This window comes from Streptomyces sp. NPDC031445 (genome assembly GCF_055581365.1).
On record NZ_JBVIJO010000005.1, the window covers coordinates 56,028 to 113,698 of the forward strand.

Here is a 57,671-nt window from a genome sequence, read left to right on the forward strand (position 1 = left end):
ATGGAGCTGTCGAAGATCTACGGGCAGGGTGAGACCCGGGTGGTCGCCCTGGACCGGGTCTCCGTCGACTTCCGGGCCGCCGAGTTCACCGCGATCATGGGGCCGTCGGGCTCCGGCAAGTCCACGCTGATGCACTGCGTGGCCGGGCTGGACACCTTCTCCTCCGGGTCGGTCCGGATCGGGGACACCGAGCTGGGGTCCCTGAAGGACAAGCAGCTCACCAGGTTGCGCCGGGACAAGATCGGCTTCATCTTCCAGGCGTTCAACCTGCTGCCGACGCTGACCGCCCTGGAGAACATCACCCTCCCGATGGACATCGCCGGGCGGAAGCCGGACAAGGCGTGGCTGGACCGGGTCATCGAGATGGTCGGGCTGTCCGGCCGGCTCGGCCACCGGCCCTCCCAGCTGTCCGGCGGTCAGCAGCAGCGGGTCGCCGTCGCCCGTGCCCTCGCCTCCCGGCCCGAGATCATCTTCGGTGACGAGCCGACCGGGAACCTGGACTCGCGTTCCGGCGCCGAGGTCCTCGGCTTCCTGCGCAACTCCGTGCGCGAACTGGGCCAGACCGTCGTCATGGTCACCCACGACCCGGTGGCCGCCGCCTACGCGGACCGCGTGATCTTCCTGGCCGACGGCCGGATCGTCGACGAGATCCACGGCCCCACGGCCGACTCCGTCCTCGACCTGATGAAGCAGTTCGACGCGAAGGGCCGTACCAGCTGATGTTCCGCACCGCCCTGCGCAACGTCTTCGCGCACAAGGCCCGGCTCCTGATGACCGTGCTCGCCGTCATGCTCGGCGTGGCGTTCGTCTCCGGGACGCTGGTCTTCACCAACACCATCTCCGACGCCTACCAGAAGAGCTCCGCCAAGGGCTTCGACCAGGTCGACGTCGCCGTACGGCCCGAGTACCAGGACTCCGAGGGCAACCAGGTCGGCAGGACGCCCGAGCTGACCCGGGCCCTGCTCGACAAGGCCGCCGCGGTCCCGGGGGCCGCCTCCGCCACCGGTGTCGTCACCGGCTTCACCGCTGTCGCCGACAAGCACGGCAAGCTCGTCGGCGGCGACTGGCAGTCCGCCGGCGGCAACTACTGGGGCGCCGAGGACCCCCGTTATCCGCTGGTCAGCGGCCATGCCCCGCGCGGCAAGGACGAGGTGCTGATCGACTCGGCGACCGCGAAGCGGGCCGGCTACCGGGTCGGCGACACCGTGCGGCTCTCCGTGGACGGCCCGGTGCTCACGCCCACCGTCAGCGGCATCTTCACCACCGACGACGGCAACGTCGCCGCGGGCGGCAGCCTCACCCTGTTCGACACGGCGACCGCACAGGCGCTGTTCGGCAAGAAGGGCACGTACGACGAGATCGACGTGCGGGCCGCGGCCGGCACCAGCCAGACGGAGCTCAAGGCCCGGCTCGACAGGGCCCTGCCCGCGAAGCTGGTCAAGACCACCACCGGCAGGCAGCTCGCCGACGACCAGGCGAAGGCCATCTCCGCCTCCATGAGCAGCCTGAAGCAGGGCCTGCTGGTGTTCGCCGGCATCGCGCTGTTCGTCGGCACCTTCATCATCGCCAACACCTTCACCATGCTGGTCGCCCAGCGCACCCGGGAGCTCGCCCTGCTGCGGGCGGTCGGCGCCTCCCGCCGCCAGGTCACCCGCTCGGTGCTCATCGAGGCGTTCGCCGTCGGCGCGGTCGCCGGTGTGACCGGTCTGGCCGCCGGTGTCGGCATCGGCGCGGGCCTGCGCTCCCTGCTCGGCTCGTTCGGCGCGAGCATGCCCGACGGCCCGCTGGTGATCAGCCCCGGCACGGTGGTCACCGCCCTCGCCGTCGGCGTCCTCATCACCATGCTGGCCGCGTGGCTGCCCGGCCGCCGGGCCGCGAAGATCCCGCCGGTGGCGGCGATGAGCAGCGTGCACGCCAAGGCCACCGCCAAGTCGCTGGTGCTGCGCAACACGCTGGGTTCGCTGTTCGCGGCGGCCGGCGTCGCGGTGGTCCTCGCCGGGACGAGGATGGACGCCGACACCGGCCAGGGCGCGATGGGCATCGGCGCGGTCCTGCTCGTCATCGGCGTGTTCATCCTGACCCCGCTGCTGTCCCGCCCGCTGATCGCGGCCGCCGCGCCGGTGCTGCGCGCCTTCGGGGTGTCGGGCAAGCTGGCCCGGCAGAACTCGGTGCGCAACCCGCGCCGTACCGCGGCCACCGCCTCCGCGCTGATGATCGGCCTGACGCTGATCACCGGCATGACGGTGATGGCGGGCAGCCTCCAGACGTCCATCGACAAGATGGCCTCCTCCGCGATCCGCGCCGACTACGTCGTCTCGATGGCCAACCGCGGTCCGCTCTCCCCCGGCGTGGAGAAGAAGCTCGCCTCCGCCGACGGGGTCACCGAGAGCAGCCCGCTGCGCAACGGCGAGTCCCGCATCGACGGCGAGACCGAGTTCCTGACCGGCGTCAACGGCGCGGCGATCGGCAAGCTGACGGACCTGAAGGTGACCGACGGCTCGTTCGCCGTGGGCGGCACGCGGGTCGTCGTGGACGAGGACCGTGCCAGGCACTTCGGCTGGAAGGCCGGTTCCCGCTTCACCGCGCACTTCGAGGACGGCAAGGCCCGGCGGCTGACGGTCGCGGGGGTCTACGAGGGCAACGACATGCTCAACGGGATCATGCTCGACAACAAGGTCCTCACCCCTCACCTGTCCGACCCGGCCGACATGCAGGTCATGGTGAAGACGGCGGACGGGGCGTCCGACGCGGCCAAGGACGGGCTGGAGAAGGCCCTCGGCTCCAACCCGGCGATCAAGGTCCAGGACAAGCAGGACATCTCCCGGGAGATCGCGCAGATGTTCACGCTGATGCTGAACCTGGTCTACGGCCTGCTCGGCATGGCGGTGATCGTCGCGGTGCTCGGGGTCGTCAACACGCTGGCCATGTCCGTCTTCGAGCGGGCCCAGGAGATCGGGATGCTCCGCGCGATCGGCCTGGACCGCAGGGCGGTCAAGCGGATGGTCCGCCTGGAGTCCCTGGTGATCTCGCTGTTCGGCGGGGTGCTGGGCATCGGCCTGGGCGTGTTCTTCGGCTGGGCGGCGGGCGAGCTGCTGGGCACGAAGATGCCGACGTACGAACTGGTGCTGCCCTGGGGCCGGATCGCGGTGTTCCTGCTGCTGGCGGGCCTGGTCGGCGTCCTGGCCGCGCTGTGGCCGGCCCGGCGCGCGGCCCGGCTGGACATGCTGACCGCCATCAAGGCCGAGTAGGCGGTCCCGCGACGGCACGAGGGGGCCCCGCGGGACGGGGCCCCCTTGTGCCGTACCGCGGCCGGGGGTGTTGCCGTACCCCTGTCAGCCGTGCCAGGTGCGGGCCCGCAGGGGCAGTCCGGAGGCGCCGGACTCGGGGGTGCGGATGGCGAGGACCTGGTTGACGCCGATGCGGTTGCGTTCGAATGCGAGCGCGGAGGCTGCCATGTACAGCTGCCAGACGCGGGCGCGGCCGGGGCTGGTGAGGCGGACGGCCCGGTCCCAGTCGGCCTCCAGGTTGGCGACCCACCGGCGCAGGGTGCGGGCGTAGTGCTCGCGGATGGACTCCACGTCCCGGACCTCGAACCCGGCCCGCTCCAGCTGGGTCACGGTGGTGCCGACGGGGGCGAGTTCGCCGTCGGGGAAGACGTAGGCGTCGATGAACTCGTCCACCTCGTACGCCGACTCGTCCCGCTGCGGGCGGCGGGCGATCTGGTGGTTGAGCAGCCGGCCGCCGGGCTTGAGCAGGGCGTAGAGCTGGCGGGCGTACTCCAGGTACTTCTCGGCGCCGACGTGCTCGGCCATGCCGATGGAGGAGATGGCGTCGAAGGGGCCGTCCACGATGTCCCGGTAGTCCTGGACCCTGATCTCCACCCGGTCGGTCAGCCCCTCGTCGGCGACGCGCTTGCGGGCGTACGCCGCCTGCTCCTGGGAGAGCGTGACGCCGACGACGCTCACGCCGTGCTCGCGGGCCGCGTGGATGGCCATGGAACCCCAGCCGCAGCCGACGTCCAGCAGCCGCTGACCTTCCTTCAGACCGAGCTTCCGGCAGACCAGTTCGAGCTTGTCGCGCTGGGCGGACTCCAGGGTTCCGGCATCTTCCCAGTAGGCGCAGGAGTACACCATGGAGGGGCCGAGGACGATCTCGTAGAAGTCGTTGCCGACGTCGTAGTGGTGGCTGATGGCCCGCTTGTCGGTGCGGCGGGTGTGCAGGTTCCGGCGGGGCCGGCGGACCTCCTCGCGCGGCGGGGCGGGCGGGATCGGCGGGCCGGCCAGTTTCAGCAGCTCGCGGGCGGCGGCCCGGACGTCGGGGTCGCGCAGGGCCTGGACGAGGCCGCGGGCGTCCTCCCCGCGCTCCCAGACGAGGCCCGCCACGGCGTCGAGCGCGGTGTACAGGTCGCCCTCGATCCCCAGGTCGCCGGAGACCCAGGCGCGGGCGAGGCCCAGCTCTCCCGGTTTGAACAGCATGCGGCGCAGGGCGCGGCGGTTGCGCACGACGAGTGCCGGCGCGTCCGGCGGACCCGCCTGCGACCCGTCCCAGGCCTTCAGGCGTACCGGTAGCGGGGCTCCCAGCATCTGCTCGGCAAGACTTCTCAGCCGCGACGCGGCGTCGGCCATGGCGCACACCTCCAAGACGACGATCCCGGATGCCGGATACCACGTAAACACCGCGAGGTCCTCGGCGCAGTCCCGCAAAGGAGTTACGACTGGGCAAAACGGTTGTAGAAACCATGCAGACGGGTGCCCGGGAACGCCGGAAGACCTCCCGCACCACGGATGGCGGGAGGTCTTCCGGGTCGGTCACCGACAGGAGGACCTGTCGGTGACCGGACTGTCTTTCGGTGACCCGAGGTCTGTCGTCGACCGGAGGGTCTGTCTGTGACCGGAGGTCAGGAGGCCTTGGCCTTCTCCTCGGTCTTGCTCGCGGCGGCGACCGGCGCCGGCTTGGCGGCCTCGTAGAACTCCTCGCGCGGGTTCTCCATGGCGCCGAGGGAGACGACCTCGCGCTTGAGGAACATGCCGAGCGTCCAGTCGGCGAAGACGCGGATCTTGCGGTTCCAGGTCGGCATCGCCAGACCGTGGTAGCCACGGTGCATGTACCAGGCGAGGCGGCCCTTGACCTTGATCTTCATCTTGCCCATGACGATCATGGCCACGCCCTTGTGCAGGCCGAGACCGGCGACCGCGCCCTTGTTGGCGTGCTCGTACTCCTTCTGCGGGAAGCCCCGCATGCCGGAGACCACGTTGTCGCCGAGGACCTTGGCCTGGCGCAGCGCGTGCTGGGCGTTCGGCGGGCACCAGGCGTTCTCCACGCCGGCCTTGCGGGCGGCCATGTCCGGCACCTGGGCGTTGTCGCCGGCGGCCCAGATGTAGTCCGTGCCCTTGACCTGGAGCGTGGGCTCGCAGTCGACGTGACCGCGCGGGCCGAGCGGCAGACCGAAGCGGGACAGGGCCGGGTTGGGCTTGACGCCGGCCGTCCACACGATGGTGTTGGAGTCGACCTCCAGGCCGTTCTTCAGCACCACGTGGCCGTCGACGCAGGAGTCCATGGAGGTGGAGAGGTAGATCTCCACGCCCCGGCTTTCCAGGTGCTCCTTGCCGTACTGGCCGAGCTTGGGGCCGACCTCGGGAAGGATCTTGTCGGCGGCGTCGACGAGGATGAAGCGCATGTCCTCGCGGGACACGTTCTTGTAGTACTTGGCCGCGTCCCGGGCCATGTCCTCGACCTCGCCGATGGTCTCCGCGCCCGCGAAGCCGCCGCCGATGAAGACGAAGGTGAGCGCCCTGCGGCGGATCTCCTCGTCGGTCGTGGAGTCGGCCTTGTCCAGCTGCTCCAGGACGTGGTTGCGCAGGCCGATGGACTCCTCGATGCCCTTCATGCCGATGCCCTGCTCGGCGAGGCCGGGGATCGGGAAGGTGCGGGAGACCGCGCCCATGGCGATGACCAGGTAGTCGAAGGGCAGCTCGTACGCCTCGCCCACCAGCGGGGCGATCGTGGCGACCTTGCGGTCCTGGTCGATGGTGGTGACCCGACCGGTGAGAACCTCCGCCTTCGGCAGCACGCGTCGCAGCGGGACGACGACGTGCCGAGGGGAGATGCTGCCGGCGGCGGCTTCGGGGAGGAAGGGCTGGTAGGTCATGTACGACCGGGGGTCGACGACCGTGACGGTCGCCTCGCCGTAGCGCATCTTCTTGAGGATGCGCCGAGCTGCGTACAGGCCTACGTACCCACCGCCTACTACGAGGATCCTGGGACGCTCCGTGGTGCTCATGGCATCGAGTATCCACCCGCCCCAGGGGGGTCGCTCGTGCGCCCCTTCACAAGGTCTGACGGGGCCTGTGTTAAACTCCGCGGCTCGCATGACGCGCACCACGGGGACACGAGGGAACCGAGGGGCGCTTCGCCCCGTTGTCAAGGCCGCGTGAGCTGCCTCTCCGGCTCCGCGAGGTGGCCGTGAGGGCACCGTGACACCCTTGGAACACCCCCCTTCGGGCCCCTCCCGCGCCCTTCGTCTGAACATGTTCAAACAGCCCCGGGACCCCCGAAAGGGCCAATGGGCCCCCTTCCGGGGGCCGGCCGGAGGGAATTCCTTGTGAAGAACTTCACGAAGGTTTCCGCCGGGGTATGACCAGGGGCCCCTCCAGGGGGCCCCGGGCACCGCTCAAACGTTATCCAACCTGCTCAGCAGGTGGCTACTGCTCGGTAACAAAAGAGAGCCACGCCACGCGTCACGCCACGGACCAGGCGATGCCGTCGAGGATGTCGTGCTCGCTCACCACGACCTCCTCGGCGCCGGTCCGCTCCATCAGCGCGAGCAGGACGAGGGCGCCCGCGCCGATGACGTCGACCCGGCCCGGGTGCAGGGACGGGATCGCGGCGCGCTCGGCGTGCGTGGAGCGCAGCAGCCGTTCGGTGATCTCGCGCACCCGGTCCCGGGAGACCCGGGAGTGGTGGATGCGCGTGGAGTCGTACGCGGGCAGCTCCTGGGCGATGGCGGACACCGTGGTGACGGACCCGGCCAGGCCCACCAGGGTGTGCGCCTCGCGCAGCGGGACCGACTGCTCGGCGAGGTCCAGGGCGGCCTCGATGTCGGCCCGCATGGCGGCGATCTCGTCCTCGGTGGGCGGGTCGCTCACCTCGCCGCCGTGCACCAGGTGCCGCTCGGTCATCCGCACGCAGCCGACGTCCACCGACCGGGCGGCGCGCACGTGGTCGTCGCCGACGACGAACTCGGTGGAGCCGCCGCCGATGTCCACGACCAGGTAGGGCCGGGCGAGGTCGGCACGGCCGGTGAGCTCCTTCGTGGCGCCCGTGAAGGAGAACTCGGCCTCCTGGTCACCGGTGATGACCTCCGGCTCGACCCCGAGGATGTCCAGCACCCCGCGCACGAAATCCTCGCGGTTCTCGGCGTCGCGGGAGGCGGAGGTCGCGACGAAGCGCAGGCGCTCGGCGCCGTGCTCCTTGATGACCTCCGCGTACTCACGGCAGGCGGCGAAGGTGCGCTCCAGCGCCTCGGGCGCGAGCCGTCCGGTGCGGTCGACGCCCTGGCCGAGCCGCACGATCGTCATCCGGCGGTCCAGGTCGGTCAGTTCGCCCGTCGCCGGGTCGGCGTCCGCGACCAGCAGACGGATGGAGTTGGTACCGCAGTCGATGGCGGCGACACGGGTCACTGGCCGTCCTCCTCGATGGGCCGGACGGCGAAGTACCCCGAGCCGTCCTCCGTGTTCTCGGTCTGCCAGCCCTCGCCGGCCGGCACGCCGGGCAGCGTCACGCAGGCCCCCTTGCGCCACCACTCCGGCAGCATCGCCAGGGCCTCGTCGCCGAGCGGGTTCACGCCCGGGCCGGCGGCCAGCGAGTGGGCGACGAGCACGTGCAGGCACTTCACCCGGTCCGGCATGCCGCCCGCGCTCGGGAAGCCCTGGAGGACCTCGATCTCGTCCCGGCGGCGGATGTAGTCCTCGTGCGCGGCGCGGTACGCGGCGGCCAGCTCGGGGTCGCGGCCCAGCCGCTCGGTCATCTCCTTCATCACGCCGTTCGCCTCCAGCGTGCCGATGGCGGAGGACGCCTTCGGGCACGTCAGGTAGTACAGCGTCGGGAAGGGCGTGCCGTCGGGCAGGCGCGGCGCCGTCTCCACGACGTCCGGCTGACCGCACGGGCAGCGGTGCGCGATGGCCCTGAGGCCGCGCGGCGGACGGCCCAGCTGCTGCTTGAAGGCCTCTACGTCCGCGTCGGTGGGCTCGGTGCGCGGAGTGGGCGGCGGAGGGGTTTCCATGACTGCTTTCAGGGTGGGTTGGTGTCGGTTGCCGGACCGGACGGACCGGTCACTGGTCGGAGGCGTCGGCCTTGTCGACGCCTTCCCAGACGTTCGTGTACCAGGGCCGGCGGGCGGCCCCGAGGTCCGCACGGGACTGCCGGGCCGCGCCCGGGTCGACCACCACGTACCCGGTCTCGCCGGGCATCACGTAGTGCAGCCGGCGGCGGATCTGCTGCTCGGCGTAGGCGTCGTCCTGCCAGCGCGCCTTCAGGTCTCGCAGCTGCTCGACGCGTTCACGGGCCTGCTGCCGCTGCCGCTCCAGGTCGGCGATCTGCTCGCGCTGGGAGACGTACTGCCGCATCGGGTAGGCGAGGGCGACGATCATCGTGCACAGCACGAGCGCGAGCAGGGCCGCGCGGCCGGTGAGCCGAGAGCGGCGGGCCTGCCGCTTGGTCTGGGAACGGTAGACCCGGGCCGCGGTCTGCTCGCCGAGCAGCCGCAGCCTGGTCGCGGTGGAGAAACGGTCCCGGTCCCTCACGGCCATCTGGCTCTCCGCCTCCCCTTTCACACGCGCGTACGTCCCCGGACACGGTACGGGACCGAGCACGGGGACGTACGTACGACTGGCTGAGCCCTACGCCAGGATGGGTCAGCCCTTGGAGATCCCGCCGCGGAAACGCGGGAACGCGCTGCGGCCCGCGTACACCGCCGCGTCGTCGAGGATCTCCTCGATGCGCAGCAGCTGGTTGTACTTGGCGACGCGCTCGGAGCGGGCCGGGGCACCGGTCTTGATCTGGCCGCAGTTGGTGGCGACGGCCAGGTCGGCGATGGTGACGTCCTCGGTCTCGCCGGAGCGGTGCGACATCATGCACTTGAAGCCGTTGCGCTGGGCCAGCTCGACGGCGTCCAGGGTCTCGGTCAGCGAGCCGATCTGGTTGACCTTGACCAGCAGGGCGTTGGCGGCGCCCTCCTCGATGCCGCGGGCGAGGCGCTCGGGGTTGGTGACGAACAGGTCGTCGCCGACCAGCTGGACCTTGTCGCCGAGCTTGTCGGTGATGACCTTCCAGCCGGCCCAGTCGTCCTCGAACAGCGGGTCCTCGATGGAGACGAGCGGGTAGGCCGCCACGAGCTCCTCGTAGTACTCCGTCATCTCGGCGGCGGAGCGCTCCTTGCCCTCGAAGAGGTACTTGCCGTCCTTGTAGAACTCGGAGGCGGCCACGTCGAGCGCGAGGGCGATCTGCTGGCCGGCGATGTAGCCGGCCTCCTTGATGGCCTCCAGGATGAGGTCGAGGGCCTCACGGTTGGAGCCGAGGTTCGGGGCGAAGCCGCCCTCGTCGCCGAGGCCGGTGGACAGGCCCTTGCTCTTCAGGACCTTCTTCAGGGTGTGGTAGACCTCGGTGCCCCAGCGCAGGGCCTCGGAGAAGGACTCCGCGCCGATCGGAGCGATCATGAACTCCTGGATGTCCACGTTGGAGTCGGCGTGCGAGCCGCCGTTCAGGATGTTCATCATCGGCACCGGCAGCAGGTGCGCGTTCGGGCCGCCCAGGTAGCGGAAGAGGGGGAGGTCGCTGGCCTCGGAGGCGGCGTGCGCGACGGCGAGCGAGACGCCGAGGATGGCGTTGGCGCCGAGGGAGCCCTTGTTGTCGGTGGCGTCCAGGTCGAACATGGCCTGGTCGATCAGGCGCTGCTCGGTGGCGTCGTAGCCGACCAGCTCGGGACCGATCTGCTCGATCACGGCGAGGACGGCCTTCTCGACGCCCTTGCCCTGGTAGCGGTTCGGGTCGCCGTCGCGGAGCTCGATGGCCTCGAAGGCGCCGGTCGAGGCGCCGGACGGGACGGCGGCACGACCCGTGCTGCCGTCGTCGAGGCCGACCTCGACCTCGACCGTGGGGTTGCCTCGGGAGTCCAGGATTTCCCGGGCTACGACGACGTCGATGGACGGCACGAGCATCTCCTTCTTGGATGTGACGCTGGAAGTGCGGGGCGGTGTGCCTTACGGCTGTGCCTTGCGACTAGAGCCTAACCGTCCCGGGGGCGTCGGCCACCGACCGACCGTCCCGTGGACACGCCGACGGTACCTTTTGTTTCTCGCCGAAACAAAGGGTTCCGGGCCGGTGGACGCAAAAAGCCCCGCCCTGGTGCGTACGGGGGAACACGCACCAGGGCGGGGAGCCCGTGGGGACGGGGGTACGGCCCGCTGGGGGCCTTCGGCGGGCCCGCGCGCGGGCGCGGGCCGCCGGGCGGGTCTTACTTCAGGTGCAGCTGCTGACCGGGGTAGATCAGGTTGGCGTCCTCGACGATGTCCTTGTTCAGCTCGAACAGCTTCTGCCAGCCGCCCTGCACGTGGTGCTCGCCGGCGATGGAGCTGAGGGTGTCACCGGTGACGACCTTGTACTCGCCGTCGCCCTTCTTGACCTTCTTGCCGGTCGGGGTGGTGACGGTCTTGCCCTGGCCCTTGCTCGCGCTCGCGGCCGGACGCTCGGCGGAGCGGGAGGCGGCCTGCTCACCGGTGGAGCGGGTGGCGGTGGAGCCGCCCGAGCCGTTGGAGGTGCTGGAGCCGTTGGAGGTGCTCGGGGTGGAGGTGCTCGGCGCGGAGCCGTTGTACGGGGTGCCGGACAGGCCCGTGCCGCAGACCGGCCAGGCGCCCTTGCCCTGAGCGGCGAGGACCTTCTCGGCGACGGAGATCTGCTGCGCCTTGCTCGCCTTGTCGGCGGTGCCGGCGTACTGCGTGCCGCCGTACGCGGCCCAGGTGGAGGCGGAGAACTGCAGACCGCCGTAGTAGCCGTTGCCGGTGTTGATGGACCAGTTGCCACCGGACTCGCACTGCGCGACCGTGTCCCACTGGGAGGCGGTGGCGGCGGAGGCGTTGCCGGCCGCCATCAACGGAGCGGCGACGGCGGCACCGGTGACACCGGCGAGCGCGACGGCGCGGACGGCCTTGGACGGACGACGGTGCTTGCCCTTGCTGGAAAACAGCATGGATCGATCCCCTCACCGACGCCTGCGAGGTGAGCTGTCGGGTTCGGGCCGGTTGAGTTGCCCGGCCGCACTCCGCTCACGCGGGTGCGGCTTCACCCCGAGCCGGTTCCGGCATCAACTGCCGGGCCCGGCACCTACCTTGGGTCCCCCGCTCCTGCCTACGGCGCTTGACGCGACGACTGTTCCCGGGCAACCGCTGGCAGGATTCGGCGTTGCGGCTGCCGGGGCTCGTGGTGACGAGCGATCACGACCGTAGACACGCGATCCGCGGAATTTCAAAGACGATCAGGGCTTCTGAGACTCATCCCACACTTTCACCAAACCGGACATTAGGGCGCTAAGCGGGACGCCAACTCCCCCTACTTCGCGCCCGTTTCGCCCCCGACTTCCAGGGTCTGACCGGCACTGATGTGATTCGGGTCGGTCCCGATGGCCTTCTTGTTGCCGGCGTACAGCGCGCGCCATCCGCCGTCGACGTCAAGGGAGTCGGCGATGGAGGCCAGCGTGTCGCCCTGACGGACCGTATACGTGTCCGTGTCATGGGAGGCGTGCCGGCCGGAAGACGCGGCGTTCTGACCGTTTGTCACGCTTTCGTCCCCGCTGCTCTCGTCCGCGCTCGCGCCCCGGTGGCGTCCGCCGCCGAGGGACCCGGTGTCGACCAGGCTCCAGGAACCGGCGGCCTGCTGCGGGTCGTTCCCGACCCCGGTGTCCGGGGTGGCGGTGGGCGCGCTGCCGGTTCCCTGCGGGCTTCCGGCGTCCGCAGTGGTGGACTTGTCGGACTTGGGGGTGTCGGTCCTCGCCGAACCGGTGGCCGTACCGGCGTCCTTGTCCGGCTTGGCGCTCGGAGTGGTGGTGGCCTCGCCCGAGGAGGAACCGGCCCCGGAGCCGGAGTCGGCGCCGGAGTCCGCGTCCGCGGAGGGCGACGAATCCGGCAGACCGGACGAGTCGGAGCTGCCGGAGGAACCGGACGTACCGGAGTTGCCCCCCGATCCGGACGTCTTACCCGAACCGTGCGCACTGCCCGAACCGCCTGAACCGCCCGAACCGCCGACGCCCGTGTCGACGTGCGTCGAACCCGAGCCCTCGGTGAGACCGGACAGCAGGGCGCAGGTGGCCCAGGGCGTGGTGCCCTTGTCGGCGAGGATCTTCTCGGCGACGGCGATCTGCTGGTTGCGGCTCGCCTGGTCGGGGCTGGCCGCGTACTGGCCGCCGCCGTAGGCGTTCCAGTCCTCCTGCGAGATCTGCAGGCCGCCGTAGTACCCGTTGCCGGTGTCCGCGCTCCACGAGCCGCCGCTCTCGCACTCGGCCACCTTGTCCCACGTGGTGCCGTCGGCCGCGTTGGCGCTCGCCGCGCCGAGCAGCGGGATGGCGATGGCGGAGCCGGTCACTCCGGCCGCGACGAGGAGAGCCGGGGCCTGGCGGGGGCGACGGTGTCGGCCGTTCCCGGAGAGCATGCAGAAGCCTTTCGAGCGACAGCAGGACCGGCGCGGCGGACGGAGCCGGTCGCCGCGCTGATGGGTGAACGTATCGGCAGACGATCACTTGTCACAAGTTCATGCCGCACAGATCACGTGAAGATCACAGAGTTGAACGTCTGTCATGTTCTCTTGCAGAAACCGTGCGGGGTCCTGCCGTACCAGGTCGGACGGTGTGTCCGGCAGGCGCGCGCTGTTCAGGCGCCGGGTGTGAACTCCACCGGCAGGGTGCGCAGGCCGCGCATGATGAGTCCGCCGCGCCAGCGCAGTTCGGCCGGGTCCGCGGCCAGCCGCAGGTCGGGCAGCCGGGTGAGCAGGGTGGCGAGCGCGGTCTGACCCTCCAGGCGGGCGAGCGGCGCGCCGAGGCAGTAGTGGATGCCGTGGCCGTAGCCGAGGTGCTGGTTGTCGCGGCGGGCGAGGTCCAGCACGTCCGGGTCGCCGAACCGCTCCGGGTCCCGGTCGGCGGCGGCGAGGACCACGAGCACCGGGTCGCCCGGCGCGATCCGCTGTCCGCCGATGGTGAGCGGCTCGGTGGCGAACCGCCAGGTGGCCAGCTCCACCGGGCCGTCGTAGCGCAGCAGTTCCTCCACGCCGGTCGCCAGCAGGTCCGTCTCCCGGCGCGCCAGGGACTCCTCCAGTCTCCGGCGCTGCCCGGGGTGTGTGAGCAGGGCGTAGGTGCCGTTGCCGATGAGGTTGACGGTGGTCTCGAAGCCGGCGAACAGGAGGATGAAGGCCATGGCGGCGGCCTCGTTCTCGGTGAGGTGCTCGCCGTGGTCGGAGGCGCGGATGAGGCCCGAGATCAGGTCCTCGCCGGGCGCGGGCTCGGCGGGCAGTGCCTCGCGCTTCTTGTGGATGAGCTCGGCGAGGTAGCCGCGCATCTTCTTCACCGACCGGGCGACGCCTCCCCGGGGGCCTCCGCCGTGCCGGATCATCATGCCCGCCCAGTCCCGGAAGTCGTCCTGGTCCTCGCGCGGGACGCCGAGCAGGTCGCAGATGGCGTAGATGGGCAGCGGGAAGGCGAACTCGTGGATGAGGTCGGCGGAGCCACGCCGGGCGAACTGGTCGATGAGGTGGTCGGTCAGCTCCTGCACCCGGGGCGCGAACTCGGCGACCCGGCGGGGCGTGAAGGCCTTGCTGACCAGCCGACGCAGCCGGGTGTGGTCCGGCGGGTCGATGTTCAGCAGATGCGTCATCAGCTCGGCCTTGCGCTCGCCGGGGATACCGGTCTTGCCCTTGGCGTGCGCGGGCTCGTCGTGATGCGCCGGGTTCTTGCTGAGCCGCTGGTCGGCCAGGGCCTGCCGGGCATCGGCGTACCGGGTGACCAGCCATGCCTCGACCCCGCTCGGCAACCGCGTCCGGTGCACGGGGGCGTGCTCGCGCAGCCAGGCGTAGGCGGGATAGGGGTCGGTGGCGAACTCCCAGGTGAAGAGGGCGGGGGCCGGCTCGCCCGGGTGGGAGGACGGCTGGGCGGGGTGGGAGGACGGCTCGGCGGGGCAGGGCTGGTCGGTCACACCTCGACCGTATCCGGCCCGCCGGGGGCGTCGGACGAGGCGGGGTGGGGTGGGGACGGGGTGGGGTGACAGCGGGGTGGGGACGGCGTCCGCCGCGGGGGGCCGGCAGTAGCGCCGGGCGGGCCCCCCCCCCCGCGGCGGACGGCCGCCGGCACTAGGCCGGCAGGCCCTCGGCGGCTCGTATCGCGTCCCGGTAGGCGCGGGCCGCCGCGCGCAGGGCCGCCTCCGGGTCGGTGCCCGCCGCCTCGGCGCGGGCCGCCAGCGCCAGCAGCTCGTAGCCGATGCCGTCCCCCTGCGGCAGCGGGACGTCGAGGCCGGCCGTGCGGGTGCGGGAGGCGAGCTTGGCGGCGAGGGCCAGGCCGGGCTGGCCGAGCGGGACGCCGTCCGTGACCGACTCGCGCCGCTTCTCCTCGGCCTTGGTGCGCAGCCAGTGCTCCTTGACGTCCTCGGGGGTCTCGGCCCGCTCGTCGCCGAAGACGTGCGGGTGCCGGTGGATGAGCTTGGCGACGATGCCGCCGGCGACGTCGTCGACGGAGAACGGCGCGTCCGGGTCCTCCTCGGCGATGCGGGAGTGGAAGACGACCTGGAGGAGTACGTCACCCAGCTCCTCGCGCAGTTCCGCGCGGTCGCCGGCCTCGATCGCCTCGACCAGTTCGTAGGCCTCCTCGATGCCGTACTTCGCCAGGCCCTCGTGGGTCTGCCGGGAGGACCACGGGCACTCGGCGCGGATGCGGTCCATGACCTGCACGAGGTCCAGCAGGCGGGCGCCGGGCAGGTCGTAGGAGGCGGGGAGCAGCTCCAGTTCCGGCATGGCGATCCGGCCGGAGCCCGCGAGCCGGGCGAGGCCGTCGGTGAGGGCGGGCTCTCCCTCGCCGGTGGCCAGGACCACCACCGTGCGGCCGCCGGCACAGGCGTCGACCAGCTCCTGGGCGGTGGGGGACGCCTCCGCCACGGCTATCCCGGCCTCGCGCAGATACGGAAGCTGCGGATGGGCTCCGTCCGCGCACAGCACGGCGTCGGCGGTGCGCAGGGCCTGCCAGGCGGGCCAGGACAGCAGACCGGGGGCGACGCGGTGGCTGGTGGTGAGCAGGACGATGCGGCCGGGGGCGGCTCCCCCACGGGCCTCGGGGCTGGTTTCGTTCACGATCCGAACGTAACCCACGGGGCGAGGGAGCGGATCGGGTTGTCCACAGGCCCCACGTGGTCGTCTGATCGTATGACCGGCGCGTCGCCGCGCCGGCCGGCGGCCCGCCTACGCCGTCACCGGCTCCCCGCCCGCCGTCGTGACCTCCCGTACCCACGGCGTCCCGGCGTCCACGCGGCTGCTCTTCTGCACGTCCCAGGAGCCGTAGCGCGGGTTGAGGTCGACGTGGAGCTCCTCCGACGCCTTGGACAGGGCCTTCCAGAAGGCGGGCTGGCTCGTGTCGGTGCCGAGCCGCGCGGCCAGCTTCTGCGCCTCCAGTTGCAGGCGCAGGTTGTCGTCGAGGCGGGCCGGGGCGATGCCGTACTTCTGCAACCAGGCCGTCTCCAGGCCCTTGCCGCCGCCGGCCTGCCGCTCCAGCTCACCGCGCATCTGCTGGATCTCCTTGCGGGTGACGCCGATGCCCGCGTCCCGCGCGGCGCGGTGCAGCACCCGGTCGAGCACCATGTTGTGCAGGGTGTCGCGGGTCAGGGCGCTGGTCGAGGAGACGACCTGCTGGTACTGCGCCTCGTCCGGCACCGCGGCCCGCTGCGCCCGGCGGACCTCGTTGACCCGGCCCTCCAGCTGGGCGACGGTGATCCGCTGCCCGCCGACGACGGCCGCGGCGCCCGGGTGCGCGTCGCTTCCACAGGCGGTCAGCAGGGGGGCCGCGGCGGCGGTCACGGCGGTGAGGACGAGCGCGGTGCGGCGGCGGTGCAAGGGGACCTCCCAGGGAGATTGTGCGGCGGTGCACAAAGTCTTGCGGTGATCGATGGTAGGCAGTGGGCAGGCTGCGGCCAACCCATTCGACCAACGATTCACGCGCGCTTCGGGCACCGCCGCGCCGCCCCCCGAGGGGCCGCCGGGCCGGCCGGGTCAGCCGACGATGGCCACGGGCGCGTCCCAGGCATCCCGGTCGACGGTCAGCGTGACGCCGCCGTGCGCCTCCTTGCTGTTCACCATGTACTGGTGGGCGCGGCTGTGGCCCGTGTACTGGGTCGCGCCCCACGGCCAGTCCGCGGTCGTGGTGTTCTGCTTGTCCCACAGCGCGTACCAGAGGTTGCCCGGCAGGTCCGTCTTGTCCTTGGCGGTGGCGACGGCCTTGGCGCTGGAGCTGGTGAAGCCGTAGTAACCGCCGCGGTAGGTCTTGGACCGCAGCGTCTTCATGAACGAGCGGACGTACGTGAGCACGGCGTCGTTGCACGTCTTGTTCTGGACGTCGTACGGCTCCATGTCGAGGTAGACGGGGCTGCCCGCCTTCATGCCGAGCGCCGACGCCTTGGCGACCGCGTCCTTGGCGTCGGTCACGCCGAGGGACGCCGCGGTCACGGCGGACAGCTTCTCGGGGCTGGAGCCGGTCTGGCAGGGCGGCTGGGCGCCGACGTAGATCGGGATGAGCTTCCAGCCGAGGGAGTTGACCGACTTCACCCAGGAGGCGGTGAGGTTGGGCTGGGCGCAGCCGCGGTTCTTGCCGCCCACGTAGACGGCGGCGGCGCCGTAGAAGCCGGTGTGCCAGGCCTTCATGGCCGACAGCGAGGGGGCGGTGCAGGTGTCGAACGCCCGGCCCGTGAAGGTCTTCTGAGCCGGCCAGGTGGTGGCGGCCATGGAGGTCTGGGCGGCGATCCCGGCCCCCGTGACGACGGCCGCGCCCGCCACCGCCCAGGTGAGGTACCTGCGCTTCTTCGACTGCCGATGACCTGCCATGAACCCCACCCCTGCTTGTCGCACGGCGCGTCGACGCGCGTGCGTGCCTGGCGAAAACGAAGCGAAACGTATCGGGCGCCGGGTCCGGCGCCGGGAAACGCGAGCCCCTTGCGTGCGCAGGATTCTCTCAGAACCCGGCGAAGTCTCCGCGCGGCTACCCGCGTACCTGCCCCAGCCACTGGAGGGTCCGCCGGATCTCCGCGGCCAGCGGATGGCCGGGGCCGTGCAGCCGCTCGACGTCCAGGACGAGCCGGGCGAGGGTGTCGTGGGCGGCCGGCCGGTCGCCGAGGGCGAGCAGCAGATGGCCGATGCGGCGGCGCACCTCGTGGGCGAGCTGAGGGTCCCCGGCGACGTACTGGTTCTCGTAGTACGGCAGCAGCGCGCGGTACTCGGCGAGCGCCGCCGCCGGTTCGCCCAGTTGCTCCAGGCACTGCGCGGCCTCGTAGCGGTAGCGCAGCGACTGCGGGTCGGCCTGGCCGGCCTCGGCGGCGCGTTCGTCGGCGAGCCGGCGCAGTTCGGGCAGCGCGCGCCGGTACTGGCCGTCGTCCATGAGCGTGGCCGCGTACTGCTTGCGCAGGGTGCGTACGACCGGTGAGTGCTCGCCGTGCTGCTCGGCGGCGGCCGGCAGGATCGCGCCGAGGATGTCGACGGCCTGTGTGATGCGGCCCTCGCCGAGCAGCCGTTTGACATCGTCCACGGCGGCGGCGACATCGGGCTTCTCGGCCACCGGCGGCGCCGGCGCGACGGGTGCGGGCTGGGGCGCGGGGGTCCGTGCGCGGTCCGGCCAGGGGGCGTGCGGGCGCAGGAAGGGGCGCGTGGGGTCCAGGGGCGCTCCGGTGGGCGTCCCACGCGCGGGCAGGAGCAGCGCCAGGGCCTCGTACACCTCCTGCGCGGACGCCGGCCGGTGCTGCGGGTCCTTGGCGAGCAGCCGCAGCACCAGCCCCTCGAGCGCCTCGGGGACCTCGGGGCGGATCCGGCGCACGGGCAGCGGCGGCTCGTACAGATGCCGGTGCAGCACACCCAGGGCGGTGGAGCCCGCGAACGGCACCTCGCCGCTGAGCAGTTCGTGCATCAGCACGCCGAGCGCGTACAGGTCGGTGTACGGGCCGACCGCGCCGCCCATCGCCTGCTCCGGCGCCATGTAGGCGGGCGAGCCGATCGGGGAGCCGGTGTGCGTGAGGCGCGTGGTGTCGGTGTCCATCACCGAGGCCACGCCCAGGTCGAGGACGGTGACCGTGCCGTCCTGCTTCACCATCACGTTGCGCGGCTTGAGGTCGCGGTGCACGATCGGCACGGCGTGCACGGCGCTCAGCACGGCGCACAGTTGCGCCGCCACCGCGACCGTCCACTGCCACGGGTACGGGTCGTGCTCGGCGAGGTGGTCGGAGAGATCGGCGCCGTCGACGTACTGCATGACGAGGAACAGCTCATCGCCCTCGCTGCCCGCGTCGTGCACCGTCACCAGGCCGGGGTGGTCCACCTGCGCGGTCACCCGGCACTCGCGCACGAAGCGGCGGCGCAGCTCGTCCGCCTCCTGGCCCGCCACCTTGTCCGGGCGCAGCAGCTTCACCGCCACACGCCGGTCGAGCCGTCGGTCGTACGCCGTCCAGACCTGGCCCATGCCGCCCTGCCCGATGAGCGTGGACAGTTCGTACCGGCCGGCGACCATGCGTCCTGGCGTCACGGTCACCGTCCGCCCTCGCCGGATCCCTCGTGTCCGTCGTGCCGGCGCAGGTAGTCGCTGAGTTCGTCCAGCTCGGCGCGTACCTGGTCGATGCGGGCGGGCGCGGGGCGCTGGGGCGGCCCGGGGACCGGGGGCACGGCCCCGGTGTGCGGCGGCCCGGGTACCGGGGTGTGCGGGCGGGGCACCGGCGTGGGGTGCGTGGGCGGTACGGGGTGCTGCGGGGCCGGCACGGACGCGGTGTACGGCGGCGCCGCGTGCCCGAAACCGTAGGGTCCGGGCACGGGCGGGGCGTGGGTGACGGCGTGCGCGAGGGGGAACCCGGCGACCCGCTGACGCTGGTGCACCCGGATGTCCACGACCAGGTAGTACACCGCGGACGCCACGCCGAGGAGCATGAGCAGGCCCAGGGCGACGTCGCTGCGCCAGTCCGTCTCCGGCACTTCACCGACCACCACGAACCCGGTGATGGACAGCGGCAGGCTCAGCCAGGCCCACAGCCAGTCGGACCAGCGGCCCCGCACGAAGGCCAGCCGGAACAACGGCAGGCACGACAGCAGTCCGCAGGTGAGCGCCCCGGCCGCCGCGAACATCACGCGCAGGGATATGACCTTTCCCGCGCTGCGGGGAGGCGGCACCGCGCCATGGCCGTACATGACTGCTCCTGGACCGAGTGGGACCGATGGGACGGACGCCGACGGGACGGTGTCCCGGTCGGAGTCCGAGCGTATAGGCCGACACGGACAACGGGTCCCGGGTTGTGCCGAACCGTTGTCGCACTGATCACTTCACGCGGTCCGGTCGCTCCACGGGGCCCGGCCGGAACCGTTCGGCCGGGCCGCGTTCCGTGACCGGGCTCAGTCGGGTGCGACCGTGCCGTCCGTCAGGCCGTCGTACATCCCGCGCACCAGTTGTTCCCCGAGCCGGCTCGCCTGCCTGAGCGCCCGCTCGAACTCGTCCAGCGCGCGGAACCGGTCGCCGTAGCGCCGCTGTTCCTCCAGCGGGAGCCGGGGCAGCTGGAGCCGGCGCACGTCCAGCCGGGTCGCCGTGGAGGCGTAGCTGCTGGCCTGCCGGTTGTTGGCCGTGCCCCGCAGGAACCCGGCGAGGAACCACGGGTCGAGGGCCGACCGGTCCGCGCGCAGCAGCACGAGGTTGCGCCCCAGGACCGCGCCCCCGGCCGCCTCGTCGACCACGCGCGCCACCGATCCCCCGCCGACCACCGGTACGACGACGTCCCCCGGCTCGGTCAGTACGGCCTCCTCCTCGCTCTCCGGGAGCGTGCCCGAAGGCGCCGTTCCGGCGAGCACGTCATGGTCGGTGAGCACCGGCACGCGCGCGTGGCCGCCGTTCCCGCCGCTGCGCATCACCAGCGCGCCCCCGCGCGCGAGTTCACCGACCGTGGTCAGCGGCCAGCGGGCGGCCGGCGCCGGGTCGGCCGGGGGCGGGGTGAGGTCGGTGGTCAGGCGCAGGGTGGCGCCCAGGCGCTCACGCACCCGCGTGAGCTGCTCCGCGCCGTCGGCCACCGCGGCCGGCGGCAGATGGCGGGCGGGAGCCAGGTCCACGTCGTCGTCCAGGAGGTCGATGACCGGAACCGAACGGGCGAGCCCCGGCCGCTCCGCCAGCCGCCCCGCGCGCGTGAAGGCGCCCCAGGCGTCCGTCACGGCCTTTCGCACCGCCTCCCAGTCAGGACCGCCCCGCCCCTCCCCGGCGAACCTCCCGGTGTCCACGAGCAGCACCTCCGGCGTCGCCGGCGCCCGGTCGGGCCGGCGCAGCACCCACAGGTGCAGCGGGATGTTGTACGGCGGTGCCGCCCCGACCGGCAGCGCGACCACGGCCCGCAGCGCGCCCCGGCGCAGCAGATCGGCGCGGATCCGGCGCCCGGAACGGCGGGACGCGGCGGCCGGCGGCATGAGCAGCACGGCGGTGCCGCCGTCGGTCAGCCGGGCCAGCGCGTGCTGCACCCAGGCCAGTTCGGACTCGGTGCGGGCCGGGAAGCCGTACTCCCAGCGGGGGTCGTAGGCGAGTTCGTCGTGACCCCAGTTGCGCTCGTTGAACGGCGGATGGCACAGGACGACGTCGGCGCGCAGAGCGGGGTGCGCGTCGGCGCGCAGGGTGTCACCGGCGGCGGCGCGCACGGTGGCCCGACTGTGCAGCGCGAGCCGCAGCGCGCTGATCGCGGCCAGTTCGGGGGCGCTGTCCTGGGCGTACAGCTCCTGGTCGGGGCGGGTGGCCACGGCGCGCAGCAGGGCCCCGGTGCCACAGGCGGGGTCGAGGACGGTGCGGGCCGGGCCGGCCAGGTCGGCCATGAGACCGGCGAGTTCGGCCGGGGTGAGCGTGTACTGGCGGGGGTTGGCGTCCAGGTGCCGGCCCAGCAGGAACTCGAACGCCTGCCGTGCGCCCATCTCGGCGGCCAGTTCGGCGGCACCGCGCAGGAGGGGGGCGGAGAGGAGGAGTTGGGGGCCGGTGGGGGTGCGGAGGGCCGGGGCGGCTGAGGTGCCTGAGGTGCCCGAGGTTGGTGAGGTGCCTGAGGTTGCTATGGCCATTGGGGCGACCGGAGTGGTTGCCGGGGCGGTGTGAACGGTCTGCGCGGTGTGCGGAACCGACTGGGTGTTCACGGGCTGGGGCGTCTGTGGAGTGTTCACAGGCGGTGGCGTCGGTGAGGTGTTCACGGCCGGGGGCGTGGGAGCGGGGTTCACACGGCCGGCCTGGGCTCCGGTGTGCACAGCCCCGGCGCCGACAGCCCCGGCCGCGCCCCGTGCCTGGCGCCCCGCCCGGCCCGCCGGTCCCCCGAGACGCGGGATCAGCACCTGGTCCAGCGCCCCGGACAGGATCGCGGCCAGCCGGGCGTCGGAGCCCGCGCTCGCGTCGAGCCAGACGGTGGGCCGCTCGTGGATCAGCAGCAGCACACAGCCGGTCTGCACCAGGGCCGGCAGCGGTCCTTCCGGGTGCCCGGCGAGTTGCTGCCAGACACGTTCGCGCAACGGCACCTCGGCGAGTTTCCCCTGCTTGCGCAGCCAGGCCTCGACCTCGGCGAGCGCGAAGGACGGGCTGGTCTCGGTGCCGCCCACCGGTTTCGGGAAGTCGGCGTGCCGGCGGCGCCAGTTGCTGACGGCGGCGCGGCCCACCCCGGCCAGCCGCGCGATACCGGCGGCGGTCACCTCTGTCGCGTTGTCCTGCACCGGCCCCGCTCCCCTCGTCCCGTGTGAGCACCGAGCATACCGACGTACACAAGGGATGGCAGTTCACGGCGTGTACTCCACTCGATCTGTGAATCGTGTTGACTCGGTTCACAGGCTCTGGTCTTATTGACCCAGCGAACGAGCGGCCACCGGAGGGGGAGGCCGCAACGTCTGGGGAGGGGTTCGCCATGGGGATGAAGGCCAAGGTCGCGCTCGGTGCCGTCGTGGGGATCGTCGTCATCGGCGCCGTGTCCGCCAACGCCGGCGGCGACGGCAAGGACGGTGGTTCCGGCGGTGGCGACAAGGGGTCCTCGGCGTCGGCCGGGCACAAGTCCGGTGCCGGGAAGGGCTCGGGGGGAGCCGGGAAGTCCGAGGCGAAGCCCGCGAAGATGGCCGCCTTCGGGGGCGACGGCGAGTACCGGGTCGGTACCGACGTGAAGCCGGGGACGTACCGCACGACCGGTAACGACGACGGCATGTGCTACTGGGAGCGCGCCAAGGACGCCTCCGGCGAACTGGACTCCCTGCTCGCCAACGACAATGTCAGCGGGACCAGTTACGTGACCGTCAAGGCCACCGACAAGCTGTTCAAGTCCAGCGGTTGCGAGGACTGGGAGGCCGTGGACCCGAAGGCGAAGGGCACGCCCGCCTCCTCGATGGACGGGGACGGGGGCATGTTCAAGGTCGGCACGGACATCGCGCCGGGCACCTACAGGTCGACCGGCAACGCCGACGACTCCTGCTACTGGGAGCGTACGAAGGACGCCGGCCACGGGCTGGACTCGATCATCGCGAACAACAACGTCACCGGTACGGCCGTCGTCACCATCAGCCCGTCGGACGCCTACTTCAAGACGAACGACTGCGGCACCTGGAAGAAGGCCTGACCCGTCCGCTCACGCCCCACTTCTCACGGGGCACTTACCAACCCCCCACCTCTCAGCACCCACTTCTCTCAACAAGGAAACCGTCATGCGTCGTACCGCACTCGCCGCCCTCTGTCTCGCCGCCGCGGCCACGGCGGGACTCACCACCGGCTGCCAGCCGGGGCAGGACTCGGCGGACAGCAAGCCGAAGGGCCCGTTCGCCGGGCTGAGCGGCGGTCAGATCGCCGACCGCGCGCTGAAGGCCACCACGGGCGCCTCGTCCGTGCGGCTGAAGGGCCGGGTCACCGACGACGAGAGCAAGGGCGTCATCGACATCGACATGGCCATCGACCACGACGGCCAGTGCGCCGGCACGATGCGCATGAGCGGGCAGGGCAAGGCCGACCTGATCAAGACGGGCAGCACCGTCTACATGAAGTACGACGAGGCGTTCCTGCGCGCCCAGAGCGAGGGCGAGTCCAAGGAGGACACGCAGGCGGCCGTGGACATGCTGGCCGGGAAGTGGACCAAGATGGCCGTGAAGGGCCAGGACGCCAAGGACATCGCGAGCTTCTGCGACCTGGACTCGGTCCTCGGCGACATGAGCGGCGGCGGCACGGCGGGCACCACCCGCGGGAAGACGACGCAGGTCGACGGCGCGCCCGCGATCACCCTGCACGAGAAGGACGGCAAGGAGCGCTACACGGCGTACGTGGCGACCGAGGGCAAGCCGTACCTGCTGCGGGTCGACAGCGCGTCCGGCGGGAAGGAGCCGGAGCACCTGTCGTTCCTCGACTACGGCAAGCCGGTGCCCGCGAAGAAGCCCACGGGCGAGATCGTCGACCTGGACGCGCTGTAACAGCCGACGCACCACGGCGGCCGACGCGCCGGAACGGCCGGTGCCCGGGGGGCGGGGTGGCCCGGCGCGGGGTCACAGGGGGTGGCGCATCCGCCCCGGGCGGGACAGCGAAGTGCCCGGTGGCGGGACGGTGGTGCGGCCGGTGCCCGTGCGGGTCACCGGGCGCGGGTCACCGGGCCCGGAAGCGCTCGGGTGCCTTGGTGGGGTTGCCGCCGGCGGGGAGCTTCTGGCCGGGGCAGCCGGCGAGGACCTTCCTCATGGCGTTCCGCTCGGCGGCGGTGACCCACAGGCCGTACTTCTTCTTGACCGCGACCTGGGCGGCGACATAGGCGCACCGGTAGGACTTCTCCGGCGGCAGCCAGGTGGCCGCGTCGCCGTCGCCCTTGCCGCGGTTGGTGGCGGCATCGACCGCGAGGAGGTTCAGGGGGTCGTTGGCCAGCGCTATGCGCTTGCTGGCGTCCCAGTACTTGGCGCCCTTCTGCCAGGCGTCGGAGAGGGCGACGAGGTGGTCGATGTCGACCTGGCTGCGACCGCGCCGGTAGGTGATGTCCTTGCCGGAGTAGGGGTCGGGGTCCAGCAGCCCGTAGGAGACCTTGCAGTGGCCGCCGCTGAACCGCACCTGCTTCAGGTCGCGTTTGAGGATGTCGTCGCGGGTGTCGCAGGAGTTGGAGTCGGTGTCCGCCCAGGCGGTGCCGAACCGCTCCCGGGAGTAACCGGTCTTCGGCGCGCGCCCCTTGACGGTCAGCGAGTCGACGGCGGCCAGGGCCGCGCCTCCGGTTCCGCTTCCGCTTTTCGCGGGCCCGGAGGCCCCCTCGGTCTGCTCGGCCGTGCAGCCGGTCACGGCGACCAGCACCGCCACGGCGATGGCCGCTCCGCCCCTCGGACGCGTCACAGTGCGTCTCCCTCCCTCACCCTGGTCCGCCCCGCGGGCGCGGGCGGATCGTTCCGCTCACCACCGTAACTGCCCGCTGTGGCCCGTCAGATGCCAGCGCAAAGGGGGCGCCGGGGAGCAAACCGGGTGACTGTGGGAGAAGGTGACGGGCCGTTGCCGTCCGCGCGCCCCGGCCGGGCTTGACCTTGCCACTGGGTCAGGGTCAGGGTCCGGCGATCGCCGCGTGACCGAGAAGAGCAACGAGAACAGCCGCCCCGCCGGCCCCCGTACCGTCGTCGTCCAGGCAGGGCAGGAACGCCCGTACGTCGTCCGGGGTGCGGCCCGCCTCCGGCAGCCGGCGGATGCCGCGGACCCGGACGGCCGTGCCGGTGGCGTGCGCGCGGTGGCCGTTGGCCGCACGCACGGACGTGATCACACCCTGCTGCTCTTGGTGGCGCAGGGCGCGCGGCGCCGTCCCGGTGACCTAGGCCGGCTCACCGGTCCGCTCGCGCGCCCCGCCCCCGTACGTCCGCCGTCACCCCAGGACCGAGGTGAGGAACTCGCCGACCCAGGCCAGCAGTTCGCGGCCGACCAGCGGCTTGCCGCCCACCTTCGCGGTCTTCGGGCGCGGGACCAGCACCTGGTGGGCGGTGGGCTTGATGACCGTGCCCGGGTAGAGCCGCTTGAGCCGCAGTTCCTGCGACTCGCGCAGTTCCACCGGCGCGAAGCGGATGTTGGTGCCCTGGAGGACGACCTCGCCGACGCCGCACGCGCGCGCGAGCATCCGCAGCCCGGCGACCAGCAGCAGGTTCTCCACCGGCTCGGGCAGCTTGCCGTAGCGGTCGGTGAGTTCCTCGCGGACGGCCTTGATGTCCTCCTCGGAGTTGGCCGAGGCGATCGAACGGTACGCCTGGAGGCGCAGCCGCTCGCCGGGCGCGTAGTCGTGCGGGACGTGCGCGTCGACCGGCAGCTCGATCTTGACCTCGAGCGGGGCCTCCTCCTCGATCCCGCCCGTCTCCAGCTGGCGCCGGTAGTCCGCGACGGCCTCGCCGACCATGCGGACGTACAGGTCGAAGCCGACGCCCGCGATGTGCCCGGACTGCTCGCCGCCGAGCAGGTTGCCGGCGCCGCGGATCTCCAGGTCCTTCATCGCGACGTACATGCCGGCGCCCATCTCGGTGTGCTGGGCGATGGTGGCCAGGCGCTCGTGCGCGGTCTCCGTCAGCGGCTTCTCCGGCGGGTACAGGAAGTACGCGTAGCCGCGCTCGCGGCCACGGCCGACGCGGCCGCGCAGCTGGTGCAGCTGGGACAGGCCGAAGGTGTCGCCGCGCTCCACGATCAGCGTGTTGGCGTTGGAGATGTCGATGCCGGACTCGACGATCGTGGTGGAGACGAGGACGTCGAACTTCTTCTCCCAGAAGTCGACGACCACCTGCTCCAGCGCGGACTCCGACATCTGGCCGTGGGCGGTCGCGATGCGGGCCTCGGGGACGATGTCGCGGAGTCTGGCGGCGGCGCGGTCGATGGACTCGACACGGTTGTGGATGTAGAAGACCTGGCCCTCGCGCAGCAGTTCGCGGCGGATGGCGGCGCCGATCTGCTTCTCCTCGTAGGGCCCGACGAAGGTGAGCACCGGGTGGCGCTCCTCCGGGGGCGTGGTGATCGTGGACATCTCGCGGATGCCGGTGACCGCCATCTCCAGGGTGCGCGGGATCGGGGTGGCGGACATGGTCAGCACGTCGACGTTGGCGCGGAGCTTCTTCAGCTGCTCCTTGTGCTCGACGCCGAAGCGCTGCTCCTCGTCGACGATGACCAGGCCCAGGTCCTTGAACTTGGTCTCCGAGGAGAACAGGCGGTGGGTGCCGATGACGACGTCCACGGAGCCGTCTTTCAGCCCTTCCAGGACGGCCTTGGCCTCGGTGTCGGTCTGGAAGCGGGACAGGGCCCGCACCTTCACCGGGAACTGTCCGTACCGCTCGGAGAACGTGCCGAAGTGCTGCTGCACCAGCAGGGTCGTGGGGACGAGGACGGCGACCTGCTTGCCGTCCTGTACGGCCTTGAAGGCGGCCCGGACCGCGATCTCGGTCTTGCCGTAGCCGACGTCGCCGCAGACCAGGCGGTCCATGGGGACCGACTTCTCCATGTCCTCCTTGACCTCGGCGATGGTGGTGAGCTGGTCCGGGGTCTCCGCGTACGGGAAGGCGTCCTCCAGCTCGCGCTGCCAGGGGGTGTCGGCGCCGAAGGCGTGGCCGGGGGCGGCCATGCGGGCGCTGTAGAGCTTGATCAGGTCGGCGGCGATCTCCTTGACGGCCTTCTTCGCGCGCGCCTTGGTCTTCGTCCAGTCGGCGCCGCCGAGGCGGTGCAGGGTGGGTGCCTCGCCGCCGACGTACTTGGTGATCTGCTCCAGCTGGTCGGTCGGGATGTACAGCCGGTCGCCGGGCTGGCCGCGCTTGGCGGGCGCGTACTCCACGACCAGGTACTCGCGGGTGGCGCCCTGGACGGTGCGCTGCACCATCTCGATGTAGCGGCCCACGCCGTGCTGCTCGTGGACGATGTAGTCGCCCGGCTCCAGGGTGAGCGGGTCGATGGTCTTGCGGCGGCGGGCCGGCATCCGGGCGCCGTCGCGGGTGGCGGTGCGCTGCCCGGACAGGTCGGTCTCGGTGAGCACGGCGAGTCGGAGCGCCGGGTCCACGAAGCCGTACTCGATCGACCCGCAGGAGACGTGCACCACGGAGGGGCTGAGTTCGCCGAGGTCGTTGTCGAGGCGGGCGGCGATGCCCTCGCCGCCGAGGACCTCCGCCGTGCGGGCGGCCGGGCCGTGGCCCTCGGTGACGAACACCGCGCGCCAGCCGTCGGCGAGCCAGCCCTTGGTGTCGGCGAGGGCCCGCGCGGTGTCGCCGCGGTAGGTCTCGGGGGCGTGCATGCCGAGCTTGAGGGTGTCGCCCGCCGCGTCGGCGGCGAACGGATCTGTCAGTTCCTCGTCGGCGGCGAACGGGGACACCGACCACCACATCATGTCCAGCTCGCGCGCGCGGTCGCGGACGTCGGCGATGGACCGCAGGGAGGCCGCGCCGACGTCGATCGGGGCCTCACCGCCGCCGGCGGTGGCCGCCCAGGACGCCTGGAGGAACTCCTGGCTGGTGGCGACGAGGTCGGCGGCGCGGGTGCGGACCCGCTCCGGGTCGCAGACGACGGCCATGGCGCCCTCGGGCAGGACGTCGAGCAGCAGCTCCATGTCGTCCACGAGGACCGGGGCCAGGGACTCCATGCCCTCGACCGCGATGCCCTCGGCGATCTTGTTCAGGAGTTCGCCGAGTTCCGGGTGTTCCTCGGCGAGGGCACGCGCGCGGGCGCGGACGTCGTCGGTGAGCAGCAGCTCGCGGCAGGGGGGCGCCCACAGGCCGTGCTCGGCTACTTCGAGGGAGCGCTGGTCGGCGACCTTGAAGTAGCGGATCTCCTCGACGTCGTCGCCCCAGAACTCGATGCGCAGGGGGTGTTCCTCGGTGGGCGGGAAGACGTCCAGGATGCCGCCGCGCACGGCGAACTCGCCGCGCTTCTCGACCAGCTCCACGCGCGCGTAGGCGGCGGCCGCGAGGGCTTCGACGACGTCGTCCAGGTCGGCGCTCTGGCCGGTCCGCAGCGCCACCGGTTCCAGGTCGCCGAGGCCCTTGACCTGCGGCTGGAGGACGGAGCGCACGGGGGCGACGACGACGGAGACCGGGCCGGTCTCGGGGTCGTCGGGGCGGGGGTGGGCGAGGCGGCGCAGGACGGCTAGGCGGCGGCCGACGGTGTCGCTGCGGGGGCTGAGCCGCTCGTGCGGGAGGGTCTCCCAGGAGGGGTACTCCACGACGCCCTGCTCGGGCAGCAGGGAGCGCAGGGCGGCGGCGAGGTCCTCGGCCTCCCGGCCGGTCGCGGTCACCGCCAGCACCGGGCGGCCGGCCTCACGGGCCAGGGCGGCGATGGCGAAGGGCCGGGCCGCCGGGGGGCCGACCAGGTCGACGTGCGGGCGGTTGCCGTCCGCCGCCGCCCTGATCGCTTCCGCGAGGGCGGGGTCCTTGACTACGGCGTCGAGCAGACCGTGCAGGCTCATGGAGGGGCTTTCCGTCCAGGGGGTCGGCAACACGAAGGGCCCGACTCGTGCGACGGGCCGGGGCTGTCCAGCGTACGACGGCGGGGGCGGAGGTGCGGGCGGCTGTGGACAACCCCGGGCCGGCGCACAGCGCGGAAACCCGGTGCCGGGAAGTCCCGCAGGACTCCCGGCACCGGGTCCGCCCGCCGCAACCCCCGTGTGCGGTGGCCGTCGGCCCAGCCCCTTCCGGCTGGACCGCTAGTCGGTCGCGATGGCGTTCAGGACGTTCATGCGGCCCGCGCGGAACGCCGGGATCAGCGCGGCGAACAGGCCCACGAAGGCCGAGCCGACGAAGACGCCGGTGATCGTCGGCCAGGGGATCTCCAGGACCTTCAGGCCCTCCAGGGCGAGGAGCTTCTGGGCGGTCGCGCCCCAGCCCATGCCGAGCCCCAGGCCGAGCAGGGCGCCGAAGACGGCGATCACCACGGACTCCAGGCGGATCATGCGGCGCAGCTGGCGGCGGGAGAGACCGATGGCCCGCATGAGGCCGATCTCCCGGGTCCGCTCGACCACCGACAGGGCCAGGGTGTTCACCACACCGAGGACCGCGACGATGATCGCGAGGGCCAGCAGGCCGTAGATCATGTTCAGCAGCTGGCCGATCTGGTCCTTCAGCGCCTGCTTGTAGTCGGTCTGGTCGCGCACGGTCAGCGCCGGGTCGTCGCGCACCACCGACTTCAGCGCCTTGTAGGCGGCGGCTTCCTGCCCGTCCTTGGCGGTGGCGAACATGAGCTGGTCGAGGGGCATGCGGCCGGCCGGGACGTACCTGGCGGCGGTGGCGATCGAGACGTACATGGCGCCCTTGTCGACGACGACCTCGTCGCTGGTGATCGCCCGGACGGTCAGCTTCGCGGTGCGGCCGTCCTCGAAGTGGACGGCGACCGTGGAGCCGAGCTTGATGCCGTGGTCCTTGGCGAAGCCCTCGAAGACGGACATCGAGTCGGGCTTGTAGGCGTCGGCGAGGTCACCGGCGACGGTCTTGGTGCGCAGGTCCTGGACGTAGGTCGCGTCAGCCGCGTTGATGGTCTCCTTCTTGGAGACCCGGCCGTCCGGTGTGGTCAGGGACGCGTCCAGGAGCTTGTACTCGGTGACCCGCTCCAGGCCGGGCGTGTCCTTGATCTTCTGCACCATCTGGGGCTTGATCAGGTTGTACTCCTGCTCGCCCTGGATGATGAAGTCGGTGCCCACGGTCTTGTCCAGCTGGTCGGTGGCCGAGGCCACCATGGAGGAGCCGACCACCGACAGGCAGGCCACCAGGGCGAGGCCGATCATCAGGGCGGCGCCGGTGGCGCCGGTGCGGCGCGGGTTGCGCAGCGCGTTGCGCTCGGCCATGCGGCCCACGGGTCCGAAGACCCGCAGGAGGACCGCGCCGAGGACGCGGACCAGTCCGGCGGCGAGCAGCGGGCCGATGACGACGAAGCCGATGAGCGTGGCCACCACGCCCAGGCCCAGCCAGCCCGAGCCGGTCTTGGCCTGGTCGGCGGTGGCGGCGGTGTACAGGCACCAGCCGCCGGCGGCGGTCAGGAGCAGGCCGGTCACGGCCCGGACGGCACCGGCCTTGGCGTCGGCCGGGGCGCCCGCGTCGCGCAGGGCGGCCATCGGGGAGACCTTGCCGGCGCGCCGGGCGGGCAGGTAGGCGGCGAGGACGGTGACGACCACGCCGAGGAGCAGGCCGATGGCGGGGGTGGTCCAGGCGACGGTGAGGTCGTCGGTGGACAGGTTCATGCCGATCTGGCCCATGAGTTCCATCAGGCCGATCGCGATGCCGACGCCCGCGCCGACGCCGAGCACCGAGCCGAGGACGCCGAGCAGCAGCGCCTCGAGCAGCACGGACCGGTTGACCTGCTTGCGGGAGGAGCCGATGGCGCGCAGCAGGCCGATCTCGCGGGTGCGCTGGGCGACCAGCATGGAGAAGGTGTTGATGATCAGGAAGATGCCGACGAGGAAGGCGATCCCGGCGAAGCCGAGCATCGCGTACTTCATGACGTTCAGGAAGCTCTGGACGTCCTTCTGGTTGGCGTCGGCGACCTCCTTGGCGGTCTGCACCTTGTAGCCGTGCCCGAGGACGGCGGTGACGTTCTCCTTCAGCCGCGCGTCGGTGACGCCCTGGGCGGCCATGACGTTGACGTCGGTGTAGACGCCGGTCCGGCCGACGAGGGTCCGCTGGGCGGTCTTCGTGTCCAGGTAGAAGATCGCCGCGCCGGGGTTGGTGACCTTGAAGGCGGCGATGCCGGACACGCGCGCGTGGTGCGTGCCGACGGCCGTGATCACGCTGATCTCGTCGCCGAGCTTCAGGTGGTGCTTGCCGGCGGTGTCGGCGTCGACCATCACCTGGTCCGGGCCCTTGGGCGCGGTACCGGAGGTGATCTCCATGGTGCGGGCGTCGTTGCCGTTCCAGCTGCCGACGATGGTGGGGGCGCCGCTGGTGGGCGACAGCTTGTCCTTGCCGGCGTCGACGACGGTGACCGCGGTGGAGAACACCGTGCCCTCGGCCGACCGCACCCCCCGGGCCCCGCGGACCTTGGCGACCACGGAGGCGGGCAGCACGGGCGGCTTGCCGGTGCGGGAGGTGGTCTGCCCGGTGTCGGAGGAGCCCTTGGCGCTGACCTGGACGTCCGAGGACGTGGCCTGGAAGAGCTTGTCGAAGGTGGTGTTCATGGTGTCGGTGAACACGAGCGTGCCGCACACGAACGCCACCGACAGCAGGACCGCGATCGCCGACAGCGCCATGCGGCCCTTGTGCGCGAGGAAGTTGCGCATCGAGGTCTTCAGCACGGTCATGACGTGCGCCCCCGGGCGTCGAAGTCCTTCATGCGGTCCAGGACCTGCTCGGCCGTCGGCTGGTACATCTCGTCGACGATCCGGCCGTCGGCGAGGTAGAGCACGCGGTCGGCGTAGGAGGCGGCCACGGGGTCGTGGGTGACCATGACGATGGTCTGGCCGAGTTCGTCCACCGAGCGGCGCAGGAAGCCCAGGACTTCGGCTCCCGCGCGCGAGTCGAGGTTTCCGGTCGGCTCGTCCCCGAAGATGATCTCCGGGCGGGCGGCGAGCGCGCGGGCCACGGCGACGCGCTGCTGCTGGCCGCCGGAGAGCTGGGTGGGGCGGTGCTTGAGGCGCCCGGCGAGCCCGACGGTCTCCACCACGCGGTCCAGCCAGGCCCGGTCGGGCTTGCGGCCGGCGATGTCCATGGGCAGCGTGATGTTCTCGATCGCGTTCAGCGTCGGCAGGAGGTTGAACGCCTGGAAGATGAAGCCGATCCGGTCCCGGCGCAGCTGGGTGAGCTTCTTGTCCTTCAGGCCGGTGATCTCGGTCTCGTCCAGGTGGATCTGACCGCTCGTCACGGTGTCCAGGCCGGCGAGGCAGTGCATCAGGGTGGACTTGCCGGACCCGGAGGGGCCCATGATCGCGGTGAACTGGCCGCGGGCGATGTCCACGTCGACGTGGTCCAGGGCGACGACACGGGTCTCGCCCGACCCGTACGCCTTCACGACCTGCCGCGCCCGCGCGGCAACGGCCGTACGCCCTCCAGTGCCCCCGTGCCTGGGAATGGTCACAGCCGATGTCACGGTATGTCTCCTATGTCGGTTGACAAGTCGTGGTCGATGTCCCGGGGTTCCGGGCGTCGTCCTGGGTTACGTCGATGAGTCTCGCGGTCGGCGGGGGTGCCGCGCGCTGGTGCGGAGCCCCGTCTTTCCCGGGGGTAATCCCCACCCCCGCCGGTGCGGTCCGCCGCCCCCCAGCGGCGTACAGCCAGGTTAGGGAGCGCCCCCGGCCGGTCTCGTCCTCCGCCGGGACGAACCCTCCCCGAGCCGTAGTACGGAGGAACCCCTAGGGGTGCTCCACCGCCGGGTGGAGCCGTTCTCGGGGTGCCCTCCACCCGTCGGTGCGCGAGGCCTCCACCCTTTGGCCGCGTCGGGCTCCTGCCCGGCCCGCCGTGGGAAGCTGTCGTCCCGGTGGTACGTGCAGGGGGCACGGGGTAGCGTCCGACAGGGACCACGGGAGGGGTGCGCGGTGGGGAGGACGACACCGGCGGTGCGCGGCGGAGCCGGCCGGCGGCAGGACACCCGGCGGCGGGGCGCGGTGGTCGCCGCGCTCATGCTGGCGATGGCGCTGGCCGCGCTCGACTCCACCGTCGTCTCCACGGCCGTGCCGCAGATCGTCGGCGACCTCGGCGGGTTCTCCGTCTTCTCGTGGCTGTTCTCCGGCTACCTGCTCGCCGTCACCGTGACGCTGCCCGTGTACGGCAAGCTGTCCGACACCTTCGGCCGCAAGCCGGTGCTGGTGGTGGGCGCGGCCGTGTTCCTGCTCGGCTCGCTGCTGTGCGCGGCGGCCTGGAACATGGGGGCGCTGATCGCGTTCCGGATCGTGCAGGGCCTGGGCGGCGGGGCGTTGCAGGGCACGGTGCAGACGCTGGCCGCCGATCTGTACCCGCTGGCGGAGCGCCCGAAGATCCAGTCCAAGCTCTCCACGGTGTGGGCGGTCTCGGCGGTCGCCGGTCCCGGGCTCGGCGGGGTGCTCGCCGCCTACGCCGACTGGCGCTGGATCTTCCTGGTGAACCTGCCGATCGGCGCCGCCGCCCTGTGGCTGATCGTCCGTCACCTGCACGAGCCGGAGCGGGAGGAGACCCGCCCCGCGCGCGTGGACTGGGCCGGCGCGCTCGCGGTGTTCGCGTGCGGCGGGGTGCTGCTGACCGCGCTGGTGCAGGGCGGGGTGGCGTGGCCGTGGCTGTCGGCGCCGTCGCTGGCCCTGTCCGGCACGGGCCTGCTGCTGGTCGCCGTGGTGGTGTGGGTGGAGCGGCGGGCCGCGGCGCCCATCATCCCGGGCTGGGTGTGGCGGCGCCGGACGATCGCGGCCGTCAACCTGGCGCTGGGCGCGCTGGGGCTGCTGATGGTGGCGCCGAGCGTGTTCCTGCCGACGTACGCGCAGTCGGTGCTGGGGCTCGCGCCGGTGGCCGCCGGGTTCGTGCTGTCGGTGTGGACGCTGAGCTGGCCGGTGTCGGCCGCGCTGAGCCAGCACGTCTACCGGCGGATCGGCTTCCGGGACACCGCGCTGCTCGGCATCGGCCTGGCGGCGCTGATCCTGTTCGCGTTCCCGTTCCTGCCGTATCCGGGGTCGTGGTGGCAGCCGACGCTGCTGATGCTGCTGCTGGGCGGGGCGCTGGGACTGTTCCAGCTGCCGCTGATCGTCGGGGTGCAGTCGACCGTGGGCTGGTCGGAGCGGGGCACCACGACGGCGTCGGTGCTGTTCTGCCGGCAGACCGGCCAGACCCTGGGCGCGTCCCTGTTCGGCGCCGTCGCCAACGGCGTGCTGGCCGCGCGGCTCGGCGGGGCGGGCGACCTGGACTCCGTCACGCGCGCGCTGGACGCCGGTACGGCTCCCGAGGCGACCCGGCGGGCCATCGCCGAAGCGGTCCACACGGTCTACCTGGGCGCGGCGGTCGCGGCGGCCCTGGCCTTCGTGGTGCTGCTGGTGGTGGCGCCCCGCCGGTTCCCGGTGCTCCAGGACTGAACCCGGGCGGGTCGACTCGGGTGACACCCCAGGTGGCGTGCCCGTCCTCCCGGGGGCAAGCGCATACCGACCGGCCAGTTCGGTGAAAACGCCGCGCGGCCCGGGACGCGCGAGTAGCGTGCGTGGCTCAGCTCTCCCACCTCCCTGCGGTCCGCCGCCACGGACCCGAGCCGCGCAAGGAGCCCCGGGATGTCCTACGACCCGCCGCACCCGTCGTACTCACCGCACCCGCCCGAGCCGTCGTACCCGGCACGGCCGGCCTACCCCTGGCAGCCGCCCGCGCCGCCCGGACCGGAGCGCCCGGTCCGCCGGGCGCCGCGCGCGCCCCTGGGCCGCCACAGCGACCTGCGCCTGCTGCGCGGCGCCTACCGCTGGCAGCGGCGCACCGCCACGCTCACCGCGCTGGGCTACTTCACGCTGTTCCTCGTCCTGTCCGCGTACGCGCCCGGCGTCATGACCCGCACGGTCGCCGACGGCATCCCCGCCGGGCTGCTGCTCGCCCTGCTGCAACTCCCCGTCACCTGGCTGGCGATCGCCCTGTACGAGCACACCGCGCGCCGGTACGTCGATCCGCTCGCCGACCGCATCCGCAGGCACGCCGAACTCGACGCGCGGCGCGGAGCGGCCCGATGACGGCCGCCGCCGGTGCGGCGTCCACCGGCTTCAGCGACTCCGCGCAGACCATGTCCCTGGTGGCCTTCTCCACCGCCGCCACCGTGACCCTGCTGCTGTGCGTGATGACCGGCCCCGACCGCGACGACCTGGACGAGTTCTACACCGGCTACGGCTCCCTGTCCCCGCTGCGCAACGGCCTCGCCATCGCCGGCGACTACGTCTCCGCCGCCACCGTCCTCGGCACCGGCGGGGTGATCGCCCTGTGCGGCTACGACGGTGTCGTCCTCGCCCTCAGCACGGCCCTGTCGCTGATGCTGCTGATGTTCCTGCTGGCCGAACCCCTGCGCAACGCGGGCCGGTTCACCATGGGCGACGCCCTCGCCCGCCGGCTGCCGGGACGCTGCGTACGGATCACGGCCTGCGCGGTGACCATCGCCGCGCTGCTGCCGCTGATGCTCGTCCAACTGGCCGGGACCGGGCAGCTGATGGCCTTCATCCTCGGCTTCACCAACGAGTCCCTGAAGACCGGATGCGTCGTGGGACTCGGCCTGCTCATGATCGCCTACGCGGCGATCGGCGGCATGAAGGGCACCGCGCTCATCCAGATCCTGAAGATCGTGCTGCTGGTCGGCTCCGGCGCCGTGGTCGCCCTCCTGGTCCTGCGCCGCTTCGACTGGGACCCGGGCGCCCTGTTCACCGCCGCCGCACGGCAGAGCGGCGCCGGGCCGCGCTTCCTGCGCTCCGGGCTGGAGTTCGGCACCACACCCACGGGCCGCGCCGACATGATCGCCTCACAGCTGACCGTCGTCCTCGGCGGCGCCTGCCTGCCGCACATCACCATGCGCATGTACACCGCCTCCAGCGCCCGCCAGGTGCGCCGCTCGATGTCCTGGGCGGTCTGCCTCGTCGCCCTGTTCGTCCTCGTCATCACGGTGGTCGGGTTCGGCGCCACGGCCCTGCTCGGGCGTACGGCGATCGCCACGGCCGACCCGCAGGGCAACACGGCGTACCTGATGGGCTCGCGCGCGGTGTTCGGCGCCGACGTGTCGACGGCGGAGGGCCTCCTGTTCACCCTGGTCACCACCGCGCTCTTCCTGACCCTGCTCGCCTCCGTGGCCGGAATGATCCTCGCCTGCGCCAACTCCCTCGCGCACGACGTGTTCGCCGCCCGGGTGCCGGAGATGCCGGCCCGCCGCGAGATGACCCTGGCCCGCGTCTCGGCGCTCGCCACGGGCGTGCCGACGATCCTGCTCGCCACCCTGGTGCAGCACCACAGCCTGCAGCCCCTGGTCACGCTCTCCTTCTGCCTGGGCGCCTCCGCCCTCGCCCCCGCCCTGGTCTACGGCCTGTTCTGGCGCCGCTACACCCGCGGCGGGCTGCTGGGCACGCTGATCGGGGGCTCGCTGACCGTGCTGCTGCTCATGCCGGGCACCAACCTCGTCTCCGGATCACCCGTCTCCGCCTTCCCCGGCGCCGACTTCAACTGGTTCCCGTTCACCACCACCGGCATCGTCTCCATCCCGGCCGGCTTCTTCTTCGGCTGGCTCGGCACGGTGTTGTCGGGCCGCGCGAAGGCGGAACGGCAGCGGCACCAGTACGAGGCCGTGGAGGGCTGGATCCTGGCGGGAGCGGTACGCAAGGGAAGGTGACGAAAACACCGGCCCGCGGCTACTCCAGGACCACCCTGCCGGTCAGCGAGACGAGGGTCTCGCGCACGGAGTCCATGTGCGCCTGCATCTCGTCCCACAGCTCGCCGTGCTCGCGCAGCACCCGTTCCGTCTCCCCGGCGATGCGCTCCTCCTGCGCACGCGCCTCGGCGATGATCTCCGCGGCACGCGCGCTCGCCTCCTCCGGGGAACGGCGCTCGTACTCCTCGGCCTCCGCCAGGGCACGCTCGGCCTCGGCCAGCTCGGCCTCGGCCCGGCTCGTCCGCTCGGCGTACCCGGCGTCCAGCTCCGCCAGCCGATCGGCCTCCTCCCGCTCGGCCCGCGCCCAGCGCGCGGCGTGCTTCTGGGACTGCTCGGCGAGCATGCCCTCGGTGCGCCGGCGCGCCTCACGCAACTCCGCGAGCGACTCCATGCGCCCCGACTTCATCGCGCGCCGGGCGCCCACGCGGATGCCCTCGGCCTCGGTCTCCACGGCGAGGAGCCACTGACGGGCCCGTTCGTCGGCCTCCGCGCGGACCGCGTCCGCCGCCTCCCGCGCCTCCCGCAGGACGCGCTCGGCGTCCGCCTCGGCCCGCGCGACTTCCTCCGCGGCCTCGCGCCGGGTGCGTTCCAGCAGGTCCGCCGCCTCGTCGAGCACGCACTGGTACAGCTTGCGGGCGCCTTCCCCGAGCGTCTCGTACGTCTGCGGCGCAAGCTCGGCGACGGTCTCGCGCAGCAGCGCGGCCTCCGCCCCCATGTCCTTGGCGAGGACGGTCAGCCGGGCGGCACGCTCCCAGGCGGCGTCCCGGTCCTCGGACAGCGCCTCCAGGAACGCCTCGACCTGGTCGGGTCGGTAGCCACGCCCCCGCACGGTCGCGAAGCCGTGCGGTGGCATCGATGCGCTGCTCACCCTGGGGACCCCTCTCCACCGGACCTGCATGACAGGATGATTTCGTGCATATCTTGATGGATGGGAAGTAACGGTTCATAACGCGACACTCCGCAGACACGTCACGCCGACGCCCCGAACGGCCCCCTCACGGACACGCACCGGCCTCCGCACGCACAACGCGCCGGCCTCCGCACGCACAACGCGCCGGCCTCCGCACGCACAACGCGCCGGGCCCCGCACGCGTTGCGCGTGCGGGGCCCGAAGGATCACACCCGGCGACCGGGCTACGGCCGGACTACAGCAACCCGTCCCACATCTGCTCCAGCAGCACCGACCACCAGCTCTCCGGCGAACCGAGCGCCGCCGGGTCGAGGGCGGCCAGCTGCGCCTGGAAGTCGACGGTCCAGCGGCCCGCCTGCTCCTGGTTCAGCCCGTACCTGAGCCGCCACATCCGCCCCAGCAGCGCCAGGCACCGGGTGAACTCCGGCAGCCCGGTGTTCACGAACTGCGGCGGCACCGGCGCACCGCCCGGCCCCGCCTCCACCGGCACGGCCACGATGTTCGCCGTCCCGTACTGCACACAGACCGCCTTGCCGAAGTCCGTGCCCATGACGAGGTACGACCCCGCGTCCGCCGCCGGCCGCACCCCGCGCTCCGCCGCCAGCTCCGCCAGCGTCGGCACCGGCCGGCCCGGCTGCGCCTGCGCCCAGAAGAACGGCCCCATGTCCAGCGGCAGCCCCGCCACGACCAGGGTGTGCGCCACGATCGGCGGCACACCCTGCCGGGACACCGCCTGCTGTTCGAACCGGAAGACACCCGGACCGAACGCCCCGGCCAGCTCCTGCGCGATCCCCTCCGGGGGCACCGGCGGCGCGGCCTGCACCGGCGGCAGCGGCGCCCGCACCGGCGCCGGCCGCGCGGGACCGTCCGCCACCTGGTGCAACTCGCCCTGGTGCGCCAGCAACTGCCGCATGCCCTGCTGCCGGCTCGCCTGGTCCGTGCCGTACGGCGCGATGCTCGCGATCCTCGCCTGCGGCCACTGCTCCCGGATCATCCGCGCGCAGTACGCCCCCGGCAGCTCGCACGACTCCAGCTCCGTGTGCAGCTCGAGCACCTGGTCCGGCGGCACGTTCATGGCCCGCAGCTCGTGGAAGATCTGCCACTCCGGGTGCGGCGTCCCCGGCGCCGAACGCCGGATCAACTGCTGCTCGGACCCGTCCTGCGCGCGGTACCGCAGCACGGCCTGATAACCGGGACCGACCGTCGGCTGCCCCTGCCGCGGATACCCGTACGCCGCTGCCTGCCCGGGCATGGGACCACCCGGCGGCGGCATGGCACCCGGAGGCACGGGGGGCTGCGCGACGGGAGCGGCGGGGGGCATCCCCGGGACGCCGGGGGGCGGGGGCGGCTGGGCGCCGGGCGGCATGGCGGAGGCACCCGGCGCCGGGGGCACGCCCGGGACGCCGGGCGGCATGGGCATGCCCGGGGCGCCCGGCATGCCGGGAGCGCCGGGTACCGGCGGCGGGGGCACGCCCGGCCCGGCCACCGGCGGAGCGGCCAGCACGGTCTCCGCGTGATGCACGGCACCGTGAGCGGAGGGCGTTCCGGGGGTTCCGGGCGCGTTCGGCGGCTGCGGGAAACCTGCGGCGCCGGGACGGCCCGGAGCGGCCGGAGGCTGGGGCGCGCCGGGCGCGCCGGGGGTTCCCGGCACGTTCGGCGCGCCGCCCGGGGCGTTGTGCATAGCGGGGGCGCCCGGAGCCGCCGGGGCACCGGCCGCACTCGGGCCGCCCGGGACGCCCTGCCCACCCGGCGCACCGGGCGGCTGCGGCGCACCCGGACCGCCCGGAGCCGCAGGGCCGCCGGCCGGGTTCGGCATGCCCGAGGCGCCCGGGGCACCCGGCGGCTGCGGTGCCGGTCCGTTCAGCCGGCTCGGGTCGGCCAGGACCGTGGCCGCGTGGTGCGCACCGCCCGGCGGCCGCGTCCCGCCCGCGTTCCCCGGTCCGTCCTGCGCCTCGGGGCTCTCCGGCCCGACCGCCGGCACCAGCCGCGTCGGCACGTACCCGCCCGCCGGCGGGGGCGGCGTCGCCGCGCTCCCCAGGCGCGCGCCCGGCGCACCCGGGGCGCCAGGCGGCGGAGGCGGCGCGCCGACCCCGCCGCGCCCCTTCTTCGGCGGCGCCGCCTTGCTCGTCGCGGCGTCCGCGATCTCCCCCGCGTTCGGCGCGAGCCGCCGCTCGGGCCCGCCCGGGGCCGCCGGAGACTGCGGCACCTGCGGCGCACCGCCCGGCGCCGGCGGATAGCCGTACCCCGGAGCCCCGGACCCCTGCGGATAGCCGTACGCCGGGGCGCCCGACGGACCGGCGGGCGCGGCAGTCGGGGGCGGGGCGCCCTGCGCCGGCGGAACGTGCGGATGGCCGTACGCCGGCGTGCCCGGCGGCGGCGGGGGCACGCTGCCCTGGCCGACGCCCGGCGCACCCGGCGGGACGGCGGCCCCCGGTGCGCCGCCCTGCGCACCCGGCAGATCGAGCGCCGGCGCGACCGCCGTCGGCGGCAGCCGGCTGCCGCCCGACATCAGGGCGGTCGGCGCGTCCGGCGCCACCGCCGGCGGACGCGGCGCCTCGTCCGCGTCGCCCAACGGCGGCGCGAACACCGTCGCGGGCAGCGGCACCGAACGGTCGTCCTCACCGGGCCCGGCGTTCGTGTCGGTACCGGCCCACGGCGTGGCCCCCACGGGCACCTCCGCTCCCGCGGGCACCCCGGCCTGCGTCTCGGCCTGCGTCCCGGCCGGCCCGCTCCCGCCGGACGCAGCCGCCGCACCGGACGCCGTACCACCGGCCGCACCCCCGCCGACAGCCGGAGCAGACCCACCGTCGGCGGACGCCCGCGCGACCGGACCCGGCGCATCCGCCCCCTCCGCGCGCCGCTCCCCCAGCCCCAGCTTGTCCGCCGCCTCCTGCAACCACTCAGGAGGCGTCAGCAGGAACGACGTCTGGTTCAAATCCAACCGCGCGGCCGCGGGCGCCGGCACCGCCTCCCGCGACCCGTCCGCACGGCCGTACTCCTCCTCGTACCGGCGGATCACCTCACCCACCGGCAGCGCGGGCCACAGCGTCGCCTCCCCGCTGTCCCGGGCGATGACCAGCCGCTGTCCGCCCGCGTCCGAACGCGGACCCTCCGCCCGGTCCTCGCCCCACACCACGAACCCCAGCTCGAACTCCCGCACCCGCACCTCACGGTGCTGGTACGCGGGCACGTCGCCGTTGATCCACTCCTCGGCGCGCTCCTGCGCCTGCGCGTACGTCACCATCGCTCGCCGCTCACTCCCCCACCGGGCCGGACGACGCCGAGCCGGAAGCCACCGGCACGACACGGACGAAACCGCCGTCCACCATCAGACGGGCCACCGTCTCCAACTCCGGCGGACTGCCCGCCAGCCGGGACAGGAACGCGTCGAAGTCGTCACCGCACGGCAGCAGCAGCCGCTCCACCCGCTCCTCCGGCGACCACGACGGATCCACGTCCCGCACGTCGTCATACGCGCAGAACCACACCGAACCGACCCGCTCGCCCCTCACCTTCACCGCGAGCAGCCCGCCCTGCACGAAGGCCACACCGAGGTAGTCCTTCGTCAGATGGTCACGCAGGCACTTGTTCACGTACACCAGGTCATTGACCGCGGCCTCGTCCCGCACCGTGAAGAACGGCTGGTCCAGCAGCAGCCCCCACCCCGCGTCCAGCGCCGTGCCGACCGGCGCGCACCCGCCCGCCGCCTTCAGGAACGAGCGGTAGGCGCCCGGCAGCCGGTAACCGAGGTCCTCCTCGACCCCCTGCACCTGCGCCTCCGTCACCGCCACCCCCGACTTCGGCAGCCCGAAATGCGCCGGCCGCGACTCCTGCAACGGCCGCGTACCCCGCTTGCCGTGGTCCACCGGCGCCGTCGCCACGCCACCGTGATGCCGCAGCAACGCCTTCACCTCGACCGGCACCAGCTCCAGCCGCCGCGTACCCGCCACGTGATGCCACGTCCAGCCGTGCGGCGTCGCCACATCCGGCACCGTGTCCCACAACTCGTGCCCCGCCGCCGCCAGCGCCGCGTTCGCCGACACGCAGTCCGTCAGCCGCAACTCGTCGACCCCGAACCCCTCCGGCGGCTCGGCGATCTCCACCGCCACGCGCGCGTACGGCGAGAAATCCGGGTAACCCCGCTCATCGACCCGTACCCCTCTCGGGTGACGTGCCGCCCGCACCGGATCCGGAAAGTGCACGACCTGCCCGGCATAGGCCGCGTTCGGCGGCGCGGCTTGCCCACCGGCCTGGCCGCTGGGCGGCACACCCAGCCCGAGCCGACCTGTCGTCATGGCGGTTGCCCCCTGCGGCGTTCTCTCTGGCCTGAACGGCGGTGTCGATCGCGGATGGCGACAGCCTATGCGGTACGCCAATCCCGGTCACCGGCCCACCGCGACCCCGCCCCGGCACCCGGCCGCCCCCACCCCGCCCCCTTCGTGACCAGCCGTCACCCCACCGTCACAGCCCGCCCGGACACGGGCGTGTCGCACCGCCCCAGCTTCCACACCAGCCACGGCATTTGGCACCCTGTGTCCTTCGGGGGGACGCCCGGGGAGGGAAGAACGATCATGAACGCTCTGCAGACCGGAGGTACCGACGTGCGGGCCGGCGACCCTCGCATCGACTGGAGCGGCACCGACACACCCCCCGCCCCCACCCTCCGGCACCGCCGCGACGGCATCCTGCCCACCGTCGCCGCCGCCCTCTCCGTCCGCGGCGCCACCCTCACCGGCACCGCCGCCCGCAGCGACCAGCCCCCGGCCCTGCACCCCCTCGTCCAGGACTTCCTCGACACCCTCACCAGCGACCAACGCGACCGCTTCACCGGCCGCTGCGCCGAAACCATCCTCATCTCCCGGCACATCGCCGCCGCCGACGCCACCCGCAGCAAACGCGCCGCCCGCAGACCCATGACCAACGGCGAAGCCCGCAAAGCCCTCAAACACGCCAAACTCACCGCCCGCCGCATACGCGAGGACGGCGACCCCCTCCACGGCAGCTTCGCCACCCCCTGCCGCGCCTGCACCGCCCTCAGCGCCCACTTCGGCGTCCGCATCGTCGACCCCACCCCCACCGCCGACTGACCCCCGGCGACCAGCGACACCACCGGAACCACCAGCACGCACGACGATCGAAGGGCAGATGCACCCCGACCGCACCTCCACCACCCGCTTCCCCGTACCCGTCGACGCCGCCCTGCGCGCCGCCGGCTGGCAACCCGGACGCTGGGACATAAAGCAGGCCGAGTTCTGGGCCGACGCCCTCCGCGAACACACCTCACCCGCCGGACACCGGCACACCGTGTTCCCCGCCGCCGTCGAAGCCTGGGCCGAATTCGGCGGCCTGAGCATCACCCCCACCGGCCCCGGCCGCCAGATCGCCCCCGCCGGCCTCCGCGTCGACCCCCTCCACGGCCTCCACCACGCCCGCACCCTCGGCGACCTCGGCCGCGCCCTCGGCACCGAACTCAGCCCCCTCGGCCAGGAGACCGACAACACCGCCCTCCTCGCCATCGACGCCGAAGGCCGCGTCTACACCATCGACCACACCGGCGACTGGTACCTCGGCCCCGACATCGACCACGCCCTCGCCACCCTCATCACCGGCATCCGACCGGTCCGCCTCACAGCCGGCTGACCCCCCGCACACACGCGACACCCCGCCGGCACCGGCCCCCGGCGACCCGCCCCCACGCCGGCTACGCCGGGATCACCGCCGACACCCGGAAACCCCCCGCGTCCGTCGGACCCGACACGAACACCCCGCCCAGCGCCACGACCCGCTCCCGCATCCCCACCAAGCCGTTCCCACCCGACGGCAACCCCGCCGCCGACGCCGACGCCGGCTCCGGCGGCGGCCCGTTCTCCACCTGCATCGCGATCTCCGACACCCGGTGCGCCAACCGCACACGCGTCTTCGCACCCGCCGCGTGCTTGTGGACGTTCGTCAACGCCTCCTGCACCACCCGGTACGCCGTCTGCTCCACCTCCGCCGCATACGACCGCACCTCCCCCTCGACCGACAACTCCACCACCATCCCCGCGGCGGCCGACTGCCCGATCAGCTCATCCAGCTCCGACAGACACGGCCCCTCCACCGCCCCCTCCACCTCGGCCACCCGAGAAGCCGCCGCCGCGGCCGCCTCCCCCACCGCCGCCAACGGCGCCGACACCGCACCCCGGCCCGCACCCTCCCCCGCCCGCAACACCCCCAGCATCTCCCGCAACTCCGTCAACGCCTGCCGCCCCATGTCCCCCACCAGCGCCGCGTTCCGCACCGCCTTCTCCGGATCCTTCCGGGCCACCGCCTGCAACGCCGCCGCATGCACCACCATCAGACTCACCCGGTGCGCGACCACGTCGTGCATCTCCCGGGCGATCCGCGTCCGCTCCTCGCTGCGCGCCCACTCGGCCCGCTCCTCCGCCCGCTCCGCGAGCAACTGAAGCTCCCGCTCCAGACTGTCCGCCCGCTCCCGCAGACTCTCCATCAACCGCCGCCGCGCCCCCACGTACAACCCCAGCAGCACCGGCGGAGCCGTCAGCCCCAACGCCGTCGTCACCGCCGCGAACGGCACGAACCAGTCACCCAGCGTCAGATCCCCGCGCGACATGTCCTGCCGCACCCGCACGAACGTCACCACCGCCGTCCCCAGCAGCGACATCCCCGACAACGCCCCGATGATCCGCCGCGGCAGCTCACACGCGGCCAGCGTGTACAGACCCACCACACCCATCAGGAAACCCATCTGGGCCGGCGTGATCGCGATCGCCACCAGCACCACCGCGATCGGCCACTTCCGCCGCACCAGCAGCACCGAACCGGCGACCAGACCGAACACGATCCCCACGGACGCCGGAATCCCCGCGTCCCGCGCGAACGGAATCCCCTCCGCCGCGCACTCCAGAGCGGACGCCAGCGCGAGGCCCCCGTCGAACACCGCGCTGCGCCGCCTCACCCACCACCAAGGGCCGGTCAACGCCCTCTCGTGGTCTTCCCCCGTCGTGGTCATGGCTCCAGCCTACGGGCGAGCGGTGCGGCATTTCCGGTGACTTTCGCCTACCACCACACGCCACCCTCCGTGACCGAACGACCTCGAAACCACCCGCTTTCCCTCGAACTGGTGAACCTCTGCCGTTCGACCCCGGAACCCGGCATTCCGTCCGGACGGTATGCGTATGGCACATTCACCGGGCAAATACGCCGACTTCGAGGGGCTGCGGGAACAGGCGGTGACCCTCCGCCGGGCCGGCCACAGCCTCCGCCAGATCCGAGACGAGCTGAAGATCTACAACAACGACATCCTCAACCAACTGGTGAAGGGCGAACCCCCGCCGGAGTGGACGAAGCGCCCGAGGGCGAAGGACGACCTTCGCGAGAGGGCGCGGGAGCTACGGCTCCAAGGCTGGACGTACGACCGGATCGAGGCGGAACTGGGCTGCTCACGAAGCTCCGTGTCGCTGTGGGTGCGGGATCTGCCGCGGCCGGAGCGGCGCGATCCGGCAGAGCAGGCGAAGCTCGCAGCCCGCAAGCGGTGGGAGCATGAACTCGCAGTCCGCGAGGAGAAGCGACGCCGGACCAAAGCAGCCGCCACAGCGGAGATCGGCGCCATGTCCGATCGCGACCTGTTCATCGCGGGCATCGCGCTCTACTGGGCCGAGGGCACCAAGGACAAACCCCACGCCCGACGTGAGCGAGTCGCGTTCGTCAACAGTGACCCGAGCATGATCCGCCTGTTCCTTGCCTGGCTCGACCTGCTCCAGGTGAAGCGCGACTCGCTGAGCTATCGTCTGATGATCCACGAGTCGGCCGACGTACAGGGTGCCGAGCAGTACTGGGCAGACCTCGTCGAAGCCGACCGCGACAGCTTCGGCAAGACAACCCTCAAACGGCACAACCCCAAGACGGTCCGGAAGAACACGAACGAGAGCTACCGAGGTTGCCTCGTCGTCACGGTCCGGCAGAGTGCCGAGCTGTACCGTCGCATCGAGGGCTGGTGGTACGGCATAGTAGGTGCTGCCACCGCGCCCGATCTAGGAAATCGGACATAGCGGTAATCCCGGGTCGTCTAAGGGCAAGACGTCAGATTTTGGTTCTGATCATGGGGGTTCGAGTCCTCCCCCGGGAGCGCAATGCTCAGTGCGGGCCCTGACACCACCGTCAGGGCCCGCACTCACGTCCCCCTCAACCGCCCCCGGTATCCTGCGGCTGTCACCCCCACCCACCCACAGCCGAAGGGCAACCCCGTGAGCGCCATCCGCCCGGCCGCCGTCGTCGTTCTCGCAGCGGGTGAGGGCACCCGTATGAAGTCGGCCACACCCAAGGTCCTGCACGACATCTGCGGCCGTTCCCTGGTCGGACACGTGCTGGCCGCCGCCCGTGAGCTGGACCCGCAGCACCTCGTCGTCGTCGTGGGCCACGCCCGTGAGCAGGTCGGCGCGCACCTCGCCGAGATCGACCCGGCCACCAGGACCGCCGTGCAGGCGGAGCAGAACGGGACCGGGCACGCCGTGCGGATGGGTCTGGAGGAGCTGGGCGGGTCCGTGGACGGGACCGTCGTGGTGGTGTGCGGGGACACCCCGCTGCTCACCGCCGACACGCTCCGGCGGCTCACGGGGACGCATCACGCGGACGGCAACGCGGTGACCGTGCTGACCGCCGAGGTCCCGGACGCGACCGGTTACGGCCGGATCGTGCGGGACGGGGCGACGGGTGCCGTGACCGCGATCGTGGAGCACAAGGACGCGTCCGAGGCGCAGCGGGCGATCCGGGAGATCAACAGCGGTGTGTTCGCGTTCGACGGGCAGTTGCTGGCGGACGCGTTGAAGAAGGTGCGGACGGACAACAGCCAGGGTGAGGAGTACCTCACGGACGTGCTGGGGATTCTGCGGGAGGCCGGGCACCGGGTGGGGGCGTCGGTGGCGGCCGACCACCGTGAGATCGCCGGGATCAACAACCGTGTGCAGCTCGCGCAGGCGCGGCGGATTCTGAACGACCGTCTGCTGGAGCGGGCGATGCTGGAGGGGGTCACGATCGTCGATCCGGCGACGACGTGGGTGGATGTGACGGTGGCCTTCGAGCGGGACGCGGTGGTGCATCCGGGGACGCAGCTGACGGGGTCGACGCGGCTGGGTGAGGGTGCCGAGGTGGGGCCGAACAGCCGGCTGAAGGACACCGAGGTGGGTCCGGGGGCGCGGGTGGACAACACGGTGTCGGACGGGGCGGTCGTGGGGGCGGGGGCGTCGGTGGGACCGTACGCGTATCTGCGGCCGGGGACCCGGCTGGGTGCGAAGGGCAAGATCGGGACGTACGTCGAGACGAAGAACGCGTCGATCGGGGAGGGCACGAAGGTGCCGCATCTGTCGTACGTGGGGGACGCGCGGATCGGTGACTACACGAACATCGGCGCGGCGAGCGTGTTCGTGAACTATGACGGTCAGGACAAGCATCACACCACGGTGGGGTCGCACTGCCGGACGGGTGCGGACAACATGTTTGTGGCTCCTGTCACGGTGGGGGACGGTGCCTACACCGCGGCGGGGTCGGTGATCACGAAGGATGTGCCGCCCGGTTCGCTGGCCGTGGCCCGTGGTCAGCAGCGGAATATCGAGGGCTGGGTGGCCCGGAAGCGTCCGGGGAGCGCGGCGGCGAAGGCGGCCGAGGCGTCGTCGGGGCAGGGTGGGAACGAGGACTGACCGGAAACGCGTGCGCCAAACACGGCGTACCGTGATAAGTGCACATCCGTATGTGTGCATCCTGCACCCTTACCAGCTGATTCGGCCTCTCACGCCCAGCCGAGAGGTCGCCGAGCAGCCGGCTGGCTGAGACAACCTCTGAGGAGACTGTGCTGTGACCGGGATCAAGACGACCGGCGAGAAGAAGATGATGTTCTTCTCCGGCCGCGCCCACCCCGAGCTTGCCGAGGAGGTCGCCCAGCAGCTGGGTGTCGGGGTCGTCCCGACGAAGGCCTTCGACTTCGCGAATGGTGAGATCTACGTCCGTTACCAGGAGTCGGCTCGTGGTGCGGACTGTTTTCTGATCCAGAGCCACACGGCTCCGATCAACAAGTGGATCATGGAGCAGCTCATCATGATCGACGCGTTGAAGCGTGCTTCGGCGCGGTCGATCACCGTGATCGTGCCGTTCTACGGTTACGCGCGGCAGGACAAGAAGCACCGGGGTCGTGAACCGATCTCGGCGCGTCTGATCGCGGATCTGATGAAGACGGCGGGTGCGGACCGCATCCTGACCGTGGATCTGCACACGGATCAGATCCAGGGTTTCTTCGACGGTCCGGTGGATCACTTGTTCGCGCTGCCGCTGCTGGCGGACTACGTGGGTGCGAAGGTGGACCGGGACAAGCTGACGGTGGTGTCGCCGGACGCGGGCCGGGTGCGGGTGGCGGACCGGTGGTGTGACCGGCTCGGTGCGCCGCTGGCGATCGTGCACAAGCGGCGTGACAAGGACGTGGCGAACCAGGTGACCGTCCACGAGGTCGTGGGTGAGGTCGAGGGTCGTGTGTGTGTCCTGGTGGACGACATGATCGACACGGGTGGCACGATCTGCGCGGCCGCGGACGCGTTGTTCGCGCATGGTGCGGAGGATGTCATCGTGACGGCGACGCATGGTGTGCTGTCGGGTCCGGCGGCCGATCGGCTGAAGAACTCGCGGGTGAGTGAGTTCGTGTTCACGAACACGCTGCCGACGCCGGGTGAGCTGGCGGCGGATCTGGACAAGATCAAGGTGCTGTCGATCGCTCCGACGATCGCGAGTGCGGTGCGTGAGGTGTTCGAGGACGGCTCGGTGACCAGCCTCTTCGACGAGCAGTGAGGTTTCTGCGCTCAGTTCCGCACGCCCGTGCGCACCCGTAGGTGATCGTTTTGGGTACGGCCTCCCCCTCCGAGTAGACTGCTGCAGTTGCTCGGCGAGGGAGGCCGTACTCGTGTACGGCGGTCCGTTATCGACGCGCTCTTCGTAGCAGGCCGTTCGTGGCCGGGTGACCACGTCCGTTCCGATTTTCTACGAGGAGTGATCCATATGTCCGAGGTGAAGCTCAGCGCCGAGACCCGCACCGAGTTCGGCAAGGGTGCGGCCCGCCGCATCCGCCGTGACAACAAGGTGCCGGTCGTTCTGTACGGCCACGGCTCCGACCCGGTGCACCTGACCCTGCCGGGCCACGACCTGCTGCTGGCGCTGCGTACGCCGAACGTCCTGATCTCCCTGGACATCGACGGCAAGACCAACGAGCTGGCGATCCCGAAGGCCGTGCAGCGCGACCCGCTGAAGGGCTTCCTTGAGCACGTCGACCTCCAGCTGGTCAAGCGGGGCGAGAAGGTCACGGTCGAGATCTTCGTCCACACCGAGGGCGAGCTGGCGCCGGGCGGCAACCTGCTGGAGCACGTTCTGAACGCGCTGCCGGTGGAGACCGAGGCCACGCACATCCCCGAGTCGGTCACCGTCTCCGTCGAGGGCCTGGAGGCCGGTGCCTCCATCCTCGCCAAGGACATCCCCCTCCCCTCCGGCACCACGCTGGCCGTCGAGGAGGACACGGTCGTCCTGCAGGTCCTGGCCGCCCAGGCCGAGGAGACCGAGGGCGAGGGCGCCGAGGGCGAGGAGGCGGCCGAGGCCTGATCCTCGCCGTCGTCATCATCTGTTCAGCCGCCGCCTCCCTCGCCGGGGGCGGCGGCTGGCGCGTATCAAGGAGACATGGACGTGACCACCGCCGCCAGTGATCCCTGGCTGATCGTCGGGCTCGGCAATCCCGGGCCGGAGTACGCCATGAACCGGCACAACATCGGTTTCATGGTGGCCGACCTGCTCGCGGAGCGGATCGGGGGGAAGTTCAAGCGGGCGGGCAAGGCGCAGGCGCAGGTGCTGGAGGGGCGGATCGGTCCGGCGGGGCCGGGGAGCCGTCGGGTGGTGCTGGCGAAGCCGATGTCGTACATGAACCTGTCCGGTGGTCCGGTGAACGCGCTGCGGGACTTCTACAAGGTTCCGGTGGGGAACATCGTCGCGGTCCATGACGAGCTGGACATCGACTACGCGACGCTGCGGCTGAAGCTCGGCGGCGGTGACAACGGGCACAACGGTCTGAAGTCGATGACGAAGGCGATGGGGCCGGAGTATCACCGGGTGCGGTGCGGGATCGGCCGGCCGCCGGGCCGGATGCAGGTGGCGGATTTCGTGCTGAAGGACTTCTCGTCGGCGGAGCGCAAGGAGCTGGACTGGTTCGTGGACCGTGCGGCGGACGCGGTGGAGTGTCTGGTGGAGGAGGGGCTGGAGCGGGCGCAGAGCGCGTACAACTCCTGACTTGTCCGGGCTTGGCCCCGCGGGGAGTTGACCGGCCGTGGGGGTATGGCCAATGATCCCGGCCATGCCTGCCTCAGCCAGTACCGCTCGTCAGGCGTCCGTGTCCGCGTTGCGGTTCGGACGGGTGGCGGCGATGGGTGCGCTCGCCGCGCTGATCGTGTTCGCCGGGGTGCGGGGGTCCTGGGGGACCGCCCAGCACGTGATGCTGGCGAAGGGGCGTGAGTCCGGCTCGGTGACGGTGACGCGGTGTGCCGGGGACACCTGTACGGGGCCGTTCGTGCCGTCGTCGGCGGGGGCGCGGCCACGCGCGCGTGTGGAGATCGGGAAGTCGGTGGCGGTGCGCACGGGGGCGACGTACTCCGTGGTGCTGAAGCCCGGTACCGCGGAGGCGGTGCGGTCGGGTCCGGCGGGCATCCTGTACGCGTGGGTGCCGATGGGCGGGGCGCTGCTGCTGGCCTCGGTGGTGGTGGCGGGCGGGATGCGGCTGGCCCGGGTGGCCTGGGTGCTGGGGTTGTCCGGTGCGGTGCTGCTGACGGCGGCGTTCGTGGCGTTGCAGTGAGAGTGAGCGGGGAAGGGGGTGCCCCCGGGGTCGTACGGCCTCGGGGCACCCCCTTTTTTTTCCGGCGGGTCAGCCGGTGTTGCGCAGGCCCGCCGCCACGCCGTTGACGGTGAGGAGCAGGGCGCGGGAGAGCAGCGGGTCGGGGTCGGTGCCGGCCGCGACGGCGTCGCGCTGCCGCTTGAGCAGGGTGACCTGGAGGTAGGAGATGGGGTCCAGGTAGGCGTCGCGGATGGCGAAGGTCTGCTTGAGGACCGGCTGGGCGTCCAGGAGTTCCTGCTCGCCGGTGATGCGCAGGACTTCGCTGACGGTCAGCTCGTGTTCGGCCTTGATGGTGTCGAAGACGTGCTTGAGTTCGTCGGGGACGAGGGTGTCGACGTAGTGCTGGGCGATCCGCAGGTCCGTCTTGGCGAGGGTCATCTCGACGTTGGAGATGAAGTTGCGGAAGAAGTGCCATTGTTCGTGCATCTCGCCGAGCACGGTGTCCAGGCCGGTTTCCCGCAGTGCCTTGAGGCCGGAGCCGACGCCGAACCAGCCGGGCACGATCTGCCGGGACTGGGTCCAGCCGAACACCCACGGGATGGCGCGCAGGCCGTCGAGCGAGACGCCCGAGCCGGGGCGGCGGGAGGGCCGCGAGCCCAGGTGCAGCTCGGCGAGCTGGTCGACGGGCGTGGAGGCGAGGAAGTACGTCGGCAGGTCGGGGTCCTCGACCAGGCGGCGGTAGGCGGCGTGGGCGGCGTCGGAGACGACGTCCATGGCCGCGTCCCAGCGGGCGAGGGCCTCGTCGGACTGGCGGGGTGCGGTGTGCAGGGCGGAGGCCTGGAGGGTGGCCGCGACGGTCAGTTCCAGGTTCTCCCGGGCGAGGGAGGGGATGAGGTACTTGTCGGAGATGACCTCGCCCTGCTCGGTGACCTTGATCTCGCCCTCCAGGGTGCCCCAGGGCTGGGCGAGGATGGCGTCGTGGGAGGGGCCGCCGCCGCGGCCGACGGTGCCGCCGCGGCCGTGGAAGAGGCGCAGGCGTACGCCGTAGCGGTGGGCGACGTCGCGCAGCCGGCGCTGGGCGCGGTGGATCTCCCACTGGCTGGTGGTGATGCCGCCGAACTTGGAGGAGTCGGAGTAGCCGAGCATGACCTCCTGGACGTCGCCGCGCAGCGCGACCAGGCGCCGGTAGGACGGGTCGGAGAGCATGTCCTCCAGGATGGTGTCGGCGGCCTTGAGCTCGTCGGTGGTCTCCAGGAGGGGCACGATGCCGATCTTGGCCCAGCCGGCGTGCAGGTCGAGCAGGCCGGCCTCGCGGGCGAGGACGGCGGCGGCGAAGACGTCGTCGGCGCCCTGGCACATGGAGATGATGTAGGACTCGACGACCTCGGGGCCGAAGACCTCCAGGGCGCGCTTGACGGTCTGGAAGACGCCGAGGGTCTTCTGCGCGGCGGCGTCGACGGGGGCCGGGGTGGGCGCGAGCGGCCTTCTGGAGCGCAGTTCCTTGGCGAGGAGCTTGGCCCGGTACTCGCGGGGCATGTCGGCGTAGCACCAGGACTCCTCGCCGAGCCGGTCGAAGAGCTGGCCGAGGGCGTGGTGGTGGGCGTCGGCGTGTTCGCGGACGTCCATGGTGGCGAGCTGGAGGCCGAAGGCGGCGAGGGTGCGGATGGTGCGGGCGAGGCGGCCGTCGGCGAAGAGGCCGCCGCGGTGTTCGCGCAGGGAGGCCTGGATGATGCGCAGGTCGTCGAGCAGTTCGCCGGTGCCGAGGTAGTCGCGGCCCTCCTCGTGCGGGGTGCCCTTGGCGAGGCGCTGCTTGGTGTTCTCCAGCTTCTGCCGGACGCAGGTGGCCTTGAGCCGGTAGGGCTCCTCGGCGTTGAGGCGCTTGTAGCGGGGGCTGATCTCGGGGAGCAGTTCCAGGTCGGTCTTGAGGGAGTCGAGGAGTTCCTCGGTGGCGCCGGTGTAGCGGATGGAGTTGGAGAGCAGTCCGCGCAGCTCGTCGATCATCTCCAGGGCGTCGTTGATGCCGTGTTCGTGCTGGAGGATGAGGACGTCCCAGGTGACCTGGGGGGTGACGTTGGGGTTGCCGTCGCGGTCGCCGCCGATCCAGGTGCCGAAGGTGAGGGGGCGGGTGTCGTCGGGGAGCTTGACGCCGACGCGTTCCAGTTCGGCGGTCAGGTCCTCCAGGACGTCTCCGACGGCGTCGGCGTGCAGTTCGTCCAGGTAGTAGATCGCGTTGCGGGCCTCGTCCGCGGGTTCGGGGCGTACGACGCGCAGCTCGTCGGTCTGCCAGACGAGGTCGATGTTCTCGGCGAGGCGGACGTCGTGGCGGCGGCGGTCGGATTCGAGGACGGGGGTGTCCAGGAGCGCGGCGATGCGCCGGAGCTTGTTGAGGACGGAGCGGCGCGCGGCCTCGGTGGGGTGCGCGGTGAAGACCGGGCGGACGTTGAGGTTCTGGACGGTCTGCCGCAGGTGCTCGGGGTCGGCGTCCTTGAGCCGGTCGGCCGTGCGGGCGAGCAGACCGCCCTCGGCGGCGCGCCGGGCGCGCAGTTCCCGGCCGCGGTGCACCTGTTCGGTGATGTTGGCGAGGTGGAAGTAGGTGGAGAAGGCGCGGACCAGCTTGGCCGCGGTCTCCAGTTCGGTGCCGCGCAGCAGCTCGGCGGCGGCGTCACCGTCTTCGCGGGTGAGGCGGCGGACCTTCTCGACCAGTTCCAGGAGTTCGGGGCCTTCCTGCCGGACGAGGGTCTCCCCCAGGAGATCACCCAGCCGGCGGATGTCGGCGCGCAGCTCGCTGCTGGTCGTGGTGGTCTGGTCGTCGGCACTGCTCACAGGTGCGGCTCCTTGCAGTGTTGAAGCTCGTCTGGGAGGGAACCCGGCCGGCTGCCACACACGGCGGGTGCCGCATACGGGCCGGAGGGTCCGGGAAGGAAACTTCAGCGGACCGCGCTGTCCGACCGAGTCCAAGGATAGGTGGCCATGTGGACGCGCAGGGTCTGGGGCTCTTGCCGCCGCGCGACACGCTGCCATACTTACGATGCCGTAGGTTACGGAACCGTAGGGAAGCACCGCGGAGTGCCCGTCCGGTCCCGGGTACCCGGCATCTGCCTCGACCATCGACCCCACAGGGGACGCGCATGACCTCAAGTTCCGATGTGATCGAAGAAGCCCGTAAGGCCACCGACACACCCCCTTCCTCCGCCACGCTGGGCGGCGAGCAGAAGCGTTCGATCGAGCAGATCACGCTGCTCCTGTTCATCACCGTGCCGTTCCTGGCGCTGGTGGCGGCCGTGCCGCTGGCCTGGGGATGGGGGGTGAGCTGGCTCGACATGGGCCTGCTGGTCTTCTTCTACTTCCTGGGGTGCCACGGCATCACGATCGGTTTCCACCGGTACTTCACCCACGGTTCGTTCAAGGCGAAGCGGCCGCTGCGGATCGCGCTCGCGATCATGGGGTCGCTGGCGGTCGAGGGGCCGCTGGTGCGCTGGGTGGCCGATCACCGCAAGCATCACAGGTTCTCCGACGCGGAGGGCGATCCCCATTCCCCGTGGCGGTTCGGCGAGACGGTTCCGGCGCTGATGAAGGGCCTGTGGTGGGCGCACATCGGCTGGATGTTCGACGAGGAGCAGACGCCGCAGGACAAGTACGCGCCGGATCTGATCAAGGACCCGGCGATCCGGACGGTCTCCCGTCTGTTCGTCCTGTGGACGGCCGTGTCGCTGCTGCTGCCGCCGCTGATCGGCGGTCTGGTGACGATGTCCTGGTGGGGCGCGTTCACCGCGTTCTTCTGGGGTTCACTCGTCCGGGTGGCGCTGCTGCACCACGTGACCTGGTCGATCAACTCCATCTGCCACGCGGTCGGCAAGCGGCCGTTCAGGTCGCGGGACCGTTCGGGCAACGTGTGGTGGCTGGCGGTGCTGTCCTGCGGCGAGTCCTGGCACAACCTGCACCACGCGGACCCGACGTCGGCGCGGCACGGTGTGATGCGCGGCCAGATCGACTCCTCGGCCCGGTTCATCCGGTGGTTCGAGCTGCTGGGCTGGGCGTACGACGTGCGCTGGCCGTCACGCTCGCGTATCGATTCGCGCCGTCACACCGGGGAAGGCGGCTCCCCGCGCGGGAGGGAGACGGCCGAGGCGGCATGATTGACGCCGTGGCGACCGACTCCAGCAGCACCTCAGGCAACGACAAGCAGCGGCGGACCCGCCGGACCCGTATGACCGGTGCCGAGCGCCGCCAGCAGTTGCTGGAGATCGGTCGCACCCTCTTCGCCGCCAAGGGTTTCGAGGGCACGTCGGTGGAGGAGATCGCGGCGAAGGCCGGGGTGTCCAAGCCGGTGGTGTACGAGCACTTCGGCGGCAAGGAGGGGCTGTACGCGGTGGTCGTGGACCGCGAGATGCGGCGCCTGCTGGACATGGTCACCAGCTCGCTGACGGCCGGCCACCCGCGTGAGCTGTGCGAGCAGGCGGCGTTCGCGCTCCTGGACTACATCGAGGAGTACACGGACGGTTTCCGCATCCTGGTCCGCGACTCCCCGATCCCCCAGTCGACGGGTTCCTTCGCGTCCCTCATCTCGGACATCGCCACCCAGGTGGAGGACATCCTGGGCCGCGAGTTCAAGTCGCGCGGCTTCGACCCCAAGCTCGCCCCGCTGTACGCCCAGGCGCTGGTCGGCATGGTCGCGCTGACCGGCCAGTGGTGGCTGGACGTGCGCCGTCCGAAGAAGGCGGAGGTGGCGGCCCACCTGGTGAACCTGGCGTGGCACGGTCTGGACGGGCTGGAGCAGAAGCCGCGCCTGATCGGTCACCGCAAGAGCTGAGCGACCGCGCCGGCCTCTTCCGCCGCGCTCAGGCGTCCTTCACGGCCACGGCGAACAGCCGGCGGAACGGCAGTACCGTGCCGTACGGCGCGCTCGGGTAGGCCTCCCGCAGCAGGTCCCGGTACTCGGTCAGGAACGCCTCGCGTGCCTCGGGGTCGTCGGCGAGGGCGGTCAGGGCGGGCCGCAGGCCGGTGCCCTTGACCCAGTCCAGGACCGGGTCGTCGCCCCGCAGGATGTGGAAGTACGTCGTCTGCCAGACGTCGGCCGTGCAGCCGAGGCGCGCCAGGCGGTCCAGGTAGGCGCCGGGGGCGTGCACGGAGTCTGTGCGGCGCGGCAGGCCGGCGAGGCGGCCCCGCCAGCGGGGGGTGCCGGCCAGCTCGCGCATCAGGGCGTGCAGCGGGGCGTCGATGTTGTCCGGGACCTGGAAGGCGAGGGTGCCGCCGGGGCGCAGGGCGGCGATCCAGTCGGCGAAGCGGTCGGCGTGGCCCGGCACCCACTGGAGGGTGGCGTTGGAGACGATCAGGTCGTACGGCTCCGTGGGCGTCCAGGTCCGCACGTCGGCGTGGGCGAAGTCGAGCCGGCCGCCCCCGGCCGTGGGCCCCTCGTGGTCGACGTGGGCCTTGTCGAGCATCTCCGGCGAGTTGTCGTAGCCGGTGATGCGGGCGGTGGGCCAGCGGTCGGCGAGCAGGGCGGTGACGTTGCCGGGGCCGCAGCCGAGGTCGGCGATGCGGGGCGGGTCGCCGGGCAGGCTCGGGACGCGGGCGAGGAGGTCGGCGAAGGGCCGGGTCCGGTGCCCGGCGTGGCGGAGGTACTGGGCGGGGTCCCAGCTCGGCGTCGTCATGGCACCACTGTCCCCGCTCACTTCTCTCGATGTCAAGACACTCGACATCAAGAGACTTCACGTCGACACAACCACTACACTGATCTCCATGGAGGACGAGGTCGATCGGCTGGTCGCAGCGTGGCGCCGGGAGCGTCCGGACCTCGACGTGGAGCCGCTGGAAGTGCTCAGCCGGGTGAGCCGACTCGCCCGGCACCTCGACCGCGCCCGCCGGCTCGCCTTCGCCGAGCACCAGCTGGAGCCCTGGGAGTTCGACGTGCTGACCGCGCTGCGGCGCGCGGGCACGCCGTACCAGCTCTCGCCCGGCCAGCTGCTCACCCAGACGCTGGTCACCTCGGGCACGATGACCAACCGCATCGACCGGCTGGCGAAGAAGGGCCTGGTCGAGCGGCTGCCCGACCCCAGCGACCGGCGGGGCGTGCTGGTCCGGCTGACCGACGAGGGCCGCGACCGCGCGGACCAGGCGCTGGCGGGCCTGCTGGAGCAGGAGCGGGCGATCCTCGCCGAGCTGTCCCGCGCCCAGCGCGCCGAACTGGCCGGCCTGCTACGCCAGCTGACCGCCCCGTTCGACAACATCCCCGGTTAGGTCCACCGGTCCCACTCCGGCCCGCCGGGCCAGCGCGACGGCGGCCAGCGTGGAGTGGACGCCCAGCTTGCCGAGGACGTTCTGCATGTGGGTGCGGACGGTGTGCGGGGAGAGGAACAGCCGCTCGGCGACGGCCTTGCGGCCGAGCCCCGCGACCATGCAGCGCAGCACCTCCCGCTCGCGCGGGGTGAGGGACTCCACCAGCCGCTCGCTCTCGGTGCGGTGCTTGCGCGCCGCCGTCAGCTCCTTCAGCACACCGGTGAGCAGCGCGGGCGGCAGATGCGTCTCGTCGCGCAGCACCCCCCGGATCACCGTCAGCAGCCGGGACAGCGAGCAGTCCTTGGCGACCCAGCCGGACGCCCCGGCCTGGAGCGCGAGGGCGGCGCGGCGCGGGTCGTCCTTCTCGGCGAGGACGACGATCCGTACGGCGGGGTGGGCGGCCCGGACCCCGGTGACGAGCGAGATCCCGTCGACCAGGCCCTCCTCGTCGCCCGCCTGCACCGGCACGGCCGGGCGGGCGCCGGGCAGCCGGCCGCCCAGGTCGGCGTCGACCAGCAGGACGTCGTAGCGCCGGCCCTCGCCGGCCGCGCGCTCCAGGCAGCGCAGCGCGGCCGGGCCGCTGCCGGCGGCGGAGACGTCGACGTCGGGCTCGGCGGCCAGGGCGGCGGCGAGCGACTCGGCGAAGATGCGGTGGTCGTCCACGACCAGGACTCGGATGCGAACCACGTAACCCCCTTCCCCAGACTCCGCGTGGAGCAGGGGATACCCAAGGTCCGGAAAGCTGTGGAATTGGTGGGTCCGGAAAGCCCGGAATGGATCCGGAAAGCGACGACCGGCGCGGGTACGGCACCCGCGGACAGGGGACGTGCGCCGCACGGCCGCCGCCGTTGCGGACACTGTTACCCCCACCGCGGGCGCCGTACCCGCCTGTCTCGCCCCCTGAGCGGCACCGGCCCCCACCGGTGCTGCTCCACAGAGTACGGATGGCAGCACGCAGCGGAAGGCGAATTGCAGAACTGGCCGTCCGGCGCGTTTATGGTGTGCCGCATGTTTCGTATTGAGGCGGAAGTCGACAAAGAGCGACGTGATCTGCTCCGTGCACGGCTGCGGGAGACCAACACGGCGGCGTCCCCGGTCCTGGCCGCGCTGCGCGGCACGCCCGGCGAACG

General features: G+C 72.1%; 46 protein-coding genes, 1 tRNA gene and 1 riboswitch (2 of these 48 cut by a window edge). Of the genes, 20 read left to right on the plus strand and 27 right to left on the minus strand.

Going from position 1 to position 57,671, the window contains the following annotated elements:
• Together ACZ5DC_RS15400 and ACZ5DC_RS15405 are read left to right on the plus strand one after the other, a co-directional pair.
• Positions 1–720, plus strand: partial view of an ABC transporter ATP-binding protein gene (locus ACZ5DC_RS15400; protein WP_468652911.1) — the 3' portion only. It extends 51 nt beyond the left edge of the window; 720 of the gene's 771 nt are visible here — the last part of the coding sequence; the start codon falls outside the window, past its left edge; it ends in the stop codon at positions 718–720.
• Entirely contained in the window at positions 720–3,248 is a 2,529-nt protein-coding gene (locus ACZ5DC_RS15405) for an ABC transporter permease (RefSeq protein ID WP_468652913.1), read from the plus strand. The genes ACZ5DC_RS15400 and ACZ5DC_RS15405 overlap by 1 nt, the downstream gene beginning before the upstream one ends.
• Before the next feature lie 84 nt (positions 3,249–3,332).
• On the opposite strand, the gene ACZ5DC_RS15410 is transcribed toward ACZ5DC_RS15405, so the two are convergent.
• The 15 genes from ACZ5DC_RS15410 to ACZ5DC_RS15480 all read right to left on the minus strand — a co-directional run bounded on the left by ACZ5DC_RS15410 (position 3,333) and on the right by ACZ5DC_RS15480 (position 21,972).
• The gene (locus ACZ5DC_RS15410; protein WP_468652915.1) at positions 3,333–4,625 is read right to left on the minus strand and encodes a class I SAM-dependent methyltransferase; all 1,293 of its coding nucleotides are present in this window, start codon (positions 4,623–4,625) and stop codon (positions 3,333–3,335) included.
• A gap of 272 nt (positions 4,626–4,897) precedes the next feature.
• Positions 4,898–6,280: an NAD(P)/FAD-dependent oxidoreductase gene (locus tag ACZ5DC_RS15415; protein WP_468652917.1), complete on the minus strand. Its 1,383-nt coding sequence runs from the start codon at positions 6,278–6,280 to the stop codon at positions 4,898–4,900.
• Between the two features lie 457 nt (positions 6,281–6,737).
• Positions 6,738–7,679 carry a Ppx/GppA phosphatase family protein gene (locus ACZ5DC_RS15420; RefSeq protein ID WP_468652919.1) on the minus strand — a complete coding sequence of 314 codons (942 nt, stop codon included), beginning with the start codon at positions 7,677–7,679 and terminating at the stop codon, positions 6,738–6,740.
• Complete coding sequence (locus ACZ5DC_RS15425) at positions 7,676–8,281, minus strand: DUF501 domain-containing protein (RefSeq protein ID WP_468652921.1); 606 nt, start codon at positions 8,279–8,281, stop codon at positions 7,676–7,678. The genes ACZ5DC_RS15420 and ACZ5DC_RS15425 overlap by 4 nt, the downstream gene beginning before the upstream one ends.
• 49 nt (positions 8,282–8,330) lie before the next feature.
• Positions 8,331–8,807: an FtsB family cell division protein gene (locus ACZ5DC_RS15430; protein ID WP_366749654.1), complete on the minus strand. Its 477-nt coding sequence runs from the start codon at positions 8,805–8,807 to the stop codon at positions 8,331–8,333.
• Between the two features lie 105 nt (positions 8,808–8,912).
• Positions 8,913–10,214: a phosphopyruvate hydratase gene (gene eno, locus ACZ5DC_RS15435; protein WP_041665249.1), complete on the minus strand. Its 1,302-nt coding sequence runs from the start codon at positions 10,212–10,214 to the stop codon at positions 8,913–8,915.
• Positions 10,215–10,510: 296 nt separating this feature from the next.
• Positions 10,511–11,242 carry a transglycosylase family protein gene (locus ACZ5DC_RS15440; RefSeq protein ID WP_468652924.1) on the minus strand — a complete coding sequence of 244 codons (732 nt, stop codon included), beginning with the start codon at positions 11,240–11,242 and terminating at the stop codon, positions 10,511–10,513.
• Between the two features lie 4 nt (positions 11,243–11,246).
• A riboswitch (cyclic di-AMP (ydaO/yuaA leader) is annotated at positions 11,247–11,418 on the minus strand.
• A gap of 183 nt (positions 11,419–11,601) precedes the next feature.
• Positions 11,602–12,696, minus strand: coding sequence for a transglycosylase family protein (locus ACZ5DC_RS15445; RefSeq protein WP_468652926.1), 1,095 nt, complete (start codon positions 12,694–12,696; stop codon positions 11,602–11,604).
• A gap of 218 nt (positions 12,697–12,914) precedes the next feature.
• Positions 12,915–14,228, minus strand: coding sequence for a cytochrome P450 family protein (locus ACZ5DC_RS15450; RefSeq protein WP_468652928.1), 1,314 nt, complete (start codon positions 14,226–14,228; stop codon positions 12,915–12,917).
• A gap of 154 nt (positions 14,229–14,382) precedes the next feature.
• Entirely contained in the window at positions 14,383–15,372 is a 990-nt protein-coding gene (locus ACZ5DC_RS15455) for a nucleoside triphosphate pyrophosphohydrolase (protein WP_468652930.1), read from the minus strand.
• A 108-nt stretch (positions 15,373–15,480) separates the two neighbouring features.
• Positions 15,481–16,128, minus strand: coding sequence for a SurA N-terminal domain-containing protein (locus tag ACZ5DC_RS15460; protein WP_366749659.1), 648 nt, complete (start codon positions 16,126–16,128; stop codon positions 15,481–15,483).
• A gap of 156 nt (positions 16,129–16,284) precedes the next feature.
• Positions 16,285–17,112: a glycoside hydrolase domain-containing protein gene (locus ACZ5DC_RS15465; protein ID WP_468652932.1), complete on the minus strand. Its 828-nt coding sequence runs from the start codon at positions 17,110–17,112 to the stop codon at positions 16,285–16,287.
• 154 nt (positions 17,113–17,266) lie between these two features.
• Positions 17,267–18,781 (minus strand): protein kinase domain-containing protein, encoded by a 1,515-nt coding sequence (locus ACZ5DC_RS15470; protein WP_468653533.1) that lies wholly within the window; start codon positions 18,779–18,781, stop codon positions 17,267–17,269.
• Positions 18,782–18,798: 17 nt separating this feature from the next.
• On the minus strand, positions 18,799–19,449 hold the full coding sequence (locus ACZ5DC_RS15475; protein WP_468652934.1) for a hypothetical protein: 651 nt from the start codon (positions 19,447–19,449) through the stop codon (positions 18,799–18,801).
• 201 nt (positions 19,450–19,650) lie between these two features.
• On the minus strand, positions 19,651–21,972 hold the full coding sequence (locus tag ACZ5DC_RS15480) for an N-6 DNA methylase (protein WP_468652936.1): 2,322 nt from the start codon (positions 21,970–21,972) through the stop codon (positions 19,651–19,653).
• Positions 21,973–22,160: 188 nt separating this feature from the next.
• Here ACZ5DC_RS15480 and ACZ5DC_RS15485 point away from each other — a divergent pair, with 188 nt between their 5' ends.
• Positions 22,161–22,859, plus strand: a complete 699-nt coding sequence (locus tag ACZ5DC_RS15485; protein WP_468652938.1) for a hypothetical protein — start codon at positions 22,161–22,163, stop codon at positions 22,857–22,859.
• Positions 22,860–22,944: 85 nt separating this feature from the next.
• Positions 22,945–23,697 (plus strand): hypothetical protein, encoded by a 753-nt coding sequence (locus ACZ5DC_RS15490; protein ID WP_468652940.1) that lies wholly within the window; start codon positions 22,945–22,947, stop codon positions 23,695–23,697.
• Between the two features lie 169 nt (positions 23,698–23,866).
• Here ACZ5DC_RS15490 and ACZ5DC_RS15495 read toward each other — a convergent pair whose 3' ends face one another.
• The 5 genes from ACZ5DC_RS15495 to ACZ5DC_RS15515 form a co-directional block, all read right to left on the minus strand.
• Positions 23,867–24,589: an HNH endonuclease family protein gene (locus ACZ5DC_RS15495; RefSeq protein ID WP_468652941.1), complete on the minus strand. Its 723-nt coding sequence runs from the start codon at positions 24,587–24,589 to the stop codon at positions 23,867–23,869.
• A gap of 202 nt (positions 24,590–24,791) precedes the next feature.
• Positions 24,792–25,004: a MerR family transcriptional regulator gene (locus ACZ5DC_RS15500; protein ID WP_468652943.1), complete on the minus strand. Its 213-nt coding sequence runs from the start codon at positions 25,002–25,004 to the stop codon at positions 24,792–24,794.
• A 99-nt stretch (positions 25,005–25,103) separates the two neighbouring features.
• Positions 25,104–28,658: a transcription-repair coupling factor gene (mfd, locus tag ACZ5DC_RS15505; protein WP_468652945.1), complete on the minus strand. Its 3,555-nt coding sequence runs from the start codon at positions 28,656–28,658 to the stop codon at positions 25,104–25,106.
• 237 nt (positions 28,659–28,895) lie between these two features.
• The gene (locus ACZ5DC_RS15510; protein WP_468652947.1) at positions 28,896–31,478 is read right to left on the minus strand and encodes an ABC transporter permease; all 2,583 of its coding nucleotides are present in this window, start codon (positions 31,476–31,478) and stop codon (positions 28,896–28,898) included.
• On the minus strand, positions 31,475–32,263 hold the full coding sequence (locus ACZ5DC_RS15515; protein ID WP_171155529.1) for an ABC transporter ATP-binding protein: 789 nt from the start codon (positions 32,261–32,263) through the stop codon (positions 31,475–31,477). The genes ACZ5DC_RS15510 and ACZ5DC_RS15515 overlap by 4 nt, the downstream gene beginning before the upstream one ends.
• Before the next feature lie 445 nt (positions 32,264–32,708).
• Here ACZ5DC_RS15515 and ACZ5DC_RS15520 point away from each other — a divergent pair, with 445 nt between their 5' ends.
• The 3 genes from ACZ5DC_RS15520 (at position 32,709) to ACZ5DC_RS15530 (ending at position 36,469) form a co-directional block, all read left to right on the plus strand.
• Positions 32,709–34,205, plus strand: coding sequence for an MFS transporter (locus ACZ5DC_RS15520; RefSeq protein ID WP_468652950.1), 1,497 nt, complete (start codon positions 32,709–32,711; stop codon positions 34,203–34,205).
• 189 nt (positions 34,206–34,394) lie between these two features.
• Complete coding sequence (locus tag ACZ5DC_RS15525; protein WP_468652952.1) at positions 34,395–34,838, plus strand: DUF485 domain-containing protein; 444 nt, start codon at positions 34,395–34,397, stop codon at positions 34,836–34,838.
• Positions 34,835–36,469 (plus strand): sodium/solute symporter, encoded by a 1,635-nt coding sequence (locus ACZ5DC_RS15530; RefSeq protein WP_468652954.1) that lies wholly within the window; start codon positions 34,835–34,837, stop codon positions 36,467–36,469. Before ACZ5DC_RS15525 ends, ACZ5DC_RS15530 begins: the two co-directional genes overlap by 4 nt.
• A 19-nt stretch (positions 36,470–36,488) precedes the next feature.
• Here the strand turns inward: ACZ5DC_RS15530 and ACZ5DC_RS15535 are convergent, their stop codons facing one another.
• From ACZ5DC_RS15535 to ACZ5DC_RS15545, 3 genes are all read right to left on the minus strand, one after another.
• Complete coding sequence (locus tag ACZ5DC_RS15535) at positions 36,489–37,376, minus strand: DivIVA domain-containing protein (protein ID WP_468652956.1); 888 nt, start codon at positions 37,374–37,376, stop codon at positions 36,489–36,491.
• A 277-nt stretch (positions 37,377–37,653) separates the two neighbouring features.
• On the minus strand, positions 37,654–40,662 hold the full coding sequence (locus ACZ5DC_RS15540; protein ID WP_468652958.1) for an SUKH-4 family immunity protein: 3,009 nt from the start codon (positions 40,660–40,662) through the stop codon (positions 37,654–37,656).
• Between the two features lie 10 nt (positions 40,663–40,672).
• The gene (locus ACZ5DC_RS15545; RefSeq protein WP_468652960.1) at positions 40,673–41,713 is read right to left on the minus strand and encodes an SMI1/KNR4 family protein; all 1,041 of its coding nucleotides are present in this window, start codon (positions 41,711–41,713) and stop codon (positions 40,673–40,675) included.
• Between the two features lie 276 nt (positions 41,714–41,989).
• Between ACZ5DC_RS15545 and ACZ5DC_RS15550 the strand changes: the two genes are divergently transcribed.
• Positions 41,990–42,505, plus strand: a complete 516-nt coding sequence (locus tag ACZ5DC_RS15550; RefSeq protein WP_366749673.1) for a YwqJ-related putative deaminase — start codon at positions 41,990–41,992, stop codon at positions 42,503–42,505.
• A 58-nt stretch (positions 42,506–42,563) separates the two neighbouring features.
• Positions 42,564–43,058, plus strand: coding sequence for an SUKH-3 domain-containing protein (locus ACZ5DC_RS15555; RefSeq protein ID WP_468652962.1), 495 nt, complete (start codon positions 42,564–42,566; stop codon positions 43,056–43,058).
• Positions 43,059–43,119: 61 nt separating this feature from the next.
• Here ACZ5DC_RS15555 and ACZ5DC_RS15560 read toward each other — a convergent pair whose 3' ends face one another.
• Complete coding sequence (locus tag ACZ5DC_RS15560) at positions 43,120–44,430, minus strand: sensor histidine kinase (RefSeq protein ID WP_468652964.1); 1,311 nt, start codon at positions 44,428–44,430, stop codon at positions 43,120–43,122.
• 166 nt (positions 44,431–44,596) lie between these two features.
• Between ACZ5DC_RS15560 and ACZ5DC_RS15565 the strand changes: the two genes are divergently transcribed.
• The 7 genes from ACZ5DC_RS15565 (at position 44,597) to ACZ5DC_RS15595 (ending at position 50,286) form a co-directional block, all read left to right on the plus strand.
• Positions 44,597–45,469, plus strand: a complete 873-nt coding sequence (locus ACZ5DC_RS15565) for a terminase gpP N-terminus-related DNA-binding protein (RefSeq protein WP_468652966.1) — start codon at positions 44,597–44,599, stop codon at positions 45,467–45,469.
• A gap of 6 nt (positions 45,470–45,475) precedes the next feature.
• Positions 45,476–45,546, plus strand: a tRNA-Gln gene (locus ACZ5DC_RS15570).
• Between the two features lie 118 nt (positions 45,547–45,664).
• Positions 45,665–47,113, plus strand: coding sequence for a bifunctional UDP-N-acetylglucosamine diphosphorylase/glucosamine-1-phosphate N-acetyltransferase GlmU (gene glmU, locus ACZ5DC_RS15575; RefSeq protein ID WP_468652968.1), 1,449 nt, complete (start codon positions 45,665–45,667; stop codon positions 47,111–47,113).
• A 154-nt stretch (positions 47,114–47,267) separates the two neighbouring features.
• Complete coding sequence (locus tag ACZ5DC_RS15580) at positions 47,268–48,248, plus strand: ribose-phosphate diphosphokinase (protein WP_366749678.1); 981 nt, start codon at positions 47,268–47,270, stop codon at positions 48,246–48,248.
• A gap of 207 nt (positions 48,249–48,455) precedes the next feature.
• Positions 48,456–49,049 (plus strand): 50S ribosomal protein L25/general stress protein Ctc, encoded by a 594-nt coding sequence (locus ACZ5DC_RS15585; protein ID WP_468652971.1) that lies wholly within the window; start codon positions 48,456–48,458, stop codon positions 49,047–49,049.
• A gap of 75 nt (positions 49,050–49,124) precedes the next feature.
• Positions 49,125–49,727 (plus strand): aminoacyl-tRNA hydrolase, encoded by a 603-nt coding sequence (gene pth / locus ACZ5DC_RS15590; RefSeq protein ID WP_468652973.1) that lies wholly within the window; start codon positions 49,125–49,127, stop codon positions 49,725–49,727.
• Positions 49,728–49,779: 52 nt separating this feature from the next.
• The gene (locus ACZ5DC_RS15595; RefSeq protein WP_468653535.1) at positions 49,780–50,286 is read left to right on the plus strand and encodes a hypothetical protein; all 507 of its coding nucleotides are present in this window, start codon (positions 49,780–49,782) and stop codon (positions 50,284–50,286) included.
• A gap of 69 nt (positions 50,287–50,355) precedes the next feature.
• On the opposite strand, the gene ppc is transcribed toward ACZ5DC_RS15595, so the two are convergent.
• Positions 50,356–53,088 (minus strand): phosphoenolpyruvate carboxylase, encoded by a 2,733-nt coding sequence (ppc, locus tag ACZ5DC_RS15600; protein ID WP_468652975.1) that lies wholly within the window; start codon positions 53,086–53,088, stop codon positions 50,356–50,358.
• A 305-nt stretch (positions 53,089–53,393) separates the two neighbouring features.
• On the opposite strand from ppc, the gene ACZ5DC_RS15605 reads away from it, so the two are divergent.
• The gene (locus ACZ5DC_RS15605) at positions 53,394–54,401 is read left to right on the plus strand and encodes an acyl-CoA desaturase (protein ID WP_468652977.1); all 1,008 of its coding nucleotides are present in this window, start codon (positions 53,394–53,396) and stop codon (positions 54,399–54,401) included.
• Positions 54,398–55,075 (plus strand): TetR/AcrR family transcriptional regulator, encoded by a 678-nt coding sequence (locus tag ACZ5DC_RS15610; RefSeq protein ID WP_014673198.1) that lies wholly within the window; start codon positions 54,398–54,400, stop codon positions 55,073–55,075. Before ACZ5DC_RS15605 ends, ACZ5DC_RS15610 begins: the two co-directional genes overlap by 4 nt.
• A gap of 28 nt (positions 55,076–55,103) precedes the next feature.
• Here the strand turns inward: ACZ5DC_RS15610 and ACZ5DC_RS15615 are convergent, their stop codons facing one another.
• Entirely contained in the window at positions 55,104–55,916 is an 813-nt protein-coding gene (locus ACZ5DC_RS15615; RefSeq protein ID WP_468652979.1) for a trans-aconitate 2-methyltransferase, read from the minus strand.
• Between the two features lie 88 nt (positions 55,917–56,004).
• Here ACZ5DC_RS15615 and tamR point away from each other — a divergent pair, with 88 nt between their 5' ends.
• Positions 56,005–56,502 (plus strand): MarR family transcriptional regulator TamR, encoded by a 498-nt coding sequence (gene tamR, locus ACZ5DC_RS15620; RefSeq protein WP_014673201.1) that lies wholly within the window; start codon positions 56,005–56,007, stop codon positions 56,500–56,502.
• Here tamR and ACZ5DC_RS15625 read toward each other — a convergent pair.
• On the minus strand, positions 56,461–57,228 hold the full coding sequence (locus tag ACZ5DC_RS15625; RefSeq protein WP_468652981.1) for a LuxR C-terminal-related transcriptional regulator: 768 nt from the start codon (positions 57,226–57,228) through the stop codon (positions 56,461–56,463). The two genes, tamR and ACZ5DC_RS15625, sit on opposite strands and share 42 nt — an antisense overlap.
• A gap of 309 nt (positions 57,229–57,537) precedes the next feature.
• Here ACZ5DC_RS15625 and ACZ5DC_RS15630 point away from each other — a divergent pair, with 309 nt between their 5' ends.
• On the plus strand, positions 57,538–57,671 hold the start of the coding sequence (locus ACZ5DC_RS15630; protein ID WP_468652983.1) for a GNAT family N-acetyltransferase. Its footprint extends 322 nt past the window's final position; the window shows 134 of its 456 coding nt (coding positions 1–134); it begins with the start codon at positions 57,538–57,540; its stop codon lies off the right edge, out of view.

Bases quoted from the DNA above. Each gene is read 5' to 3' on its own strand.
- ACZ5DC_RS15405 (WP_468652913.1), top strand. From the start codon at position 720: ATGTTCCGCACCGCCCTGCGCAACGTCTTCGCGCACAAGGCCCGGCTC.
- ACZ5DC_RS15410 (WP_468652915.1), bottom strand. From the start codon at position 4,625: ATGGCCGACGCCGCGTCGCGGCTGAGAAGTCTTGCCGAGCAGATGCTG.
- ACZ5DC_RS15415 (WP_468652917.1), bottom strand. From the start codon at position 6,280: ATGAGCACCACGGAGCGTCCCAGGATCCTCGTAGTAGGCGGTGGGTAC.
- ACZ5DC_RS15425 (WP_468652921.1), bottom strand. From the start codon at position 8,281: ATGGAAACCCCTCCGCCGCCCACTCCGCGCACCGAGCCCACCGACGCG.
- ACZ5DC_RS15430 (WP_366749654.1), bottom strand. From the start codon at position 8,807: ATGGCCGTGAGGGACCGGGACCGTTTCTCCACCGCGACCAGGCTGCGG.
- eno (WP_041665249.1), bottom strand. From the start codon at position 10,214: ATGCTCGTGCCGTCCATCGACGTCGTCGTAGCCCGGGAAATCCTGGAC.
- ACZ5DC_RS15440 (WP_468652924.1), bottom strand. From the start codon at position 11,242: ATGCTGTTTTCCAGCAAGGGCAAGCACCGTCGTCCGTCCAAGGCCGTC.
- ACZ5DC_RS15445 (WP_468652926.1), bottom strand. From the start codon at position 12,696: ATGCTCTCCGGGAACGGCCGACACCGTCGCCCCCGCCAGGCCCCGGCT.
- ACZ5DC_RS15465 (WP_468652932.1), bottom strand. From the start codon at position 17,112: ATGGCAGGTCATCGGCAGTCGAAGAAGCGCAGGTACCTCACCTGGGCG.
- ACZ5DC_RS15470 (WP_468653533.1), bottom strand. From the start codon at position 18,781: ATGGTCGCCGGCCGGTACGAACTGTCCACGCTCATCGGGCAGGGCGGC.
- ACZ5DC_RS15475 (WP_468652934.1), bottom strand. From the start codon at position 19,449: ATGTACGGCCATGGCGCGGTGCCGCCTCCCCGCAGCGCGGGAAAGGTC.
- ACZ5DC_RS15485 (WP_468652938.1), top strand. From the start codon at position 22,161: ATGGGGATGAAGGCCAAGGTCGCGCTCGGTGCCGTCGTGGGGATCGTC.
- ACZ5DC_RS15490 (WP_468652940.1), top strand. From the start codon at position 22,945: ATGCGTCGTACCGCACTCGCCGCCCTCTGTCTCGCCGCCGCGGCCACG.
- mfd (WP_468652945.1), bottom strand. From the start codon at position 28,658: ATGAGCCTGCACGGTCTGCTCGACGCCGTAGTCAAGGACCCCGCCCTC.
- ACZ5DC_RS15510 (WP_468652947.1), bottom strand. From the start codon at position 31,478: ATGACCGTGCTGAAGACCTCGATGCGCAACTTCCTCGCGCACAAGGGC.
- ACZ5DC_RS15525 (WP_468652952.1), top strand. From the start codon at position 34,395: ATGTCCTACGACCCGCCGCACCCGTCGTACTCACCGCACCCGCCCGAG.
- ACZ5DC_RS15530 (WP_468652954.1), top strand. From the start codon at position 34,835: ATGACGGCCGCCGCCGGTGCGGCGTCCACCGGCTTCAGCGACTCCGCG.
- ACZ5DC_RS15540 (WP_468652958.1), bottom strand. From the start codon at position 40,662: ATGGTGACGTACGCGCAGGCGCAGGAGCGCGCCGAGGAGTGGATCAAC.
- ACZ5DC_RS15545 (WP_468652960.1), bottom strand. From the start codon at position 41,713: ATGACGACAGGTCGGCTCGGGCTGGGTGTGCCGCCCAGCGGCCAGGCC.
- ACZ5DC_RS15550 (WP_366749673.1), top strand. From the start codon at position 41,990: ATGAACGCTCTGCAGACCGGAGGTACCGACGTGCGGGCCGGCGACCCT.
- ACZ5DC_RS15555 (WP_468652962.1), top strand. From the start codon at position 42,564: ATGCACCCCGACCGCACCTCCACCACCCGCTTCCCCGTACCCGTCGAC.
- ACZ5DC_RS15560 (WP_468652964.1), bottom strand. From the start codon at position 44,430: ATGACCACGACGGGGGAAGACCACGAGAGGGCGTTGACCGGCCCTTGG.
- ACZ5DC_RS15565 (WP_468652966.1), top strand. From the start codon at position 44,597: ATGGCACATTCACCGGGCAAATACGCCGACTTCGAGGGGCTGCGGGAA.
- ACZ5DC_RS15585 (WP_468652971.1), top strand. From the start codon at position 48,456: ATGTCCGAGGTGAAGCTCAGCGCCGAGACCCGCACCGAGTTCGGCAAG.
- pth (WP_468652973.1), top strand. From the start codon at position 49,125: ATGGACGTGACCACCGCCGCCAGTGATCCCTGGCTGATCGTCGGGCTC.
- ACZ5DC_RS15595 (WP_468653535.1), top strand. From the start codon at position 49,780: ATGATCCCGGCCATGCCTGCCTCAGCCAGTACCGCTCGTCAGGCGTCC.
- ACZ5DC_RS15605 (WP_468652977.1), top strand. From the start codon at position 53,394: ATGACCTCAAGTTCCGATGTGATCGAAGAAGCCCGTAAGGCCACCGAC.
- ACZ5DC_RS15610 (WP_014673198.1), top strand. From the start codon at position 54,398: ATGATTGACGCCGTGGCGACCGACTCCAGCAGCACCTCAGGCAACGAC.
- ACZ5DC_RS15615 (WP_468652979.1), bottom strand. From the start codon at position 55,916: ATGACGACGCCGAGCTGGGACCCCGCCCAGTACCTCCGCCACGCCGGG.
- tamR (WP_014673201.1), top strand. From the start codon at position 56,005: ATGGAGGACGAGGTCGATCGGCTGGTCGCAGCGTGGCGCCGGGAGCGT.